At 71.6% G+C, this 56977-nt stretch carries 57 protein-coding genes (1 of these 57 cut by a window edge); 40 read left to right on the plus strand and 17 right to left on the minus strand.

What is annotated here, in order from left to right:
- On the plus strand, positions 1-366 hold a 366-nt coding region (locus AC1DUE_RS11550; protein ID WP_477039567.1), incomplete at its 5' end, for a response regulator transcription factor.
- Between the two features lie 52 nt (positions 367-418).
- Complete coding sequence (locus AC1DUE_RS11555) at positions 419-1138, plus strand: class I SAM-dependent methyltransferase (protein ID WP_477039568.1); 720 nt, start codon at positions 419-421, stop codon at positions 1136-1138.
- A gap of 31 nt (positions 1139-1169) precedes the next feature.
- Here AC1DUE_RS11555 and AC1DUE_RS11560 read toward each other — a convergent pair whose 3' ends face one another.
- From AC1DUE_RS11560 to AC1DUE_RS11570, 3 genes are all read right to left on the minus strand, one after another.
- Positions 1170-1781: an LOG family protein gene (locus tag AC1DUE_RS11560; RefSeq protein WP_477039569.1), complete on the minus strand. Its 612-nt coding sequence runs from the start codon at positions 1779-1781 to the stop codon at positions 1170-1172.
- Between the two features lie 81 nt (positions 1782-1862).
- Positions 1863-2222 carry a DUF952 domain-containing protein gene (locus AC1DUE_RS11565; RefSeq protein ID WP_477039570.1) on the minus strand — a complete coding sequence of 120 codons (360 nt, stop codon included), beginning with the start codon at positions 2220-2222 and terminating at the stop codon, positions 1863-1865.
- Between the two features lie 26 nt (positions 2223-2248).
- On the minus strand, positions 2249-2917 hold the full coding sequence (locus tag AC1DUE_RS11570) for a hemerythrin domain-containing protein (RefSeq protein WP_477039571.1): 669 nt from the start codon (positions 2915-2917) through the stop codon (positions 2249-2251).
- A gap of 239 nt (positions 2918-3156) precedes the next feature.
- Between AC1DUE_RS11570 and AC1DUE_RS11575 the strand changes: the two genes are divergently transcribed.
- On the plus strand, positions 3157-3528 hold the full coding sequence (locus tag AC1DUE_RS11575; RefSeq protein ID WP_477039572.1) for a CGNR zinc finger domain-containing protein: 372 nt from the start codon (positions 3157-3159) through the stop codon (positions 3526-3528).
- 39 nt (positions 3529-3567) lie between these two features.
- Here AC1DUE_RS11575 and AC1DUE_RS11580 read toward each other — a convergent pair whose 3' ends face one another.
- Positions 3568-4062, minus strand: coding sequence for a GNAT family N-acetyltransferase (locus tag AC1DUE_RS11580; RefSeq protein WP_477039573.1), 495 nt, complete (start codon positions 4060-4062; stop codon positions 3568-3570).
- A 62-nt stretch (positions 4063-4124) separates the two neighbouring features.
- Positions 4125-4589 carry a nitroreductase family deazaflavin-dependent oxidoreductase gene (locus tag AC1DUE_RS11585; protein ID WP_477039574.1) on the minus strand — a complete coding sequence of 155 codons (465 nt, stop codon included), beginning with the start codon at positions 4587-4589 and terminating at the stop codon, positions 4125-4127.
- Positions 4590-4988: 399 nt separating this feature from the next.
- Between AC1DUE_RS11585 and AC1DUE_RS11590 the strand changes: the two genes are divergently transcribed.
- The 3 genes from AC1DUE_RS11590 to AC1DUE_RS11600 all read left to right on the plus strand — a co-directional run bounded on the left by AC1DUE_RS11590 (position 4989) and on the right by AC1DUE_RS11600 (position 9765).
- Positions 4989-6857: an ABC transporter family substrate-binding protein gene (locus AC1DUE_RS11590; protein ID WP_477039575.1), complete on the plus strand. Its 1869-nt coding sequence runs from the start codon at positions 4989-4991 to the stop codon at positions 6855-6857.
- A 281-nt stretch (positions 6858-7138) separates the two neighbouring features.
- Entirely contained in the window at positions 7139-8665 is a 1527-nt protein-coding gene (locus AC1DUE_RS11595; protein WP_477039576.1) for an ABC transporter permease, read from the plus strand.
- Entirely contained in the window at positions 8662-9765 is a 1104-nt protein-coding gene (locus AC1DUE_RS11600; protein WP_477039577.1) for an ABC transporter permease, read from the plus strand. Before AC1DUE_RS11595 ends, AC1DUE_RS11600 begins: the two co-directional genes overlap by 4 nt.
- 8 nt (positions 9766-9773) lie before the next feature.
- Here the strand turns inward: AC1DUE_RS11600 and AC1DUE_RS11605 are convergent, their stop codons facing one another.
- Complete coding sequence (locus AC1DUE_RS11605) at positions 9774-10355, minus strand: PH domain-containing protein (protein ID WP_477039578.1); 582 nt, start codon at positions 10353-10355, stop codon at positions 9774-9776.
- A gap of 81 nt (positions 10356-10436) precedes the next feature.
- Here AC1DUE_RS11605 and AC1DUE_RS11610 point away from each other — a divergent pair, with 81 nt between their 5' ends.
- The 9 genes from AC1DUE_RS11610 (at position 10437) to AC1DUE_RS11650 (ending at position 22024) form a co-directional block, all read left to right on the plus strand.
- Positions 10437-12302 carry an ABC transporter ATP-binding protein gene (locus tag AC1DUE_RS11610; protein ID WP_477039579.1) on the plus strand — a complete coding sequence of 622 codons (1866 nt, stop codon included), beginning with the start codon at positions 10437-10439 and terminating at the stop codon, positions 12300-12302.
- Positions 12303-12429: 127 nt separating this feature from the next.
- On the plus strand, positions 12430-14220 hold the full coding sequence (locus AC1DUE_RS11615; protein ID WP_477039580.1) for an ABC transporter substrate-binding protein: 1791 nt from the start codon (positions 12430-12432) through the stop codon (positions 14218-14220).
- A gap of 107 nt (positions 14221-14327) precedes the next feature.
- Positions 14328-16277, plus strand: a complete 1950-nt coding sequence (gene typA / locus AC1DUE_RS11620) for a translational GTPase TypA (RefSeq protein ID WP_477039581.1) — start codon at positions 14328-14330, stop codon at positions 16275-16277.
- Positions 16278-16293: 16 nt separating this feature from the next.
- Positions 16294-17166: a PIG-L family deacetylase gene (locus AC1DUE_RS11625; protein WP_477039582.1), complete on the plus strand. Its 873-nt coding sequence runs from the start codon at positions 16294-16296 to the stop codon at positions 17164-17166.
- Between the two features lie 4 nt (positions 17167-17170).
- The gene (locus AC1DUE_RS11630) at positions 17171-17602 is read left to right on the plus strand and encodes a DUF6113 family protein (RefSeq protein WP_477039583.1); all 432 of its coding nucleotides are present in this window, start codon (positions 17171-17173) and stop codon (positions 17600-17602) included.
- A complete protein-coding gene (locus AC1DUE_RS11635) occupies positions 17599-18099 on the plus strand; it encodes a flavin reductase family protein (protein ID WP_477039584.1) in 501 nt (166 codons plus the stop codon). Before AC1DUE_RS11630 ends, AC1DUE_RS11635 begins: the two co-directional genes overlap by 4 nt.
- A gap of 221 nt (positions 18100-18320) precedes the next feature.
- Entirely contained in the window at positions 18321-21569 is a 3249-nt protein-coding gene (locus tag AC1DUE_RS11640; protein WP_477039585.1) for a VanW family protein, read from the plus strand.
- 59 nt (positions 21570-21628) lie between these two features.
- Positions 21629-21751, plus strand: a complete 123-nt coding sequence (locus AC1DUE_RS11645; protein ID WP_477039586.1) for a hypothetical protein — start codon at positions 21629-21631, stop codon at positions 21749-21751.
- 15 nt (positions 21752-21766) lie between these two features.
- Positions 21767-22024, plus strand: a complete 258-nt coding sequence (locus AC1DUE_RS11650; RefSeq protein WP_477039587.1) for a hypothetical protein — start codon at positions 21767-21769, stop codon at positions 22022-22024.
- On the opposite strand, the gene AC1DUE_RS11655 is transcribed toward AC1DUE_RS11650, so the two are convergent.
- Positions 22021-22263, minus strand: a complete 243-nt coding sequence (locus AC1DUE_RS11655) for a putative acetyltransferase (RefSeq protein ID WP_477039588.1) — start codon at positions 22261-22263, stop codon at positions 22021-22023. The genes AC1DUE_RS11650 and AC1DUE_RS11655 overlap by 4 nt on opposite strands.
- Before the next feature lie 84 nt (positions 22264-22347).
- Between AC1DUE_RS11655 and fdxA the strand changes: the two genes are divergently transcribed.
- The 4 genes from fdxA (at position 22348) to AC1DUE_RS11675 (ending at position 25695) form a co-directional block, all read left to right on the plus strand.
- On the plus strand, positions 22348-22674 hold the full coding sequence (gene fdxA, locus AC1DUE_RS11660; protein ID WP_028050935.1) for a ferredoxin: 327 nt from the start codon (positions 22348-22350) through the stop codon (positions 22672-22674).
- Positions 22675-22681: 7 nt separating this feature from the next.
- Complete coding sequence (dapC, locus tag AC1DUE_RS11665; RefSeq protein ID WP_477039589.1) at positions 22682-23821, plus strand: succinyldiaminopimelate transaminase; 1140 nt, start codon at positions 22682-22684, stop codon at positions 23819-23821.
- Positions 23822-24020: 199 nt separating this feature from the next.
- Positions 24021-25319, plus strand: coding sequence for a citrate synthase (locus tag AC1DUE_RS11670; protein ID WP_477039652.1), 1299 nt, complete (start codon positions 24021-24023; stop codon positions 25317-25319).
- 223 nt (positions 25320-25542) lie between these two features.
- Complete coding sequence (locus AC1DUE_RS11675; RefSeq protein WP_477039590.1) at positions 25543-25695, plus strand: hypothetical protein; 153 nt, start codon at positions 25543-25545, stop codon at positions 25693-25695.
- A 285-nt stretch (positions 25696-25980) separates the two neighbouring features.
- On the opposite strand, the gene AC1DUE_RS11680 is transcribed toward AC1DUE_RS11675, so the two are convergent.
- Positions 25981-26874 (minus strand): hypothetical protein, encoded by an 894-nt coding sequence (locus AC1DUE_RS11680; protein ID WP_477039591.1) that lies wholly within the window; start codon positions 26872-26874, stop codon positions 25981-25983.
- Positions 26871-27827 carry a 2,3,4,5-tetrahydropyridine-2,6-dicarboxylate N-succinyltransferase gene (gene dapD, locus AC1DUE_RS11685; RefSeq protein ID WP_477039592.1) on the minus strand — a complete coding sequence of 319 codons (957 nt, stop codon included), beginning with the start codon at positions 27825-27827 and terminating at the stop codon, positions 26871-26873. Before dapD ends, AC1DUE_RS11680 begins: the two co-directional genes overlap by 4 nt.
- A 41-nt stretch (positions 27828-27868) precedes the next feature.
- Here dapD and dapE point away from each other — a divergent pair, with 41 nt between their 5' ends.
- From dapE to AC1DUE_RS11715, 6 genes are all read left to right on the plus strand, one after another.
- Positions 27869-28969: a succinyl-diaminopimelate desuccinylase gene (gene dapE / locus AC1DUE_RS11690; protein ID WP_477039593.1), complete on the plus strand. Its 1101-nt coding sequence runs from the start codon at positions 27869-27871 to the stop codon at positions 28967-28969.
- Positions 28970-29034: 65 nt separating this feature from the next.
- The gene (locus AC1DUE_RS11695; protein ID WP_477039594.1) at positions 29035-29850 is read left to right on the plus strand and encodes an LOG family protein; all 816 of its coding nucleotides are present in this window, start codon (positions 29035-29037) and stop codon (positions 29848-29850) included.
- Positions 29847-30758 carry a dihydropteroate synthase gene (gene folP, locus AC1DUE_RS11700; protein ID WP_477039595.1) on the plus strand — a complete coding sequence of 304 codons (912 nt, stop codon included), beginning with the start codon at positions 29847-29849 and terminating at the stop codon, positions 30756-30758. The genes AC1DUE_RS11695 and folP overlap by 4 nt, the downstream gene beginning before the upstream one ends.
- Positions 30755-32002: a hypothetical protein gene (locus tag AC1DUE_RS11705; protein WP_477039596.1), complete on the plus strand. Its 1248-nt coding sequence runs from the start codon at positions 30755-30757 to the stop codon at positions 32000-32002. The genes folP and AC1DUE_RS11705 overlap by 4 nt, the downstream gene beginning before the upstream one ends.
- A 189-nt stretch (positions 32003-32191) precedes the next feature.
- Entirely contained in the window at positions 32192-32359 is a 168-nt protein-coding gene (locus tag AC1DUE_RS11710) for a DUF3117 domain-containing protein (RefSeq protein WP_013772033.1), read from the plus strand.
- A 2-nt stretch (positions 32360-32361) separates the two neighbouring features.
- Positions 32362-33957, plus strand: coding sequence for a leucyl aminopeptidase family protein (locus AC1DUE_RS11715; RefSeq protein ID WP_477039597.1), 1596 nt, complete (start codon positions 32362-32364; stop codon positions 33955-33957).
- A gap of 15 nt (positions 33958-33972) precedes the next feature.
- Here the strand turns inward: AC1DUE_RS11715 and AC1DUE_RS11720 are convergent, their stop codons facing one another.
- Both AC1DUE_RS11720 and AC1DUE_RS11725 read right to left on the minus strand, forming a co-directional pair.
- Positions 33973-35601, minus strand: a complete 1629-nt coding sequence (locus AC1DUE_RS11720) for an MFS transporter (RefSeq protein ID WP_477039598.1) — start codon at positions 35599-35601, stop codon at positions 33973-33975.
- On the minus strand, positions 35598-36230 hold the full coding sequence (locus AC1DUE_RS11725) for an O-methyltransferase (protein WP_477039653.1): 633 nt from the start codon (positions 36228-36230) through the stop codon (positions 35598-35600). The genes AC1DUE_RS11720 and AC1DUE_RS11725 overlap by 4 nt, the downstream gene beginning before the upstream one ends.
- A gap of 165 nt (positions 36231-36395) precedes the next feature.
- Here AC1DUE_RS11725 and sigE point away from each other — a divergent pair, with 165 nt between their 5' ends.
- The 7 genes from sigE to AC1DUE_RS11760 are packed head-to-tail and all read left to right on the plus strand — an operon-like array spanning position 36396 to position 42574.
- Positions 36396-37010, plus strand: coding sequence for an RNA polymerase sigma factor SigE (sigE, locus tag AC1DUE_RS11730; protein ID WP_477039599.1), 615 nt, complete (start codon positions 36396-36398; stop codon positions 37008-37010).
- Entirely contained in the window at positions 37007-37972 is a 966-nt protein-coding gene (locus tag AC1DUE_RS11735) for an anti-sigma factor family protein (protein WP_477039600.1), read from the plus strand. Before sigE ends, AC1DUE_RS11735 begins: the two co-directional genes overlap by 4 nt.
- On the plus strand, positions 37969-39486 hold the full coding sequence (locus AC1DUE_RS11740; protein WP_477039601.1) for a S1C family serine protease: 1518 nt from the start codon (positions 37969-37971) through the stop codon (positions 39484-39486). The genes AC1DUE_RS11735 and AC1DUE_RS11740 overlap by 4 nt, the downstream gene beginning before the upstream one ends.
- Positions 39487-39518: 32 nt before the next feature.
- The gene (locus AC1DUE_RS11745; RefSeq protein ID WP_477039602.1) at positions 39519-39923 is read left to right on the plus strand and encodes a twin-arginine translocase TatA/TatE family subunit; all 405 of its coding nucleotides are present in this window, start codon (positions 39519-39521) and stop codon (positions 39921-39923) included.
- A 44-nt stretch (positions 39924-39967) separates the two neighbouring features.
- A complete protein-coding gene (trpS, locus tag AC1DUE_RS11750) occupies positions 39968-41002 on the plus strand; it encodes a tryptophan--tRNA ligase (RefSeq protein WP_477039603.1) in 1035 nt (344 codons plus the stop codon).
- Entirely contained in the window at positions 40999-41571 is a 573-nt protein-coding gene (locus AC1DUE_RS11755; protein ID WP_477039604.1) for a 2'-5' RNA ligase family protein, read from the plus strand. Before trpS ends, AC1DUE_RS11755 begins: the two co-directional genes overlap by 4 nt.
- A 10-nt stretch (positions 41572-41581) precedes the next feature.
- Positions 41582-42574, plus strand: coding sequence for a YihY/virulence factor BrkB family protein (locus tag AC1DUE_RS11760; protein WP_477039605.1), 993 nt, complete (start codon positions 41582-41584; stop codon positions 42572-42574).
- An 11-nt stretch (positions 42575-42585) separates the two neighbouring features.
- Here the strand turns inward: AC1DUE_RS11760 and AC1DUE_RS11765 are convergent, their stop codons facing one another.
- From AC1DUE_RS11765 to sdhC, 6 genes are all read right to left on the minus strand, one after another.
- A complete protein-coding gene (locus AC1DUE_RS11765; protein ID WP_477039606.1) occupies positions 42586-43341 on the minus strand; it encodes a phosphotransferase in 756 nt (251 codons plus the stop codon).
- Positions 43331-43507, minus strand: coding sequence for a hypothetical protein (locus AC1DUE_RS11770; protein ID WP_477039607.1), 177 nt, complete (start codon positions 43505-43507; stop codon positions 43331-43333). Before AC1DUE_RS11770 ends, AC1DUE_RS11765 begins: the two co-directional genes overlap by 11 nt.
- A 174-nt stretch (positions 43508-43681) precedes the next feature.
- Entirely contained in the window at positions 43682-44440 is a 759-nt protein-coding gene (locus AC1DUE_RS11775; protein WP_477039608.1) for a succinate dehydrogenase iron-sulfur subunit, read from the minus strand.
- The gene (gene sdhA / locus AC1DUE_RS11780; RefSeq protein WP_477039609.1) at positions 44440-46290 is read right to left on the minus strand and encodes a succinate dehydrogenase flavoprotein subunit; all 1851 of its coding nucleotides are present in this window, start codon (positions 46288-46290) and stop codon (positions 44440-44442) included. Before sdhA ends, AC1DUE_RS11775 begins: the two co-directional genes overlap by 1 nt.
- Positions 46291-46324: 34 nt before the next feature.
- On the minus strand, positions 46325-46783 hold the full coding sequence (gene sdhD / locus AC1DUE_RS11785) for a succinate dehydrogenase, hydrophobic membrane anchor protein (protein ID WP_477039610.1): 459 nt from the start codon (positions 46781-46783) through the stop codon (positions 46325-46327).
- On the minus strand, positions 46783-47190 hold the full coding sequence (sdhC, locus tag AC1DUE_RS11790; RefSeq protein ID WP_477039611.1) for a succinate dehydrogenase, cytochrome b556 subunit: 408 nt from the start codon (positions 47188-47190) through the stop codon (positions 46783-46785). Before sdhC ends, sdhD begins: the two co-directional genes overlap by 1 nt.
- A 155-nt stretch (positions 47191-47345) precedes the next feature.
- Here sdhC and AC1DUE_RS11795 point away from each other — a divergent pair, with 155 nt between their 5' ends.
- The 8 genes from AC1DUE_RS11795 to AC1DUE_RS11830 form a co-directional block, all read left to right on the plus strand.
- On the plus strand, positions 47346-48455 hold the full coding sequence (locus AC1DUE_RS11795) for a mannose-1-phosphate guanylyltransferase (RefSeq protein WP_477039612.1): 1110 nt from the start codon (positions 47346-47348) through the stop codon (positions 48453-48455).
- Between the two features lie 20 nt (positions 48456-48475).
- Entirely contained in the window at positions 48476-49708 is a 1233-nt protein-coding gene (locus tag AC1DUE_RS11800) for an amidohydrolase (RefSeq protein WP_477039613.1), read from the plus strand.
- Positions 49709-49898: 190 nt separating this feature from the next.
- Positions 49899-51014 carry a BMP family lipoprotein gene (locus AC1DUE_RS11805; protein WP_477039614.1) on the plus strand — a complete coding sequence of 372 codons (1116 nt, stop codon included), beginning with the start codon at positions 49899-49901 and terminating at the stop codon, positions 51012-51014.
- A gap of 115 nt (positions 51015-51129) precedes the next feature.
- Entirely contained in the window at positions 51130-52839 is a 1710-nt protein-coding gene (locus AC1DUE_RS11810) for an ABC transporter ATP-binding protein (protein WP_477039615.1), read from the plus strand.
- Positions 52836-54074, plus strand: coding sequence for an ABC transporter permease (locus AC1DUE_RS11815; RefSeq protein ID WP_477039616.1), 1239 nt, complete (start codon positions 52836-52838; stop codon positions 54072-54074). Before AC1DUE_RS11810 ends, AC1DUE_RS11815 begins: the two co-directional genes overlap by 4 nt.
- Entirely contained in the window at positions 54071-55366 is a 1296-nt protein-coding gene (locus AC1DUE_RS11820; protein ID WP_477039617.1) for an ABC transporter permease, read from the plus strand. Before AC1DUE_RS11815 ends, AC1DUE_RS11820 begins: the two co-directional genes overlap by 4 nt.
- Positions 55367-55371: 5 nt before the next feature.
- Positions 55372-55770 (plus strand): cytidine deaminase, encoded by a 399-nt coding sequence (locus tag AC1DUE_RS11825; RefSeq protein WP_477039618.1) that lies wholly within the window; start codon positions 55372-55374, stop codon positions 55768-55770.
- Positions 55767-56977, plus strand: the 5' portion of a protein-coding gene (locus tag AC1DUE_RS11830) for a thymidine phosphorylase (RefSeq protein ID WP_477039619.1). The gene runs 73 nt beyond the window's last position; 1211 of the gene's 1284 nt are visible here — the first part of the coding sequence; it begins with the start codon at positions 55767-55769; the stop codon falls past the right edge of the window. Before AC1DUE_RS11825 ends, AC1DUE_RS11830 begins: the two co-directional genes overlap by 4 nt.

The following is a 56977-nucleotide window of genomic DNA, read 5'->3' on the forward strand; positions in this document are numbered from 1 at the left end:
GGGTACCTGTCCAAGGCGCTGCCCGCGCGTGAGCTCGTCGCGGCCCTGGAGGCGGTGCACGCCGGTGAGGTGGTGATCAGCGAGGTCCCGGGCCGCGCGCGTCCGGCGAGCGGGCTGGACTGGCCCGGGCGCGGGGAGGGGCTGACCGACCGGGAGGCCGAGATCCTCGCGCTGATCACGCAAGGAAAGAGCAATGCCGACGTCGCCGCGCTCACCTACCTGAGCCCGAACACGGTGAAGTCCTACATCCGCTCCGCCTACGGGAAGATCGGCGTGGAGAGCCGGACGCAGGCGGTGCTGTGGGGCGTCGAGCACGGCTTCCTGCCCGACCACCGCCGCATCGACCACTGGCGCGGCGGGCCCTGAGGTCGAGGAGAATCCGTTCGCCGGGTCGATCCGTGCTGGCTACGTTCGGTCGATGCCCGACCCGATCTTCGACGACCCACGTCTCGCTGCGATCTACGACGACTTCGACGGCGACCGCAGCGACCTCGACGCGTACGTCGCGATCGTCGAGGAGCTCGGCGCGCGCAGCGTTCTCGACCTCGGCTGCGGCACGGGCACGTTCGCGACGATGCTGGCGAGCAGGGGTCTGGACGTCATCGGCGTGGACCCGGCGTCGGCGTCGCTCGACGTCGCACGCGGCAAGAGCGACCGCGTCCGGTGGGTCCACGGCGACGCGCAGACGGTCACTGACCAGGTCGACCTGGTGACCATGACCGCCAACGTCGCGCAGGTGTTCATCACGGACGAGGAGTGGTCGGCGACGCTGGCCGCCATCCGCAGTGTCGCCACGTGGCTCGTCTTCGAGGTGCGGGAGCCGTCGCGGCGGGCGTGGACGGGGTGGACCCGCGAGCAGACGCACGAGACCAAGGACATCGCGGGCGTCGGCGTCGTCGAGACCTGGTGCGACCTCACGGACGTCACCGGCGACCTCGTGAGCTTCCGCTGGACCAACGTCTTCCACGACGACGGGACGACGATCGTCTCGGACTCCACGCTGCGGTTCCGCACACGCGAGCAGGTCGAGGCGTCCTTGCGCGACGCGGGCTTCCACGTCGAGGACGTCCGCGACGCACCCGACCGGCCCGGCAAGGAGCTGGTCTTCGTCGCGCGACAGAGGAGAGCCGCAGCCTGATCGCGCGCCCGACGAGTAGCGCAGCAGCGGTCTAGGCGCGCAGCGGTTCGCTCATCTCCGCACCGGGCGACGCGGCGACCCGCTCGGGCGGGACGTAGTCGCGCAGCCGCTCGAGGGCGTCGTCGATCTCGTCGCTCACGACGAGCATGTCCGTGTATCGCGGGTGCGTGAACCCCCGGTCGCGCATGTTTCCGACGAACGCCAGCAGCGGGTCGAAGTACCCGTCCACGTTGAGGATGCCGGACGGCTTCTCGTGGATGCCCAGCTGCGCCCACGTCCACTGCTCGGTGAGCTCCTCGAGCGTCCCGGGCCCGCCGGGCAGCGCGAGGAACGCGTCCGCGCGGTCGGACATGATCGTCTTGCGCTCGTGCATGCTGTCGACGAGGACAAGCTCGCTGAGGCCGTGGTGCACGGCCTCCCTGGCCTGCAGCGCGCGGGGGATGACCCCGGTGACGTGCGCACCGGCGGCTCTCGCCGCATCGGCTACCGCACCCATGAGCCCGACGTGCCCGCCGCCGTAGACCATGTTCATGCCGTGCCGCGCGATCGCGGCTCCCACGGCGCGGGCCGTCGCGGGGTAGAGCGGGTCCGAGCCGGAGGCCGAGCCGCAGAAGACCGTGAGCGTGAACCGGTCGGGGGCCATGGGGACTCCTGCCAGTCGTGTCGCCGTGGCGACGGGTGCAGGACACTACCGACGGGCTGTTTCGATCGCGTTACTGCGCGCTCAGCGCGCCACGCCCCAGGAGAACGTGCCGTCGGGCCGCATGTGCGCAGGCACCACGTCGACCACCCACGCCGGGTCGATCGGACCGTAGACGTGCGGGTAGAGCTCGCCGTTCCCGCCGTCCTCGTAGCGGACCTCGGTCCCGGCGGCGGTGATCGTGCCGGTCTCCAGGAGCAGGACACAGAGCTCGTCGACGTCGTCGGCGAACACGAACGCGGCGACGCCGGGCAGCTGGGCTCGCGACGAGGCGTGGATGAACCCGACCTCCTCGTAGGTCCGGCCCTTCGTCGACCACCGGTAGCTGCCGGCGGCGACGGCCGCGTCCCAGTCCGACCGGCGGGTGACGTGCAGGATCTCCACCTCTCGGACGCTACCGGGGGTGCTCGTCAGTCGCCGTAGATGCGTGCGCGGTGCGCCGCGAACTGCCGCTTCCCGACGAGCCTCCACGCCAGCCGTGCGGGCGCGGGGAGGTTCGCCCGGAGCCACGCGGGGCGTTCGTCGGCGGGCACGACCTCCAGGATCCAGCCCAGCTGCAGGAGCAGCTTGTCCTTGGGGATCGACGCCATCCCGTGCTCGTGCAGCAGGCTCCACTCGCGCTGCGACATGACGCTCGCCGCGGTCGGCAGGATCTGGGTCTCCTCCTGGCCGAGGTGGGTGAGCAGGGTGGTGCGGATCTCGTCGAGCAGGTCGGCGACGTGGTCGCGCGCGACGGCGTCGGCGGCGATCTCCCACGTCGGCATCAAGACATCGAGCCGTTCGAGCTGGGCGGCGGTCGTCGCGTGCTGGCTGCGCATCAGGCCGACGTGCAGCGCGCAGGCCGGGGCGCGCTCCTCGAGCTTGTCCCAGAGCAGCTGGTCCTCGCCCTCGTGGTGGTTGTGCAGGGCCGCGGCGACCTCGCGGGTGTGCCCGGCGACGGCCCGCATCCGCTCCAGGTCGCCGTCCGGCACGCCGCGGACCAGCCCGGGCACGTCGGTGAACGCCCGGCGGAACAGGGCGTGGATGTGGAGCATGTCGGAGGTGTCGCAGCCGAGCTTCTCGGTGGTGGTGGCAGTCATCGCTCTCTCGTTCGTCGGTCCCATGCGTCACCAGTAAAACAGGTACGCTGGTGATGACTATCGTGGCGACTCGCGCCCGACGTCAAGGGCGCTGCCGACGAGACGAGGGGTGAACCGTTCCTACCGATCCGCTGCTGGCGTGGGTCACGCTCGGCTCCGAGCCGGGTGTCGCACCCGACGGGCTCGAGCGCGTCCGCGCGCTCCTGAACACCGACGACCGGTTCCACGGGGTCGAGCGGTTGGCCGGCGGCCCGGTGCCGCTGCTCGCGCTGCGCGATGCGCTGCGCACCTACCTGACCAGCGGCGACGCGACCAACCTCGCCCCGATCGCGGCCGCGAACCCGCTCGTCGTCGCGTTCGCCGAGGGGGCTTCGAACCTCACCCCGGCCGGTGTCGACCCGACCGTCGCTGCCCTGCTCGCCGACGTCCACCGCGCGCAGGCGTCGGGGGAGTGGGTCCGCCTCAAGGCGTGCGCGAACCCCGACTGCCAGTGGATCTACTACGACAGCTCGCGCAACCGCTCGGGCCGCTGGTGCTCGATGAACGAGTGCGGCGAGGTCATGAAGGCCCGCGCCTACCGCCGCCGCGCGCGCACCGGATCCGCCGGCTGACCCCGGCACGGGCCTCGTCACGGGAGCGCAGCGCGCGGATCAGGTCCTGGTCGGCACCCAGTAGCGGCGCTTGCCGTCCACGACGTCCTCGAGGTGGCCGCCGCAGCGTTCGATGACCGTTGCAGAGGCGCCGTTGTCGTCGTCGCACGTGACCAGTGCCCGGGTCACGCCCAGGGGCGCGAGCACGCCGAGGCCGTGCCGCGGCATCGCGGTCGCGTAGCCGCGCCCACGCGCGGACGGCACCACCGCGTAGCCGATGTGCCCGCCCACGCGCGCCAGGAAGTCGTTGAGCTCGTGCCGCACCGACACCCGCCCGACGACCTCGTCGTCGACGACCGCGACGAGGAACGTGGCGGGGACGCGGCCGTCGGCCAGGTCGATGCCGGCGCGCTCGCGCTCGAGCCTGTCGAGGTAGGCCGGCCAGTCCGTTCCGGGCGACCAGCCGAGCAGGAACTCGAAACCCTCGCCGACCAGCTGCTCGTGCGCACGCACCGCCGACGCCTCGTCGGCACGGGTCAGGCTGCGGACGTCCATCGGGCGAGCCTGCCTGGCCGCCCGCGAGGGTGCGAGCCGAGGGCCGGCGAGAACGGCACGGGTCAGGCCGGTGCGAGGCGGAAGACGCGGAGCTCGCGGTCGACCCGCGAGGCGTAGGTCTCGTACGCGGGCCAGACGGCCAGGAGCGCCGGCAGCAGGCGGGCGCGTTCGTCGTCGGACGTCAGGGACGCCGTGACGGGGGTGGTGAGGCCGGCGATGGTCACGCTCGCCGACGGGTTCGCGAGCAGGTTGCCCGACCAGGCCGGGTGGTGCTCCTGGCCCCAGTTCGACCCGATCAGGACCCAGCCGTCCCCGTCGACGGCGTAGGCGAGCACGGCCTCGCGCGGCTGACCGGACTTGCGGCCGGTCGTCGTGAGGATCAGCTGCGGGATGCTCGGCCGTCCCAGGGTGCTCAGACGGCCGCGCGTCGCCTTCTGCAGGCGGCGATCGAGGCCGGAGGTGGCCTTGCCGGCACGAGCGAACCAACGCGTGCGACCCAGTCGGTGGATCACGGAACTGATGCTCATCGGGCGATTGTCCCTGCTCAGCGGGCTGCGCGTCGCGTCCCGGAGTACGGTGGAAAGCGAAGTCCCGCGACACGGCGACTTCACAGCGGTGCCTACACCGCGATCGCGGTCTATAGCAGATCCGCAACGCAACGTCAGTGATTTAGCTGGGGTGACACCCGTCCGGACGTGCTTCGGACAGGTAACCGTGGTGTTTCCGCGGGGTGACGATCTCACATCGTGGACGTACCGGCCAGTATCAATCGCGTAACGATCATCAGTTCTGCGGCCACCTGTCCGATTTGTCCGTTGGGGCTTGACTAACGTGTCGCCAACCCCCGGCGGGATCTGTGCTCCTGTGCGTCGTGACCATCGACGCCCGCGTGACTAGGCAGACCCACCACCGTTTCAGGAGGAACATTGAAGATCACACGGAAGGCCGCGACCGCTGCGGTCGCCTCGCTGAGCCTTCTCGCGCTTGCTGCGTGCAGCAGCGGTGACAACGGCAGCGACGACAACGGCGACGACGCCGGGATCAACCAGGAGACCGCGGTCAACGTCGCCTGGGAGTCCCCGCTGTTCGAGACGAACACGGACTCGTCGAACGGCAACGCGACCCAGAACGCCGTCATCACCTACCTCACGAACGAGACGTTCAACTTCTACGACCCGGACCTCAAGCTCCAGAAGAACGAGGGCTTCGGCACGTACGAGAAGACGTCGGACGACCCGCTGACGGTCAAGTACACGCTCAGCGACGACGCGACCTGGTCGGACGGCACGCCCGTCACCGCCGCGGACCTCCTGCTCGGTTGGGCCGGCACCTCCGGTGCGCTCAACACGATCGAGGGCACCACGGACGAAGAGGGCAACGACACCACCGACTACACGGCCGGCGTCTACTTCGACGGCGTGACGCCCGGTGCGTCCTTCGTCACCAAGACCCCCGAGATCTCCGACGACAACAAGTCGATCACCTACGTCTACGACAAGCCGTTCGGTGACTGGGAGCTCAACTTCACCGGTCCGACCGTCCCCGCGCACGTGGCAGCGATGCACGCGCTCGCGATCGACGACCCGACCGAGGCCACCGACGCCATGGTCAAGGCGATCCAGGACAAGGACGTCGAGAAGCTCAAGCCTCTCGCCAAGTGGTGGAACAGCGGCACCGAGTTCACCAAGCTCCCGGACGACAAGTCGCTCCTCGTCGCCGACGGCCCGTACGTGATCTCGGAGTTCGTCGAGAACCAGTACCTGACGCTCGAGCGCAACCCGAAGTACAAGGGTGACCACGCGGGTGGCCCCGACACCATCACGGTCCGCTACATCGACGACCCGATGGGCCAGGTCCAGGCGCTGCAGAACGGTGAGGTCGACCTCATCGGCCCGCAGGCGTCCGCCGACGTGCTGACGGCGCTCGAGGCGCTCGACGGCGTCAAGGTCGACAACGCGATCGAGGGCACCTACGAGCACGTCGACCTCGTCTTCGACAACAAGGGTCCGTTCGACCCGGCCACCTACGGTGGCGACGCCTCGAAGGCCCTCGCGGTCCGCCAGGCGTTCCTCACGGCGATCCCGCGTCAGACGATCGTCGACAACCTGATCGTCCCGCTGAACCCCAAGGCCGAGGTCCGCAACTCGTTCATCGACCTGCCCGGTTCGCCGAACTACGCCGACATGGTCGCCAACAACGGGTCGGACGCCTACCCGCTGGACGCGGACGTCGACAAGGCCAAGCAGATCCTGGCCGACGCCGGCATCACCACGCCGATCCCGGTCCGGTTCGCCTTCAACGGTGACAACCCGCGCCGCGTGAACGAGTTCGCTCTCATCAGCGACACCGCCACGGCGGCCGGCTTCACGATGGTCGACGCCTCGGCGCCCGCCACCGAGTGGGGCACCAAGCTGTCCACGCAGCAGGACCAGTACGACGCCTCGCTGTTCGGCTGGCAGTCCGAGTCCACCGCTGTGACGGAGTCGGACGCGAACTACCGCACCGGTGGCATCAACAACTACGGCCACTACAGCAACTCGACGGTCGACGGTCTCTTCGACCAGCTCGCCGTCTCGATCGACCCGAAGGAGCAGGCGCAGCTTCAGCTGGACGTCGAGAAGCAGCTCTGGGCCGACGCGTTCGGGACCACGATCTTCCAGTTCCCCGGCATCCACGCCTGGAACGAGGACAAGCTCTCGGGTCCCGCGCCGATCTCCATCAACCCGACGATCTTCTACGGGTTCTGGGACTGGAAGGCGACGGCCACGTCGCCGACCGACGGGGCCACGAGCTGACCTTCGTCACCGCATGACATGACACACCGCGTGAGGGCGGGGGGACCATCAAGGTCCCGCCGCCCTCACCGTGTGCGTGAAAGAGCCAAGCGCCCGACGCGCGCTACCCGCGTCCTACGGCACTGCAGCCGGGCAACGGTGCCCCTGCACCGGATGCCGTCGGCGCCGCATCACCTGCTCGCCCGCCCCACCAGGACGTTCGAGCGGCCCTCTGCGACCACTGCCGCGTAGACTTTGCCGGCTGGTGCGTAAACGTCCTCAACCGTGAGGTACCACTCTTCATGCTCTCGTTCCTGTGGCGACGTCTCCTGGCCGGACTGGCGACGCTCTTCGTCTCCACGTTCGCCATGTACCTCTTGGTCTACGCGTCGATGGACCCGTTCTACGACCTGCGCCAGTCGAACGCGCCGAACAAGGCCGAGCTGATCTCCGAGCGGATCGATCTCCTCGACCTGAACACCGGCGTCGTCATCCGCTACTTCAAGTGGCTCGGCGACGTGCTGCACGGCGACCTCGGCGTCGCGTGGGTCAGCGGCCAGCCCGTCTCCGAGCTCCTGCAGGGCGCGGTCGCGTCGACCATCCAGCTCGTCACCGCGGCGACGTTCCTGGCGATCATCTTCGGCGTCGCCGTCGGCATCGTCAGCGCGCTGCGGCAGTACAGCTCGTTCGACTACCTCATCATCTTCGTGTCGTTCCTCCTGTACTCGCTGCCCGCGTTCTGGGTCGCGGTGCTGCTCAAGCAGTGGGGCGCCATCGGCTTCAACGACTTCCTCGCGGACCCGGTGGTCTCGTGGGTCGCCATCACCGTGGTCGCCGTGCTCGCGGGACTCCTGTGGAGCCTCGCCGTGGGTGGCGACACGCGCCGCCGGGGCGTCACCTTCGGACTCGGCTTCGCCTCGACGTTCGCGACGTTCGCCTTCCTGCAGATCACGGACTGGTGGACCACGCCGAGCATCAACCCGGTGCTCCTGGCGGTCCTCGGTACCGCGAGCGCCTTCGCCATCACGACCCTGTCCACCGGCCTGAAGAACCGCCGAGCGCTCGCTGCCTCGCTGACCACCGTCGTCATCGGCCTGGTGCTCTACCTGCCGCTGCAGATCTTCTTCCGGTCCGTGCAGGAGTCCTGGCTGATGATGTTCGGCCTGCTGCTCGTCACCATCGCGGTCGGCGTCGGCGTCGGCTACGCGTGGGGCGGCCCCGACCGCGGCGTGTCCGCCCGGACGGCCGCGCTGACGGCAGTGGTCGTCGCGTCGATGCTCTTCGCGAACCAGGTCATGCGCGTCTGGCCGGCGTACTACAACGCACCGGCCATCAGCGGGCGCCCGATCCCGACCATCGGCAACAGCACGCCGAACCTCGGTGGCAACTTCTGGGTGCAGACGCTCGACTCGTTCACCCACCTCCTGCTGCCGACGATCGCGCTCCTGCTCATCGGCTTCGCGGCCTACACCCGCTACTCGCGCTCGAGCATGCTCGAGGTGATGAGCCAGGACTACATCCGCACGGCCCGGTCCAAGGGCATCCCCGAGCGGACGGTGATCATGCGGCACGGGTTCCGCAACTCGCTGATCCCGCTGGCGACCGTCGTCCCGATCGACGTCATCACCCTGCTCGGTGGCGCGATCATCACCGAGAAGGTGTTCGCCCGACCCGGCATGGGCACGCTCTTCCTGGCGTCGCTGCAGCACGCCGAGATCGACCCCGTCATGGCGTACCTGCTGATCGTCGCGGCGCTCGCGATCATCGCGAACATCGTCGCCGACCTCATCTACGCAGGCCTCGACCCCAGGATCCGGGTGAACGCATGAGCACCGTCGAACAGCTTCCTCCGGAGGACTCCGTCGAGAACTCGATCGAGCTGCGCGAGGTCGCGGGCCTCTCGCAGAGCCAGATCGTCCGTCGGCGCTTCCTGCGCCACCGCGGCGCCATGATCGCCGTCGTCGTGCTGGCGTTCGTCGTGCTGCTGGCGTTCACGTCGGTCGGCGTCTTCGGCTGGGACGGCTGGTGGATCTGGCGGCCCAACCTGCCCAACCGCGTGATCATCGACGGTGGTCACCCGACCATCCAGCTGCCGGTCTGGCTCGGCGGCGACGCGGGCATCTGGTTCCACTGGGGCCTGCACCCGTTCGGTCAGGACGAGATCGGCCGCGACGTGTTCGCGCGCGTCATGCAGGGCACGCAGACGTCGCTCGTCATCACGGCCACGGTCGGCTTCGTCGCGACGGTCGTCGGCATCGTCGTCGGGGCGCTCGCAGGCTTCATGCGCGGCCGCACCGACAACCTGCTGATGCGCCTGACGGACCTCGTCATCACGATGCCGGTCATCGTCATCGGCGCGGTGCTCGGCCAGCTCGCCGGCGGCAACAACCCGCTGATCTTCGGCGCGTTCCTCGGGCTCATCACCTGGACGACCCTGGCCCGCCTCGTGCGCGGCGACTTCCTGACCCTGCGGGAGCGGGAGTTCGTCGACGCCGCCCGCGTGGCCGGTGCGAGCAACAGCCGGATCATGTTCAAGCACATGCTGCCGAACGCGATCGGCGTCATCATCGTCAACACGACGCTGCTGATGAGCTCCGCGATCCTCCTCGAGACCGCGCTCTCCTACCTCGGCGTCGGCATCAAGGCGCCGGCGACGTCGCTCGGGCTTCTCATCAGCCAGTACCAGGAGGCGTTCGCGACTCGTCCGTGGCTGTTCTGGTGGCCGGGTCTGTTCATCGTGATCATCGCCCTGACGATCAACTTCATCGGCGACGGTCTGCGCGACGCGTTCGACCCGCGGCAGAAGCGGATCCCGTCCGAGCGCAAGATGGCCCGCGCGCAGTTCGCCGCCGGTCAGTCCCCGACGCAGGGAACGCCTGGCGTGCCGCCGCAGGTGCAGGGCCCGAATGCCGGGATGTCCGGGGGATGACCGCGCGCTCAGAGCAGGGCGAACGACGCGACGGCGAGCACCAGCACGCCGCCGACGAGCGCCCAGTGCCAGCGGCGCTGCGGGACCACACCCGCCGCGACGGCGGCCTCGGCGTCCTTGAGGAAGCCGGCGTCCTTCAGGGCGGCCTGGCGCTCGACGATCGCGTCGGCCACCCGGTCGGCGTTCGCGTTGTGCCGGCCAGGGCCGAGCGGGCCCTCGGTCGGGCGACGGCGGCGCATCCGCTGTGCGGTCCCGCTCGAGCGGGGAGCCGCCCACGCGGTCACGTCGGCGCCGGTGGTGTGCACGACGAGCGAGTACTTCACGGTGACGCCGCGGTATGCGGGCCACGGGATGCGCACGGTCGCCAGCACGTTGCGCACCACGACCTCGCCGTCGGACACCACGACGGCCGGTCGCCAGAAGAGCGCCCAGACCACGAGCACGACGAGCGCCATGAGCGGCACGAGCTGCAGGCTCTCGCTCACTCCGTCGGCGGCCAGCACGCTGACCAGGGCGATCACCGCGGCGAGCGCCGCACCGCCGGTCAGCCAGCGGCCGTACGTCGAACTGAACTCCTGCGTGGCACCCATCCGTCCATGCTCCCAGACCGGCGCTCGACGACGGCGACCCCGTCCATCGCGCACCTCGTCCTCGGCCAGTAAGGAACCAGCGTGGCTCTCGACATCTCCGACGCCGTCCCGGCAGCAGCTCCGACCGGGACGCCCGTGCTCACCGTCCGTGACCTCGGCGTCGACTTCTACGTCGACGGAACGTGGTTCCCGGCCGCGACGGGCGTGAACTACGACGTCTTCCCGGGCGAGGTGCTCGCCATCGTCGGCGAGTCCGGCTCCGGCAAGACGCAGTCCTCGATGTCCCTGCTCGGCCTCCTGCCGCCCAACGGGCGCGCCAAGGGGAGCGCCAAGCTGGGCGACCGCGAGCTGATCGGGATGTCGCCGCAGAAGCTCCGGCACGTCCGCGGACGCGAGATCGCGGTGATCTTCCAGGAGCCGATGACCGCGCTCAACCCGGTCTACACGGTCGGCTTCCAGATCATCGAGACGCTGCGCACGCACTTCGACATCGGCCCCAAGGAGGCCCGGGCGCGCGCGCTCGAGCTGCTCCGCCTGGTCGAGATCCCCGACCCGAACCGGCGCATCGACGCCTACCCCCACCAGCTGTCCGGCGGGCAGCGCCAGCGCGCGATGATCGCCCAGGCGCTCGCGTGCGACCCCAAGCTCCTGATCGCCGACGAGCCGACCACGGCCCTGGACGTCACGGTGCAGGCCGAGATCCTCAAGCTCATGCGCGACCTGCGCACGCGCATCGACTCGGGCATCGTGCTGATCACGCACGACATGGGCGTCGTCGCCGACCTGGCCGACAAGATCATCGTGATGAAGGACGGTCGCGTCGTCGAGGAGGGGACGTCGATCGACATCTTCAACGCGCCGACCCACCCGTACACGATCAAGCTGCTCGACGCCGTGCCGCACCTCGGCCGCAGCGCGGAGGCGCTCGCCGCCGAGACGTCGGACACCACGACGGCCGACCGCATCGAGCCGACTGCTGTGCCGCAGGACGCGCAGGACGTGGTCCTCGAGGCCAAGGACATGGTCATCGAGTACCCGGGCCGTCGTCGCCAGCCCGCCTTCCGGGCGGTCGACGGGGTCAGCCTGACGCTGCACCGCGGCGAGGTGGTCGGCCTCGTCGGCGAGTCGGGCTCCGGCAAGACGACCATCGGACGCGCCGTCGTCGGCCTGCTCCCGGTGACGTCGGGCGAGCTGAAGATCGTCGGCCAGAACATGGTCGGCGCCACCCTGAAGGACCTCAAGCCGCTGCGCAGCAAGGTCGGCATCGTCTTCCAGGACCCGGGCTCCTCGCTCAACCCGCGCCTCCCGATCGGTGAGTCGATCGGCGAGCCGCTGCTGCTGCACCGTGGAATCAAGGGCCCCGAGATGTCGCGTGCGGTCGAGCGCCTGCTCGACCAGGTGCAGCTGCCGCGCGCCATGCGCAACCGGTACCCGCACGAGCTCTCGGGCGGTCAGCGGCAGCGCGTCGGCATCGCCCGGTCGCTGGCGCTCGAGCCGCAGCTCCTGGTGGCCGACGAGCCCACCTCCGCCCTCGACGTCTCCGTGCAGGCCACGGTCCTCGAGCTGTTCCAGGACCTGCAGCGCGAGCACGGCTTCGCGTGCCTGTTCATCAGCCACGACCTGGCCGTCGTCGAGATGCTCTCCGACCGGATCGCCGTCATGCACAACGGCCGGCTGGTGGAGATCGGCGACACCGCCCAGGTGGTCAACCACCCGCAGGACTCGTACACGCAGCGGCTGCTCGCCGCCGTCCCCGTGCCGGACCCGGTGGCCCAGCAGGAGCGTCGCCTCACCCGCGACGCGCTTCTGGACCAGCAGCGCGACGAGCTCGAGCGTGCCGAGATCGAGCGGGCCGACGAGCTGGCGAACGCCTCGGAGAACGCCGAGCTGGACGCGCACGACATCGTCGACCAGGGTCCCGGGCAGACCACGGGGCGCGGCTTCTAGTCGTCGACTCGTCGGGCTTGATCCGAGTTTCCACCGATTCGTACGGCATGGTTGATGTTCGGCGGAAGGTGACCGATACCTCCGTATGGGGCAGCCGGTGCCCGTCCGAGCTCGTGGGAGGCATGCGGTGCGCAGTGGTTCAGGTCTGACGGTCGTCGTGGTCGCCGCCGCTGTGGTGGCGCTCGCCGGCTGCACGGAGCCCGCACCCGCGCCGCAGCGGTCCGGCACGGTCGTCGTCGCCGTCGCGTCCCCGTTCACCTCGTTGAACGGGGGCACCGCGCAGGGTCGGGCGCCCGGCAGCACGCTGGTCCGCGGGCTGGTGCAGTCGGGGTTCGTGAGTCTCGACGAGGACGGCACGGCGGTGCTGGACCCGTCGTTCGGCACGATCGAGAAGGTGTCGGACGCGCCGCTCACGGTGAAGTACACGATCGCCGACGACGCCACGTGGTCCGACGGCGTGCCCGTCACGGCCGACGACCTGGTGCTCGAGTGGGCCGCGCGCAGCGGGCAGCTGGACGACGTGACCCCGGAGCTCGACGACGCCGGTGAGGTCACCAACGACGACGCGCTCGCCGCGGGCGTGGCCTTCGCGGCCGCGTCGCCCGCCCTGATCTACGCGGAGCAGCCCCCGGTGGTCGACGGCGCGACGGTCACGGTCACCTACACGGCGCCCGTCGCCGACTGGCAGGTCGCGCTCGACGTCGGCGTCCCGGCGCACGTCGTCGGCCAGACGGCGCTCGGAGTCGAGGACCCGACGGCCGCCGCGGCAGCGGTGACCGCCGCGATCACGACCGAGGACAAGAAGGCGCTGAGCTCGATCTCGGCCACGTGGCGCACCCAGTTCGACGCCGACGCCCTGGCCCAGCACCCCGACCTCGCCGTGAGTGACGGTCCGTACGTCATCGACCGGATCGTGCCCGGCGAGCGTGTCGAGCTGGTGCGCAACGAGGAGTACACGGGCGACCACGCCGCCGCCTTCGACCGCATCGTCGTGCGCACCGACCTGAATCCGCTCGACGAGGTGAGCGCCCTGTCCGCCGGGTCGATCGATGTCATCGCCCCCGCTGACACGGCGGACGTGCTGGACGCCCTCGGCGACGTGGAGGGTGCGACCGTCCGCACGGGTGGTGACAGCACCCTGCAGCTTCAGCTCCAGGTGGCGGGCGGGGGCGCGTTCGACCCCGCGACCTACGCCGGCGACGCGGCGACCGCAGCCGCCGTCCGCACCGCGTTCCTGCTCACCGTGCCGCGCGACGCGATCGTCGACGACCTGGTGAAGCCCCTGTGGCCCGACGCCGAGGTGTCGACGGCGGTCCTGCCGCAGGTCGGTCCGGACGCCGGGGGAGACGCCGCACCCGACGCCGCCGCCGACGCCGACGCGGCCACGACCGCCCTCGAGGCGGCCAAGGTGACCGAGCCGGTCGTGGTCCGGGTGCTGACCAACACGACGGACCCGCTGCGCACCGCGATGCTGGACAAGATCACCGAGTCCGCCGCCGAGGCGGGCTTCGAGGTCCGGCCCTACACGGCCGTGCAGGCGTGGGCGGCGGACCTGCGGGGCGCACCCGAGGCCTGGGACGTCGCGCTCGTGCCGGTGCCGCAGTCGGACCTGCCCGTCGACGCGCTCGTCACCCGCTGGCAGTCGGCCGGCTACGCCAACCTGACCGGCTGGAAGGACCCGGCGACCGACGCCGCCCTGGCGACCCTGGCGGCGACGCTCGACCCGGCCGCCGTCCCGACGGCGCTCGAGCCCGTCGCGACGAGCCTGGTCACCGGCGGTGCGGTCGTCTCGATCGCGCAGCAGCCGGTCGTCGTCGCCCAGCGCCCGCTGCCCGACGGCACCGAGCTGGCGGACATCGAACCGCTCGCGCTCGGCCGCGCGGACCTGACCTCGTGGTGGGGTTGGGCGCGCAGCTGAGAGTGGGTCTGGTCACCTCTACCCCCGTACACGCGTACGGGCGGGTAGGATTGACCGGCGCAGCCGACGACCCGGCGCGCTCCCCACCTTCTGAGATGAGTTCCCCCATGTCTGAGCCCACGACTGCGCCGACGACATCCGCCGGCACGAGCGTGCGCGCTGACCTGCGCAACGTCGCCATCGTCGCGCACGTCGACCACGGCAAGACCACGCTCGTCGACGCCATGCTCTGGCAGTCCGGCTCGTTCGGTTCCCACGCCCACGTGGACGAGCGCGCGATGGACTCGGGCGACCTGGAGCGCGAGAAGGGCATCACCATCCTCGCCAAGAACACGGCGATCCGGTACACGGGTCCCGCGGCGGCGGAGATCGGCCAGCCCGACGGCATCACCATCAACGTCATCGACACCCCCGGCCACGCCGACTTCGGTGGCGAGGTCGAGCGCGGCCTGTCCATGGTCGACGGCGTCGTTCTGCTCGTCGACGCGTCCGAGGGCCCGCTGCCCCAGACGCGGTTCGTGCTGCGCAAGGCGCTGATCGCCAAGCTGCCCGTGATCCTCGTGGTCAACAAGACCGACCGTCCCGACGCCCGGATCACCGACGTCGTGCACGAGGCGACGGACCTGCTGCTGGGCTTGGCCTCCGACCTGCACGAGGACGTCCCGGACCTGGACCTCGACGCGATCCTCGACGTGCCCGTCGTGTTCGCCGCCGCCAAGGCCGGCCGTGCGTCGATGAACCAGCCCGCCGACGGCGGCCTGCCGGACGCGGAGAACCTCGAGCCGCTCTTCAAGACGATCCTCGAGCGCATCCCGGCGCCCACCTACACCGAGGGCGCGCCGCTGCAGGCGCACGTCACCAACCTCGACGCGTCGCCGTTCCTCGGCCGCCTCGCCCTGCTGCGCGTGTTCAACGGCACGATCCGCAAGGGTCAGACCGTCGCGTGGGCCCGCGCCGACGGCTCGCTGCAGAACGTGAAGATCACCGAGCTGCTGGAGACCAAGGCGCTCGAGCGCGTCAGCACCGACTCGGCCGGCCCCGGCGACATCGTGGCCGTCGCCGGCATCGAGAACATCACCATCGGCGAGACGCTGACGGACCCGGACGACCCGCGCCCGCTGCCCCTGATCACGGTCGACGACCCGGCTATCTCCATGACCATCGGGATCAACACGTCCCCGCTGGCCGGCCGCGGCGGCAAGGGCCACAAGGTCACCGCCCGCCAGGTCAAGGACCGCCTCGACAAGGAGCTCGTCGGCAACGTCTCGCTCCGCGTCGTGCCCACCGAGCGTCCCGACGCCTGGGAGGTCCAGGGCCGTGGTGAGCTCGCGCTGGCCATCCTGGTCGAGCAGATGCGTCGCGAGGGCTTCGAGCTGACCGTCGGCAAGCCGCAGGTCGTGACCAAGAAGGTCGACGGCAAGATCCACGAGCCCGTCGAGCGCATGACCATCGACGTCCCCGAGGAGTACCTGGGCGCCGTGACGCAGCTGCTCGCGCAGCGCAAGGGCCGCATGGAGACCATGTCGAACCACGGCACCGGCTGGGTCCGCATGGAGTTCCTGGTGCCGGCGCGTGGCCTGATCGGCTTCCGCACGCGGTTCCTGACGGACACCCGCGGCACCGGCATCGCGTCCTCCATCGCCGAGGGCTACGAGCCGTGGGCCGGCAACATCGAGACGCGCATCAACGGCTCGCTCGTCGCCGACCGCTCCGGTCCCGTCACGCCGTTCGCCATGATCAACCTGCAGGAGCGTGGCTCGTTCTTCGTCCAGCCGACGCAGGAGGTCTACGAGGGCCAGATCGTCGGTGAGAACTCGCGCAACGAGGACATGGACGTGAACATCACCAAGGAGAAGAAGCTCACGAACATGCGGTCCGCGACGGCCGACAACTTCGAGAACCTCATCCCGCCGCGCAACCTCACGCTCGAGGAGTCGCTCGAGTTCGCCCGCGAGGACGAGTGCGTCGAGGTGACGCCGGAGATCGTGCGCATCCGCAAGGTGGTGCTCGACCAGACCGAGCGCGCGCGCATCACGGCCCGCTCGAAGCGCGCCTGAACGTCTTCCTGAGCTGATGGGCGACGCGCTTGTCGCGGTGCACGCGCACCCCGACGACGAGTCCCTGGCCACCGGCGCGCTCCTGGCCACCTGGGCGCGCGCCGGTCTGCCGACCACGGTCGTCACCTGCACGCGAGGTGAGCGCGGCGAGGTCATCGGTGCCTCGCTCGCGCACCTCGAGGGCGACGGGCCGGCGCTCGCCGCGCACCGGACGGTCGAGCTCGCGGCCGCCCTGGCCGCGCTCGGTGTGCACGACCACGTGTTCCTCGACGGGTCGGCCGACCCTCGGTTCGAGGACTCCGGCATGGCGTGGGTGGGCTCCGGGCGGGCGCGGCTCGCCGACGAGGTCCCGCCCCACGCGTTCGTCCGCGCGGGCGTCGAGGACGCCGCCCGGCGGCTCGCGGGCGTCCTGCGCGAGCGGCGCCCGGCCGTCGTCGTGACGTACGAACCGGGTGGCGGGTACGGGCATCCCGACCACGTCCGCACCTACGAGGTCACCCGCCGGGCCGTCGAGCTCGTCGACCCGGCGCCGGTGCTGCTCGTCGTCGTGCAGCCGGAGAGCGCCCTGCGCGCGGGGTACGCCGCCCTCGCGGGTTCCGACGGTCTGAGCGTCCCGGACGCCGACGGTCCGCTGCCCTCGGTCGCGGTGCCCGACGACGAGGTCGACCTCGAGGTGGACGTGCTGCCGGTGCGCGACGAGGTCCTCGCGGCACTGCGTGCCCACGAGACGCAGGTGCAGGCCGTGGCCTCGGTCGACGACGACCCGGCACTCGTGGGCCGCTACGCCCTCAGCAACCAGGTCCTCGCGCCGCTGCTCCCCGTCGAGACGTACCGGTTCGTCGTCGCGGGCGACGTCGCGTGGCCGGCCGGCGTGCGCCCGATACCCTGACCGCGTGCACCTCTCGCCGGCCGCCCTGGGCAAGACGATCCTGACCGCCTTCGTCGGCATCGTCGTCGGCGTGATCGGCACGATCATGCACCGCAGCGTGCAGCCGTGGGGTCTGGTCCTGTGCCTGTCGCTCGTGCTGGCCGCCGCTGCGACCGCCCGGGCCTTCGGCGGGCTGATCGCCTGGATCGGGTTCGTCGTCGGTCTGGGCGTGACCGTGCTCGCACTGTCGCAGAAGGGTCCGGGTGGAGACGTCCTCGTGCCGTCGGGGCAGAAGCTCGGGATGGTCTGGCTGCTCGGCTCGGTGGCCGTCGCGGTCGTCGCGATGCTGCTGCCGCGTGCGTGGTTCTCCGACACCCCGCGCCCTGCTCGTCCCGCCCCGTCCGGGCCGCCGGTCGTGACGGCCCACGTCGCCGGGGAGCCGGACGCCCCGCAGTGAGCGCCGTCCCGGGGATCTCGTCCGACGACTTCCGGTCGGCCGTCGGCCGGCTGCCCGCCGGTGTCGCGGTGATCACCCTGCGGTGGCGGGACACCGTGCACGCGATGACCGCGAGCGCCGTCGCCTCCGTCTCCCTCGAACCGCCGATGCTCCTGTTCTGCGTGCACGTCGACGCCCGCTTCCGTGACGCGCTCGACGACGTGGACACCTGGGCGGTCAGCATCCTGGCCGACGACCAGGCGCACACCGCCGACTGGCTCGCGTCGCCCGGCCGGCCCGCGTTCGACCAGCTCGCCCGCGTGCCGCACCGCCCCGCGCCGCTCTCCGGTGGTGTCTGGGTGGACGGCGCCGCGGCGTGGTTCGACTGCCGCACGGCGGCGATCCACCGCGCGGGCGACCACGACGTCGTGATCGGCGACGTCCTCTCCGGTGCGCAGGGGGACGCGGGCGCCGGAGGTCTGGTCCACCTACGAGGACGCGTGCGACCGGTGCGCTGAGCGGCAGTCCGGGCCCGTGGCGGTGCGACCGTCCGATGTGTCCGGAGATGTCCGGTGCTGCGGGATCTCGGACAGCGGCGTGTCACCGACGCTGCGCCGTGCCCTGCGACGGCTTGCTGTGAATCGTTGTCCGGCGCGCGGCCGGATCGTCGGGATGGCGCGCACCGCCACGTAGACTCGCCCGGGCGCGTTGTACGCGCGGAGAGCAGCAGGGGAGCGGGATGAGCGACGGCACGGAGCAGGACGAGTCCGGACAGGTCGGTGACGGCGGCGCGACGCCGGGCGCCGGTGCGCCTACGGATACCGTCTGGCCCGTCTGGGGCGGTGCGTCGACGGTTCCCGTCGACGACCAGGAGCCCGAGTCTGAGCCCGCGGAGGCCGCGGCCGTCGTCGAGGATTCCGACGACTCTGGGCCGTCCGTCGACGAGGAGCCCGCCCCCGAGCCGGAGCAGGCACCGGACGGGGCCGACGACGTTGCCGTGGCCACGCCGGACGCGTCCGTGGACGCCACCGAGCCCGAGGACGTCTCCGACGGATCCGACGAGGTGGCTGTCACGCCCGACGAGGTCGACGAGGTCGACGAGGTCGACGAGCCGGAGTCTGAGGCGTCCGCGACGTCGGAGACCGCTGAGTCCGAGGCGTCCGCGACGTCGGAGACCGCTGAGTCGGAGGCGTCCGCGACGTCGGAGACCGCTGAGTCGGAGGCGTCCGCGACGTCGGAGACCGCTGAGTCGGAGGCCGACGCTGTCGTCGAGACCGATGAGGCCGAGGCCGAGTCCGACGAGCCGGAAGCGGAGGCGACCGAGCCCGACACTGCGGAGCCCGCCGCCGAGGCGACCGGGACCGACGAGCCCGAATCCGGCGAGCCCGAAGCCGACGAGCCCCAGACTGCCGAGCTCGAGAGCGACGAGTCCGAGGCCGACGAGCCTGAGGCCGACGAGCCTGAGGCCGACGAGCCTGAGGCCGACGAGATCGTCGAGCCCGAGCCTGACGCGGACGAGCCCGTGGCGGAGCCCGATGCGCCCACTGCGGCGGACGACATCGCCTCCGAGCCGGTCGCCGCGGCCGATGAGACGGCGGAGCCCGTCGAGCCCGAACCCGCGGCCGAGGCCGGGTCTGAGGCCGACGTCGAGGCCGGCTCCGAGTCTGAGGCTGACGTCGAGACGGACGCGGTCGTGGCGGCCGCAGTCGAGTCCCAGGAGACGACCTCCGACGACGCTGCCGCGGAGTCCCCCACGTCCGAGGACGAGGAGCCTGCGCCGGGCACCGAGTCCGACGAGCGGGCGTCCAACGAGCAGGAGTCTGACGAGCAGGAGTCCGACGGGGTGTCGGCCGCGGCGGAGGTCGCCGAGCCGATCGACGAGCCCGAGCAGGCGCCCGTCGTTGTTCCTGAGGACGAGACACCCGTCGTCCAGACGAACCCCTTCGCCGCCCTGGCGAGCGCCGCGCTCGCGTCGGCCATCAGGCCGACCCCGCCGACCGCCGCGAACCCGGAGCAGGCCGCAGAGCCCACGCCTCCTGCAGCCCCGCAGCCGGAACCCCCGACCGAGGTCATTCCGCCGGTGGCGGACCCGACGCCGGATCCCACCGAGGTCCTGCCGCCGGTCGCCGCCGAGACACCCGTCGCCGCGGCCGCGCCGGCTGCCACGGAGCCCGCACCGGCTGCCGCAACCAGCAGGTTCGCGCCCGTGACTGCCGCTGCTGCCGCGTCCTCGAGCACGGTCTCCGCGGGACCGGTCCCGTCGAGCGAGCGCGCACCGTCACCGTTCGACGTCTTCGAGCCCGAGAACCGCCGACGTCGGTGGCCCCGCCGCGTGCTGATCACCGTCGGCATCGTGCTGGTCCTGTGTGCGGCCTACGTCGGGGCGTCGTTCGCCGTGGCGGACACCGTGCCGCGCGGCGCGAGCGTCGCGGGCGTGGACATCGGCGGCCTCAAGTCGGCGGAGGCGGTGGCACGGCTGGACACGGAGCTCGCTGACGAGACGACGCAGCCGATCCCGGTGATCGCGCAGGACGTGCAGGCCACCATCGATCCGACGACGTCGGGTCTGACGTTCGACGCGCAGGCCACGGTCGACGAGCTGACGGGCGTGGACCTGGCCGACCCGAAGCAGCTCTGGGACCACATCGTCGGCATCGGCGAGCAGGACGCGGTGACTGCGGTGGACGCCTCGAAGCTGGCCGCGTCGATCGACGGGCTGGGCACCGCCCTCCAGCTGCTGCCCGTCGACGGGACGGTCCTGTACGTCGACGCCACGGCGCAGTCCACGGACGCCGTCGACGGCTGGGACCTGGACCCGGTCGAGTCGGCGAAGGTGATCACGAGCGACTGGCTCGTCGCGCCCCGGCCGTTGAAGCTCCCCACCACGACCGTCCCGCCGGCGATCACGCAGGAGAAGACGGACGCGGCGCTGGTCGAGGCGGCCAAGGTGACCTCGGCGCCGGTCTCGGTGATGGTCTCCGGGCAGGTCGCGCTGCTCGACGCGGCGACGCTGGCCGCCAACTCGGCCTACGTCCCGACAAACGGCGAGCTGGTCCTGCAGATGAACGGCGACGGTCTGACGGCCGCGGTGCTCCAGCAGCTGCCCGACCTTCTGACGGCGTCGGCGGACGCGCACTTCGAGTTCGTCGACAACGCCCCCGTCATCGTGCCGGGCACCCCGGGCACCACGCTGGACCCCGCGACGATGGCGACCGCGGTAGCCGGTGCGGCGGTCTCGGACAACCGCTCGGCGACCGTCGAGCTGGTGCAGTCGGACCCGTCGGAGTCGACCGCCGCGCTCGAGCAGCTGGGCGTCAAGGAGATCGTCTCGGAGTTCTCCACCCCGCTGACCAGCGAGCCGCGCCGCACGATCAACATCACGAACGGCGCGAGCAAGATCAACGGCACCCTGGTCAAGCCGGGCGAGACGTTCAGCCTCACCGAGGCGCTCGGTCCGATCGACGCGGCGCACGGCTTCGTCGAGGCCGGCGCGATCGTCAGCGGCGAGCACACCGACGCCTGGGGCGGCGGCCTGAGCCAGGTCTCCACCACCAGCTACAACGTCGGGTTCCTGGCGGGCTACGAGGACATCGAGCACAAGCCGCACAGCGAGTGGTTCGCCCGCTACCCCGAGGGCCGCGAGTCGACGATCTTCACGGGCACGCTGGACATGCGCTGGAAGAACAACACCCCGTACGGCGCGCTCATCCAGTCGTGGGTGGCCGACAACCGCCTGTACGTGCGGGCGTGGAGCACCAAGTACTGGTCCGTCGAGTCGATCACGAGCCCGCGCTCGGGCGTCGTCCAGCCCACGACCGTCTACTCGCAGTCGCCCACGTGCGAGGCGTCCGCCGCGGGCAACCCCGGCTTCACCGTGACCGTGACGCGCAAGACGTCGCTGAACGGCGAGCTGGTCAAGACCGAGTCGAACACCTGGCGCTACAAGCCGCAGAACAAGATCATCTGCGGGCCGGCGCCCGCGGGATAGGCGACGGGCACGGCGCAAAGTCCTGGCGCCGCTCGCACGGCCGCCACTACCGTCGCGCCGTGATCGACACGCTCCCCGACCGTCTCCTCGGGCTCGCCGCCGCGCCCAGCGGCGGTACGAGCCTCGAGGCGCTGCCGAACACCTCGTTCCTGGTCCGTGACTTCCTGAACCACGCGGGGTAAAACACGACGGCGCACGTGTTCGCGGAGGTCAAGGTCCTGACCCACGAGCCCGGCACCGGCCGCCACCGCGAGGACGGCGAGCCGTGGAGCGCGGTCGAGGGCACGTTCACCATCGCCGACTGCAACCGGTCGGTCACGCTCGACTTCGACTGCCACGACGCGGAGGACGTCGGCAACGCGCTGCACAAGGCGCGCCTGCTGCGCCAGGTCGTGGGCGACTTCACTGCCGCGCTCGAGGCGGCGATCGCCCGGTCGGGTCTGCTCGACGACTAGGAGCGCGCCGGTCGACGAGCTGGCGCAGGGGGCACCGTCTTGGCGAGCACGATGTCGGCCTCCGGGATCCTGATGTCGCCGCGCCGGCTCCGGACGAGAACCCCGGCGTCGTCGACGGCCAGCACCTCTCCGATGACGTCGGTGTAGGGCGGCTCGCCGGCCGCCGGCAGGTCGTCGCGACGACGTCGGACGACGACGCGGACGCCCGGCGACCAGCTCCGCCACGTCGCGTCCGTCACAGCGCTCTCCGTGGACAGGGCGTCGCGGTCCGGGGCATGTGAGCGATACTAGGAGCGACCCCCGGCCACTGTGGAGGACCGACCGTGACGTATGTGATCGCCGAACCTTGCGTTGATGTCAAGGACAAGGCGTGCATCGAGGAATGTCCCGTGGACTGCATCTACGAGGGCAAGCGGTCGCTGTACATCCACCCCGACGAGTGCGTCGACTGCGGTGCGTGCGAGCCGGTCTGCCCCGTCGAGGCCATCTACTACGAGGACGACGTCCCGGAGCAGTGGACCGAGTACTACAAGGCGAACGTCGAGTTCTTCGACGACCTCGGGTCGCCCGGCGGCGCCGCGAAGATGGGTGAGATCGACAAGGACCACCCGATCATCGCCACCCTGCCGCTGCGCGTGCACGGCGACTGACCGCTCGATGGGCCTGCTGACCGGCGCCCTGCCCGACTTCCCCTGGGACACGCTCACGCCGTTCAAGGAGCGCGCCCGCGCGTACCCCGGCGGCATCGTCGACCTCTCGGTGGGCACCCCCGTGGACCCGACGCCGGAGCTCGTGCGGGAGGCGCTGGCGGCCGCGGCCGACTCTCCCGGCTATCCGACGACGCACGGCACGCCGGAGCTGCGGCAGGCCGTCGTCGACTGGTTCGCCCGTCGGCGCGGTGTGCGCGGGCTCGACCCGGCAGGCGTGCTGCCGACCGTCGGCTCCAAGGAGCTCGTCGCGTTCCTGCCCTCGCTGCTGGGCCTGGGCGCCGGCGACGTCGTCCTGCACCCTGGCGCCGCGTACCCCACGTACGACGTCGGGGCGCGGCTGGCCGGTGCGACCCCGGAGCCGACCGACGACCCGGCGGCACGCCTCGCCGACGGCGGCGTCCGGCTGGTGTGGGTGAACTCGCCCGGCAACCCGACCGGCCAGGTCCTGGGTGTCGACGAGCTCGCGCGGGTCGTCGACGCCGCGCGGGCGGCCGCCGCGCGGGACGGGCGCCCGGTCGTCGTCGCGTCCGACGAGTGCTACGCCGAGCTGGCCTGGGACGAGCCCTGGGTCTCGCTGGGGGTCCCGAGCCTGCTCGACCCTCGCGTCACCGGCGGCGACCTGACCGGGCTGCTCGCCGTCTACTCGCTGTCCAAGCAGTCGAACCTCGCCGGGTACCGCGCCGCGTTCGTCGCGGGGGACCCGGTGCTCGTCGCCGAGCTGCTCGAGGTGCGCAAGCACGCGGGCATGATCGTGCCAGGACCGGTCCAGGCCGCGACGGCCGCGGCGCTGGCCGACGACGCGCACGTGGCCGAGCAGCGGTCGCGCTACCTGCGCCGCAGGAACCTGCTGCGCGGGGCGCTCGAGCAGGCCGGGTATGCCGTCGACGGCTCGCAGGCGGGGCTGTACCTCTGGGTGCGTCCGGAGGCCGGTGACCAGGACAGCTGGGCCACTGTCGGCGACCTCGCGTCCCTCGGCATCCTCGTCGCGCCGGGTGCGTTCTACGGCGCTCCCCGTCACGTCCGTGTGGCACTGACCGCGACCGACGAGCGCGTCGCCGAGGCCGCCGCACGCCTTGCCGGCGCCTGACGAAGAGCCATCAGATGGTCCTGTGATCGTCGTCACAGGCCCAACGCCACGTCGAAGATTGGTCACGGAACGGCTTGCGCAGGTACCGTCGATCACGGCCAACGTGGGCCGCCAGAGGCAGGCCGAACCGGCTGCACAGCACGACGGTCCGGACGCGCGGGACATCCTCGCCGCCGAGCCGTCGCAGGAGAGGAACACCATGTCGGACGTCGCCACTGCTCCGGTACAGCTGATCGTCGAGGGCAAGTCCAAGGACCTGCCCATCGTGACCGCGACCGAGGGCAACGACGGGATCGTCGTGTCCTCGCTCCTGCGGGACACCGGTCTGGTGACGGTCGACCCGGGGTTCATGAACACCGCCTCCTGCGAGTCGAAGGTCACCTACATCGACGGCGACGAGGGGATCCTGCGCTACCGCGGGTACCCCATCGAGCAGCTCGCCGAGAAGTCGACGTTCCTCGAGGTGGCCTACCTGCTGATCCACGGCGAGCTGCCGACGCCGGCCGAGCTGGACGCGTTCACGGAGCGCGTGAACCGGCACACCCTGGTGCACGAGGACTTCCGCACCTTCATGGGGACGTTCCCGCGCAAGGCGCACCCCATGGCCGTCATGTCGTCGGCGATCAACGCGCTGGCCACGTTCTACCCGGAGTCCCTCGACCCGTTCGACCCCGAGACGGTCGAGCTGGCGACGGTGCTCATCCTGGCCAAGACGCGCACCATCACGTCGTACGTGCACCGCGCCAGCAAGGGCGAGCCGCTGCTCTACCCGGACTACTCGCGCGGCTACGTCGAGGACTTCCTGCGCATGACGTTCGCGGTCCCGTACCAGCAGTACGAGGCCGACCCGACGATCGTCGCCGCGATGGACCAGCTCCTCATCCTGCACGCCGACCACGAGCAGAACTGCTCGACGTCGACCGTCCGCATCGTCGGTTCCAGCCACGCCAACCTCTACGCGTCCGTCGCGGCCGGCATCAACGCGCTGTCCGGCCCGCTGCACGGTGGCGCCAACGAGGCCGTCCTCAAGATGCTCACCGAGATCCAGGCCAACGGCGGCGACGCGTCCGAGTTCATGAAGCGCGTGAAGAACAAGGAGCCCGGGACCCGCCTCATGGGCTTCGGGCACCGCGTGTACAAGAACTACGACCCGCGCGCGGCGATCGTGAAGAAGAGCGCCGACTCCGTCCTGTCGGCCCTCGGCCACAACGACGAGCTGCTCGACCTGGCCATGGGCCTCGAGGAGATCGCTCTCTCCGACGAGTACTTCATCAGCCGCAAGCTCTACCCGAACGTCGACTTCTACACGGGCCTCATCTACAAGGCCATGGGCTTCTCCGAGGAGATGTTCACGCCTCTGTTCGCGCTGGGCCGGATGCCCGGCTGGATCGCCCAGTGGCGCGAGATGATGACCGACCCGCAGACGAAGATCGGCCGCCCGCGGCAGATCTACACGGGCGCCGTCGAGCGCGACTACCAGGGCCTCGACGCCCGCTGACCCACCCGCAACGTCCGCACTCGTGGGGCCTATAGCCCCAAGTAGTGCGGACGTTGTGCGTTGTCGGGGCGGCTCGGAGGCGTTCACGACGACGATGGTCACCACCGACGACGAGGCACCACGCTGCGCGACGTGCCTGGCTCGACGACGACCGTCGACCGACGACCGACGACCGACGACCGACGACCGACGACCGACGACCGACGACCGATGACGACGACCGATGACGACGACCGATGACGACCACGGACGACGACGACCGATGACGACCATCGACGACGACCACCGACGACGACCACCGACGACGACCACCGACGATGACGACCATCGACGACGACGACGACCGGCGACGACGACCGGCGACGACGACCGATGACGACCACCGACGACGACACCCGACCATCGACGACGCTCGCGGCCAGCCGGCCAGCCGGCCAGCCGTGTGGATCTAGCCCCACTTGTGACTGGTGGGACGCATGAGGTGCCTCATCCGTCACTCCAGTCCCACGTGTCCCAAGAGGGGCTAGGTCCGCACCGGGTCGGGCGTGGGCCCGCAGCCGACCTACGGCCGACGACGCGGTCCCACCGTCGACCCCGCACCGGGGTCGGGCGCGGGCGCGCAGCCGACCTACGGCCGGCGGGGCGCCGTCCCACCGGCGACCTACGGCTGGGTCGTGATCGTCAGGCTGACCGTGCCGGCGGGGACCGGGGTCGTCGACGGGGTCCAGGCGCCGGTGGTGCGGTCCCAGGTCTGGTCGGCGACGCTCACCGACGTGAGCTGCAGCGGGTCGGCGACGGCGGCGGCCCACTGCGCGAGCGCCCAGTCGCGCTGGCCCGCCTCGTCGATCGAGGTCACCGCCGAGGTCGGGAACGTGAGGGTCGCGCCGCCGTCAGTGGGGGTGACCTGCACGGGGACGTCACCGAGGTCGCGCTGGATGCGCGCGACGACGGCGTCAGGGGTGGTCGGCTCCGCGTCGCGCAGGGTGCAGGCGACGGCGGCGGGGGAGTAGCCGGTGAGGGCGGAGGCCCAGGCGCGGGAGGAGCCCTCGTGCTGGGCGTAGGCCTCGGGGAACGCCGACCGCTGGACGGCCTGGGCGGCTTCGGTGATCGGCAGGTCGCGATAGCCGGGGACCTGGACCAGGCGGTCGTAGAAGATCCCGGTCGAGTAGACGGGGTCCTGGATCTGCTCGGGCGTGCCCCAGCCCTGCGAGGGTCGCTGCTGGAACAGGCCGAGCGAGTCGCGGTCGCCGTAGTCGAGGTTGACCAGCTTGGACTCCTGCATCGCGGTGGCCAGGGCGATGGTCACCGCCCGGGCGGGGAGCTCGCGGCGCAGACCGGTGGCGGCGATCAGGGCGGCGTTGTCGGCCTGGGTGGTCGAGAGCGCCCAGCCCGTGCCGTCGACGGTCGCGACGCACCGTTCGGCGACGGGCGCCGGCGGGTGCGTGCGCGAGAGGAACCACACGACGCCCGCGACGCCGAGCGCCAGGACGGCGAGCGCGACGAGGACCGCGCAGCCCCCTCGGCGGGCGGCCCGCCGTCGCCGTCGGGCGCTCACTCGTTGGCGTGCAGGGACGCGTTCAGCTCGACACCCGAACCCGCACGCGCGACCGCCTCGACCCCGCCGGTCAGCGAGTTCCGGCGGAACAGGATGTTGTCGCGACCTGCGAGCTCGCGAGCCTTGACCACGGTCGGCTCCCCGGCGCCCAGGACGGTGACCTTGGTGCCGGCCGTGACGTAGAGGCCGGCTTCGACCACGCAGTCGTCGCCGAGCGGGATGCCGACACCCGCGTTCGCGCCGAGCAGGGTGCGGCTGCCGATCGAGACGACCTCGCGGCCGCCGCCCGACAGGGTGCCCATGATCGAGGCGCCGCCGCCGATGTCGGAGCCGTCGCCGACCACGACGCCGGCGGAGATGCGGCCCTCGACCATCGACGTGCCGAGCGTGCCGGCGTTGAAGTTCACGAACCCTTCGTGCATGACCGTGGTGCCGGCCGCCAGGTGGGCTCCCAGGCGCACCCGGTCGGCGTCGGCGACGCGCACCCCGGCCGGGACGACGTAGTCGACCATCCGCGGGAACTTGTCGACGCTCAGCACGGTGACGGGCACGCCGCTCGTGGCCCGCAGGCGCGCGCGCGTCGCCTCGAATCCCTCGACCGCACAGGGGCCGCGGTCGGTCCACACGACGTTCGGCAGCACCCCGAACAGGCCGTCGAGGCTCTGCCCGTGCGGGGGGACGAGCCGGTGCGAGAGCAGGTGCAGGCGCAGGTAGGCGTCGGCGGTGTCGGCGGGCGGCGTGTCCAGGTCGATGACCGTGCGGACCACCTGGATGCGGACCCCGCGGGCGTCGTCCTTACCCTCGGCGGCGGTCAGGTCGGCGGGCGGCTCGGAGTCCGAGGAGGGTGAACCGAGGGCCGGGGAGGGGTACCAGACGTCCAGGGTGGTGCCGTCGTCGGTCAACGTGGCCAGGCCGTATCCCCATGCCATACGTCCGGTCGTCCGAGCAGTCATGGCGACAACCCTAGGTCAACGGCGAGGACTAGGGTCGCGTCGTGGCATCCGAGACCTCCGTCATCCTCGACCTTTCGGCCGACCCGGTCGCGCTCACCCGGGCGCTGTGCGACATCCCGTCGGTGAGCGGCGACGAGCGCTCGATCGCGGACGCGGTGGAGACGGCGCTTCGTGCCTACGCACACCTCGAGGTCCTCCGGGACGGCGACGCCGTCGTGGGGCGCACGAGCCTGGGCCGCCCGACGCGGGCGGTGATCGCCGGCCACCTGGACACCGTCCCGATCGCGGACAACCTGCCGACGAGGCTCGTCGGCGAGGGTGCGCTGGCGGAGCTGTGGGGGCGCGGGACCGTGGACATGAAGGGCGGGGTCGGCGTGCAGCTCGCGCTGGCGGCGTCGCTCGCGCAGCCGTCGCACGACGTGACGTGGGTGTTCTACGACCATGAGGAGGTCGCGTCCGACCTCAACGGCCTCGGGCGGCTGGTCCGCAACCACCCGGACTGGGTGCAGGGCGACTTCGCGGTGCTGTGCGAGCCGACGAACGGCGGGCTCGAAGGCGGCTGCAACGGCACCCTGCGAGTCGACGTGCGCCTGGAGGGCGTCGCGGCCCACTCGGCCCGGGCCTGGATGGGCCGCAACGCCATCCACGGCGCCGGCGAGGTGCTGCGTCGGCTCGAGGCGTACGAGCCCGCCTCCGTCGAGGTCGACGGGCTGGTCTACCGAGAGAGCCTCAACGCCGTCCTCGTCGACGGCGGGACGGCCGCGAACATGATCCCCGACTCCTGCGTCGTGACGGTGAACTATCGGTTCGCCCCGTCGGCGTCGGTCGCGCAGGCCGAGGCACACGTCCGCGAGCTGTTCGACGGCTACGACGTGGTGCTCACGGATGCCGCCGCCGGAGCGCGCCCGGGCCTGGACGCCCCGGCCGTCCAGCAGTTCGCGGCGGCGGTCCTGTCGGTGACCGGCGGCCAGGCCGGCCCGAAGTACGGGTGGACGGACGTCGCACGGTTCGCCGAGCTCGGCGTGCCGGCCGTGAACTTCGGCCCGGGTGACCCGCTCCTGGCGCACAAGCGCGACGAGCACGTCGTCGTCGGCCAGATCACCTTGGTCCACGACGCGCTGCGGCACTGGCTGACCTCCTGACGACGGGCAGGTGACGTCTGGATGACCTCGTCACCGGTCGCCGCGGTCGCACCTAGAGTCGGGGCATGAGCGACGACGGTCAGCCCGCACCCGGACTCGGCTACCGCAGAGGCCCGGTCCTCCTTCGCGGCCAGCAGATCCCCAAGACCACCTCCGACCAGCGGCTGCTCAGCGGCGGCGACGGCGCGGACTGGCTGCACGGCGACCCGTGGCGCGTCATGCGCATCCAGAGCGAGTTCGTCGAGGGGTTCGGGGCGCTGGCGGAGGTCGGCCCCGCGGTCAGCGTGTTCGGCTCGGCGCGGGTGCCCGCGGACCACCCGGACTACGCGATCGGCGTCGAGGTCGGCCGCCGCCTGGTCGAGGCGGGGTACGCGGTCATCACCGGCGGCGGCCCGGGCATCATGGAGGCCGCCAACCGCGGCGCCAAGGGGGCCGGCGGCCTGTCGGTCGGGCTCGGCATCGAGCTGCCGTTCGAGCAGGGCATGAACCCGTTCGTGGACCTCGGCGTGAACTTCCGGTACTTCTTCGCCCGCAAGACGATGTTCATGAAGTACTCCGAGGGCTTCGTCGTGCTGCCCGGGGGTTTCGGGACGTTCGACGAGCTCTTCGAGGCCTTGACGCTGGTCCAGACCCACAAGGTGATCAGCTTCCCGATCGTCCTGGTCGGCAGCGCGTACTGGCAGGGCCTCCTGGACTGGGTGGCCAGCTCGGTGCAGGAGCGCGGCATGGTCGGCTCGGCGGACGTCGAGCTCATCAAGCTCGTCGACACCGCAGAGGAGGCCGTCGACGCCGTGCTGGCGCGGGGCGCCGAGCTGCGCGCGGAGGAGGAGCGGGCGGCCGCCGAGACGGCGCTCGCGCAGCACTCGCCGGAGAGCCCGTGAGCGGGGTCCCCCCGGCGGGTGCCCCGCTGCGTCTGCGCGGCCGCGAGATCGGACCGGACCGGCCGGTCGTGATGGCGGTGGTGAACCGCACGCCCGACTCGTTCTACGCCCCGGCCCGGTACGACGACGCCTCCGCGGACGCGGCCGTCGCGCGGGCGGCCGACGAGGGCGCGGACATCGTCGACCTCGGCGGGGTCCGTGCCGGGCGAGGCCCCAGGGTCGAGGCCGACGAGGAGATCGCCCGTGTGATCCCGCTGGTCGAGCGGGTCCGCCGACGCCATCCGGACCTGCTGGTCAGCGTCGACACGTGGCGGGCCGAGGTCGCCCGGGCCGCGGCCGATGCGGGCGCCGACCTGATCAACGACACCTGGGCGGGTCACGACCCGTCGCTCGTCGAGGTCGCCGCCGAGCGAGGGCTCGGCATCGTCTGCTCGCACACCGGCGGCGCGCGGCCGCGGACCGACCCGTTCCGCGTCGAGTACCCGGCCACCCCGGGCGGCGACCCGCTGGACGGCGTGCTCGACGATGTCGTGCGCACGGTGTCGGCGGCCGCCCGACGAGCGGTGGACCTGGGCATCGACCCAGCCAGCATCCTCGTGGACCCGACGCACGACTTCGGCAAGAACACCTGGCACAGCCTCCATCTGGTCCGGCGTACCGAGGCGCTCGTCGCGCTCGGCCACCCGGTGCTGATGGCCCTGTCCCGCAAGGACTTCGTCGGCGAGAGCCTGGACCTGCCCGCCGAGGACCGGCTCGAGGGCACGCTCGCCGCGACCGCGGTCGCCGCGTGGCTCGGGGCCCGGGTGTTCCGGGCGCACGACGTGCGCGCCACGCGCCGCACACTCGATATGGTCGCCACCATCCGCGGGGACCGAGCCCCGGCCAGGACGGTGAGAGGACTGGTGTGAGCGACGTCGCCGTGGTCGAGCCGACGGAGCCGTCAGCCGCAGCGCGTCTGTGGGCGTGGTCCCGGACGCGGCCGTGGTGGCTCCAGGTCCTCGCCGTCTACGCCGCGGCGCGGCTGGCTACGACCGTCGTCTTCCTGTGGGTCGCCTCCGGGCAGGGCGAGAACGCGTGGACCGGCCCTCATCCCGGCTACTTCCCGTACGTGGGGTTCCTGTTCGACGGCAGCTGGTACCGGCAGATCGCCGAGCAGGGCTACCCGAGCACGTTGCCGGTGGACGCCTCCGGCAACGTGCAGCAGAACGCGTGGGCGTTCTTCCCGCTCTTCCCGCTGATGGCCCGCGGGTTCATGGAGATCACGCGGCTGCCGTGGGAGGTGGTCGCACCCACGCTGGCGCTGACGCTCGGCGCCGTGGCGATGCTGCTGATCCACCGCGCGATCGCCGAGGGCGCCCCCCGGGCGGTCGAGGCTCGCCCCGGGCTCCCGCTGGCGACCGTCGCGCTGGTGAGCGCCTTCCCGACGGCCGCCGTGCTGCAGACCGCCTACACCGAGGCGCTCGCGCTGACCCTCGTCGCGGCCGCGCTGCTCCTGCTGATCCGCCGGCAGTACGCCTGGATGGCCGTCGCGGTGCTCGCCCTGGGCTTCACGCGAGCCGTGGCGCTGCCCATGGCGGCGGTCGTCGTCGTGCACGGACTCGTGCGCTGGCGGAGGTCCCGCGAGACGTTCACGTGGCGCACGGGGGCCGGGCTCACGGCGCTCGCGGCGTGGTGCTTCGCCTCGGGACTGATCTGGCCGGCCGTCTGCGGCTGGGTCACCGGGGTGTCGGACGGGTACCTGCAGACGCAGGAGGCGTGGCGAGGGGCGGCCAGCGTGACCCCGTTCTACGGCTGGACCTACGTGCCGACCTTCTGGTTCGACCGCTGGGCGATCCCCGTGATGGGCGCGGGCTTCTCGCTCGTCGTCGCGACCCTGGTGGTCCCGGCGGCGTGGCGGCTGGGGAACGAGCTGCACGCCTGGTCGGCGACGTACGTCGTCTACATCGCCGCGGTGGTGGAGCCCGGCAGCAGCCTCGCCCGGTTCCTGCTCCTGGCGTTCCCGCTCGGCGCGGTGACCGCGGGGGTCGTCACGCGGCCGACGGCGGCCCGGCGCTGGTGGTTCGGGGGCGTCGTGCTGCTCATGTTCGCGCTGCAGGTGCTGTGGGTCCGGCAGATGTGGCATGCCAACGCGGGTCCCGACTGGCCGCCGTGATCGTCGTCGAAAGCTGGACATGCGTCCGATCGGGGACCCCTGGAAGCATCGGTCAAGGTGAGGGCCGTCCTGTGAACTAGGATGGATCCCGGACAACCGGCAGCTGAGGCCAGACGTGAGGTGCGCGCGAGCGCGCCCGCAGCCTGGCCTCGCAGCAGCCCGGACGCACGAGCGAAGGAGACGCCCCGCATGGCCGCGATGAAGCCGAGGACCGGTGACGGCCCGCTCGAGGTCACGAAGGAAGGCCGCGGCATCGTCATGCGCGTGCCGCTCGAGGGCGGGGGACGGCTCGTGGTCGAGCTCAACGCGACCGAGGCCGCGGAGCTGGGTGAGGCCCTGACGTCCGTCGTCAGCTGACGATGGCACGGGCAGGCGCCTCGGCGGCGCGGATCGGCCGGACACCTCCGGCGGTCACGCTGGCCGGGGGGACGGTCGGCACGTCGACGCTGCTCACCGACGGGTCGACCGATGCGGTCGCGATCCCCGTCTCTCCCGCACGCGCCGGCGACGACGCGCTGGTTCCGGGTGAGGGGACCGCAGCCGCGGCCGCCCGCTACGGGATCGACCTCGCCGAGATCGGCGAGCGCGCCCGTCTCGCGGGCAACCCCGGGGACGTCTACGTCCTGCAGCTGCCGCGCCCGGTCGGCTCGTCCGTCGTGCTGCCGTGGGCGGATCTGCCGCCCAGGCTTGTGCTCGTCGGCGTGGGGGCAGGTCGTCCCGACGACCTGCGCCGCGCCGGTGCCGCGCTCGCCCGCGCCACCCGCGGGCTGGGCCGAGTGGTGACCACGGTCGGCGCCGAGGCGCAGCAGACCGCGTCGCAGGCGGCCTCCGCCGCGCGCGCGGTCGCGGAGGGCTACCTGCTCGCCGCGTACGCGCCGCTGCGGTTCACCGCCCAGGACGAGTCGAAGGAGCCCGGCGAGCTCGTGCTCCTGGGACGCGACGGCACCCGTGCGGCTGCCGCCGTCGGCGCCGCGCGGACGGCCGCGACGGCCACCTGGCTCGCGCGGGACCTGGCGACGACCCCGTCCAACATGAAGAACCCCGAGTGGATGGCCGAGCAGGCCCGCCGGCTCGGCACCGCGGCCGGGCTGGACGTGGTGATCCGCGGTCCGCGCGAGCTCGGGGAGTTCGGCGGCATCATGGCGGTCGGTTCCGGCTCCGCGTCACCGCCGCGGCTGGTCACCGTCGGCTACACGCCCGCGACGTTCACGCCGGGGTCCGGCAAGCACGTGGTGGTCGTCGGCAAGGGCATCACGTACGACACCGGCGGCCTGTCCATCAAGCCGAGCGACGCCATGGTGCCGATGAAGACGGACATGACGGGTGCCGCGGTCGCGCTGGCCACCGTGCTCGGTGCCGCCGCGGACGGGGTCGCGCACCGCGTCACGGCGGTCCTGCCGCTGGCCGAGAACCATGTGGGGGCGTCCTCGTACCGCCCCGGCGACGTGCTGACGATGTTCGGCGGCACCACGGTCGAGATCGCGAACACCGACGCCGAGGGACGACTCGTCCTCGCGGACGCCCTGGCGTGGGCGGACGCGACGCTCGACCCCGACGTGCTCATCGACGTCGCCACCCTCACGGGCGCCGCGACGATCGGCCTGGGCAAGCAGCACGCCGCCCTGTACTCGTCGGCCCCGGACCTCGTCGAGGAGCTCGTCGCGGCGGGCGAGGCGTCCGGGGAGCGGGCGTGGCACATGCCGCTCGTCGACGAGTACGAGGAGGCCGTCCGCTCGGACGTCGCCGACCTGCGCCACGTGCCGCTGGACAAGAAGATCGGCGGCGGGTCCATCACGGCCGCGCTCTTCCTGCGGCACTTCGTCGGGACGCGCACGTGGGCCCACCTCGACATCGCCGGACCGGCCCGCTCGACCTCGGACAAGCACGAGGTCAGCGACGGGGCGACGGGCTTCGGTGCGCGGCTGCTGCTGCGCTACCTCGACAACCTGCGCTGACCGGCTGATCAGGCATCAGGCGGCCGCGACGACCGCCTTCTTCTCCGTACCCGGCTGCTCAGCCGGGATCCGTCCGGTGAAGAACAGGCCGACGAGGGCGATCAGGGCAAGCACGGCGAGCGCGCTGCGCAGGCCGTCGAGCCGCGCCTGAGCGTTCTCCTCGACCGCCGCGGCGGCGGCCTGGTCGCTCACGCCCGCGTCCTCGAGCGCCTGCTCCAGGGCGACGTCGGACAGGAACGGGATGCCCGCCGCGAGCTCGACGCTCGCCGTGCTGGACACCTCCGCCGGGACGTCGTCGTTGCTGGCGATCCCCGTCAGGAACGACGAGGTGAGCATCGCGATGAGGATCGACCCCGCCAGGGCGGTCCCGAGGGAGGCACCCAGGTTGGTCGCGGTGTTCTGCAGGCCGCCCACCTCGTCGCTCTCGTCGGCCGGCACGGCCGAGACCGTGACGCTGCCGAGCTGGGACGCGAGGGCCCCGATGCCGAGGCCCGCGAGCAGCAGCGGCACCGTGACGATCTCCGGTCCCGCCGACGACTCCATCGCGGTGAACAGCGAGACGATGCCCAGGCACATCGACAGCAGGCCCAGCCGGACCACGCGGCGGGGCGAGGCGTTCGGGAAGAACCGCGGGATGCCGGCCGCCGCGAGCAGCAGGGTGATCGACAACGGCATGATCCGCAGGCCGGTGTCGATCGCCGACAGGCCGAGAGCCACCGACAGGTACAGCGGGATGGTGAAGAACAGCCCGGCCTGGACCAGGAACTGGAAGAAGAACATGAGCAGGCCGCCGGTGAACTGCCGGTTGCCGAACATCTCGAGGCGGACCAGGGGTTCGCGGCCGCGGCTCACCATGCGCCTCTCCCACGAGGCGAACAGCCAGATCACGAAGATCCCGGCCATCACCAGCACGATCGTGGGCGACAGCCCGAGGATGTCCGGTCCGCCCGGCTTCGGCATGACCCAGCCCCAGGAGCTCGAGCGGAGCACACCGAACACGGCCAGCCCGAGCCCGGTGGCCGACAGGATCGCGCCGATGATGTCGAGCCGCGGTCCGCGCTCCGTCTCCGGGTCAGAGATCTTGCGCGTCCGCAGCAGGATCGCGAGCACCACGACGACCTCGCCGGCGAACACCCAGCGCCAGGAGAAGTACGTCGTCGCGAAGCCGCCGATCAGCGGGCCGAGCGCGACGGCGACGGCACCGGCGGCCATGACCAGCCCGTAGGCCCGCGGGCGGCCGGCGACGGGCACGTTGCTGGCGACCAGGGCGACGATCGCGGGCAGGATCAGCGCCGCGCCGATGCCCTCGAGCAGCGACCAGCCGAGCAGCAGGACCGGCAGGTTGGGCGCCAGCGCCGTGGTCAGCGATCCCGCGCCGTAGATCAGGCAGCCGATCGCGAACGCGCGCTTGCGGCCGATCAGCGTGCCGACCTTGCCGCCGGGGATCATGAGCATCGCCATGACCAGCGTGTAGAGCGTGATCGCGGTCTGGATGCCCTCGATCGTCGTCCCGACGTCCTCGGCCACGGTCGCGATCGCGACGTTCATGACCGAGCTGTCCAGGGTCATGAGGAACTGACCGGCGCCGAGCGTGAGGATCACCGCTCCGGCGGTGGACGCCTTCGCGGTGGTCGTGGCGCTCATCGCTTGACCGCGACCAGCAGCCCGTCGCCCGACGGCAGGAGCGCGCTGACGAGCCGGTCGTCGGAGCGCACGACCCGGCCGACCTCGCGGATGACCGTCGTCGTCTCGTCGCGCCGCGCGGGGTCGGCCACCCGGTCGTGCCAGAGCGCGTTGTCGACGGCCAGCACGCCGCCTGGCCGCAGCATCCGGACGGCCTGCTCGACGTACTGCGGGTAGGACTCCTTGTCGGCGTCCACGAAGACGAGGTCGTAGGCGCCGTCGGTCAGGCGCGGGAGCACGTCGATCGCGCGACCGGGGATCGTGCGCGTCCGGGTGGGCTTGACGCCCTCCTCCGCGAACGCCTCCTTGGCGGCACGCTGGTGCTCGAGCTCGAGGTCGATGGTGGTGAGCACACCGTCCGCGGGCATGCCGCGCAGCAGGTACAGGGAGCCGACGCCGGCGCCCGTGCCGATCTCGACGACGGCGCGGGCGGAGACCGCAGCGGCCAGGACGGTCAGCGCGGCACCGGAGCCCGGCAGCACGGGCGTGCAGCCCAGCTGGCCGGCACGCTCACGGGCACGCAGCAGGACGTCGTCCTCCGGCACGAACTCCTCGCAGTAGACCCAGCTCTGGGCCTTGTCGGTGGAGATGGCTGCCTCCTCGTCGAGCTGTACAACGGTCCTGGCCAGCGTAGTGGCGCGACCGGAGCGGCTGTGGGAGGCATAGCGATCCGCTACCGGCGGAAACCTTTCGCCCCTCCGGAGCGTTCCCTCAGTTCGAGCTCCACAGGTTTGCCTGGGAGACTTGCCCCTGACATGACTGACCGCGAGGAGACTGAGCACCTGATGAGCACCGAGCCCGCCACCTGGCAGGCACCGTCGTGGGAGGACATCGTCCGCGACCACTCGGCGCGGGTCTACCGGCTCGCGTACCGGCTCACGGGCAACAAGTTCGACGCCGAGGACCTCACGCAGGAGACGTTCGTCCGCGTGTTCCGCTCGCTGCACTCCTACCAGCCCGGCACGTTCGAGGGCTGGCTGCACCGCATCACCACCAACCTCTTCCTCGACCAGGCCCGCCGCAAGCAGCGCATCCGCATGGACGCGATGGGCGAGGACTCCGAGCGGTACGCGTCCGGCGACCAGCTGGGCGCCCCTGAGCGCGCGTTCGAGCACGGCAACCTCGACCTCGACGTGCAGCGTGCCCTCGACGAGCTGGCGCCGGAGTACCGCGCCGCCGTCGTCCTGTGCGACATCGAGGGCCTGTCCTACGAGGAGATCGCGGTCACGCTCGGCATCAAGCTCGGCACGGTGCGGTCGCGGATCCACCGCGCGCGTGCCCGCCTGCGCGTCTCCCTGGAGCACCGCGCGCCCGAGGCCCTGAGCGTGTTCTCCGACGACGACACGGCGGCGGAGGCGGTCCGCGGATGACGGCGCACCTCGGCTCGCGCATCAGCGCCCTCGTCGACGGCCAGCTCAGCGTGGCCGCCACCGAGCGCGCGCTGGCGCACGTCGCGGTGTGCTCGCAGTGCGCTGCCGAGCTGGGCGCGGCCAGGTCCGCGCGCCGGGCCCTGACCTCCGTCGACGAACCGTGCCCGGCCCCCGACCTCACCGCACGGCTCCTGTCGCTCGCGGGCAGCGTCCCCACCGAGCAGCCCTCCAACGACCCGTTCGCGCCGCCCACGCCGGGCTCGCGCTCGGAGCTCGCGTCCTACGGCGTCACGTCGCCGGGCGGCTGGCTGGGACGCTCGAGCGTCCGCGGGGACCTGCGTCAGAAGCGGTCGAGCGTGCGGATCGCGGCCGGGTCGATGGCCGGCCTCGGCGCGGTCGCGGCCATGCTCTTCGTGCTCGGTGAGCAGCCGGCCGTCGTGCCGAGCAACCATCCGGGCGCCGACCTCGGTCTCCTCGGCGGCGCGGTCACCGAGCGCGCGCCCGCGGCGTTCGACACCGGGTCGGAGGTCGCGGCCACCGGCAGCGACTCCGTGGCCTGGCTGCAGGCGCACCAGTGGTCGTTCCCCGCGCAGCTGCCCGACGGCTGGGCCGTCAGCGCCGTGCGCTGGTCCGGCGACGACTCGACCGTCCTCGAGGTCGACGTGGTCGGTCCCGAGGGCTCTCTCGTGGTGACCGAGCAGCAGGGGCGCCTCGACACGGACGCCCTCGCCGGTGCGCCCACGAGCCGGGTCGGCGGCCGCGAGGTCTACGTGCTCTCGTACGAGCCCTGGCACGTCGTGTGGCAGGCCGACTCGACGGTGGTCCAGGTGGTCGCCTCGGAGTCGAACGGCTCGGCGGAGGAGCTTGTGGGAGCCTTTCCCGGCGGCGCCTACGACGACGGCGTGCCCGCGCAGATCACGCGCGGCTGGGACACCGTGACAGGAGCCCTCGAACGACCATGAGCACCCCCGACGACCCGTCGGTCCCGGGTTCCTCGCCCGAGGTCCCCGCGCGCACGGCCGCCCCGGACAGCAACCCGTTCGCGTCCCCGTCCGGCCAGCGCCCCCTGCCGACCACGCCGCAGCAGCCCGCCCCCGTCGCGAGCCCGTACCCGCCGCCGCCCGCACAGAGCCCGTACGCGCCCCCGGCCGCCCAGACCGGGACGCGCTACCCGACGCCTACCCAGTCCCCGTGGGGACCGGCACCGGCCGCGGACCCGTGGCGCACGGCGCCCGCAGCGCCATCCGCCGACCCGTGGGCCGGTCACCGCCCGCCCGCGCCGGACTCGGCCCCATGGGACGCGCAGACCTACCCCAACCCGGCGCCGACCCCCGGCGAGCCCCCGCACCCGGCCGTCCGGACGGTCACCAAGAAGCGCCGCACGCTGTCCGTCGCGTGGGTCGTCCCGATCGCCGTGCTGGCGCTGGTCGCCGGGCTCGCCGGCGGGGTGATCGGCGGCCGGATCTCCGCCACCGACCACCTCGAGGACGCGGGCCTGCCTCCGGTGGGGACCGGCACCGCCACGATCGAGCGGGCACCGGACTCGGTCGCGGGCATCGCCAGCGGCGTCCTGCCGAGCGTCGTGTCCATCCAGGTCGACGGCGCCCAGGGCAGTGCCACCGGCTCGGGCTTCGTGCTCCGCCAGGACGGCTACCTGGTGACCAACCACCACGTCATCGCGCAGGCCGACGACGCCGCCTCGACGACCATCACCGTGACCTTCGTCGACGGCAGCGAGAAGCCCGCGACGATCGTCGGCAGCACCTCGGACTACGACCTCGCGGTCCTCAAGGTCGACGTCGACGGCCTGACCCCGCTGCTGCTCGGCGACTCGGGAGAGGTCGTCGTGGGCGACCCCGTGGTCGCCATCGGTGCGCCGCTCGGCCTGGCCGGCACCGTCACCACCGGGATCGTCAGCGCGCTCAACCGCCCGGTCACCGCCGGTGACGAGAGCAGCACGGCGTTCATCAACGCGATCCAGACCGACGCCGCGATCAACCCCGGCAACTCGGGCGGTCCGCTGGTCAACGCGGCGGGCGAGGTCATCGGCATCAACTCGGCGATCGCGCAGCCGCCGGGCTCCACCGCGACCGTGGGCGGCAGCATCGGCCTCGGCTTCGCGATCCCGTCCAACCAGGTGCGTCGCACGGCCGACCAGCTCATCGAGACCGGCCACGCGACGTTCCCGATCATCGGCGTGCTCCTCGACCAGGGCTACGCCGGCGAGGGCGTGCAGGTCTCGGGTCAGGACCAGAACGGGCAGCCGCCCGTCAGCGCCGACGGCCCGGCCGACCGCGCGGGCATCCACCCGGGCGACATCATCCTGGCGATCGACGGCCGTCCGGTCACGCAGCCCGACGAGCTGATCGTCGCCATCCGCGCGCTGACGCCGGGGGACACCGTCCTGCTGCGCGTCCGCACCGGGTCCGCCGAGCGGGACGTCCGCGTCAAGCTCGACGAGTCCGAAGCGCCCTGAGTCCCCGGGGACCGGAAAGGTAGTCTGGCGTTGTGTTCGGGATCAACGGCGGTGAGCTCCTCATCCTCTTCGTCGTGGCCGCGCTCGTCATCGGGCCGGAGCGTCTGCCCGGGTACGCCGAGCAGCTGGGCCAGTGGGTCCGCCGTGGCCGGATCTTCCTGCGCGACGCCAAGCTCCGCGTCGACGAGGAGCTCGGCGAGGAGGGCAAGGACGTCGACTGGGCCGCGCTCGACCCTCGTCGGTACGACCCGCGCCGGATCGTGCGGGAGGCGCTCCTCGACGACCCCGCGCCGCCACCGGTGCGCTCGGTGACCCGGCCCGGTGCCGTCCCCGCCAGCAGCCCCGCCTCGAACGCCGTGCGCGGCGGTGCGGCCACTGCCGCGGCCGTCCCGGTCGTCGCCAACCAGGTCGCGCCGTTCGACGACGAGGCCACCTGAGCGACCCGCTCACCCCACCCCCGTCGACCTGTCAGAATGGGCGGATGCACTTGGCGCCGCAGTCGTCGCGCATCTTCTCGGGGATGCAGCCCACGTCCGACTCCCTCCAGCTGGGGAACTACCTCGGGGCACTGACCCAGTGGGTGGCGCTGCAGGAGGAGCACGACGCGCTCTACTGCGTGGTGGACCTGCACGCGCTCACGGTCAGTCCTGACCCCGCGGTCCTGCGCGACCGCACCCGTCGCACCGCCGCGCAGTACCTCGCGGCCGGCGTCGACCCCGCGCGCTCGATCCTGTTCGTCCAGTCGCACGTGCCCGAGCACGCCGAGCTGGCCTGGTTGCTGTCGTGCCACACGGCGTTCGGCGAGGCCAACCGGATGACGCAGTTCAAGGACAAGTCCGGCAAGCACGGGACCGAGGGCACGACGGTCGGCCTGTTCACCTACCCGGTGCTCATGGCCGCGGACATCCTGCTCTACGACACGACGCTCGTGCCCGTGGGCGAGGACCAGCGCCAGCACCTCGAGCTCACGCGTGACCTGGCCAACCGCCTCAACAGCAGGTTCGGCCCGGACACCGTCGTCGTGCCCGAGCCGCACATCGTGAAGGCCACCGCCAAGATCTACGACCTGCAGGACCCGACGGCGAAGATGAGCAAGTCCGCCGAGAGCCCGAACGGCCTGATCGAACTCCTCGACGACCCCAAGGTCGTGACCAAGCGCATCAAGGGGGCGGTGACGGACGCCGGCAACGAGATCCGCTTCGACCCGGAGAACAAGCCCGGCATCTCCAACCTGCTGACGATCTTCTCGGCCCTCACCGACCGGTCGATCCCGTCGCTCGAGGCGGACTACGCGGGCAAGGGCTACGGGCACCTGAAGGTGGACCTGGCCGAGGTGGTCGTCGACTTCCTGGGTCCGTTCCAGGCGCGCGTGAACGGGTACCTGTCGGACCCCTCGTCGCTGGACGACGTGCTGGCCGACGGCGCCGACCGCGCCAGCGACCTGGCCTCCGTGACGCTCGAGCGGCTCTACGAGCGCAGCGGGCTCCTGCGGCGGCGCTCGCGGGTCCGCGCGTGAAGCTGCCGGAGCGATCCGGCGACCAGCTCCGGATCGGTGTGGCCATCACGGTGCCCGAGCCCTACGGCACCGTGCTGCAGTCGGCGCGCGCGCGGTTCGGCGACCCGTGGGCGGAGTTCATCCCGCCGCACATCACGCTGCTGGGCCCGACCGTCGTGGAGCACGACGAGATCGAGGCGGTCGACGAGCACCTGGCCCGGGTCGCCGCGTCGCAGGTGCCGTTCGTCGTGCACCTGCGCGGCACCGCGACCTTCCGTCCGGTCTCCCCGGTCGTGTTCGTCCAGCTGGCCGAGGGTGCGCCGGGGTGCGCCGCACTCGAGCGCAGCGTGCGCTCGCACGTGCTCGACCAGGAGGTGCGGTTCGACTACCACCCGCACGTCACCGTCGCGCACGAGGTCGCGGACGAGCAGCTCGACGCCGCGTCCGCCGACCTGGCGGGGTTCGACGCCACGTTCGTCGTCGACAGCTTCCACAGCTACGCGCACGGCGACGACGGCGTCTGGCGACCGGTCCGCGACTTCTCGCTGACGGGAGCCGCCGCAGATGCCGGGGTCGGCTGCCCGACCTAGGGTGCAGGGCATGACCACCGACGACGCGCGCCCGCCCGCGGGGGCAGGGACCGCGCAGGCGCACGCGCTGGCGGTCGAGAGCCCGCCGGAGCAGCCGGGGTTGGCGGCACGCGGCAAGGCGTTCTGGGACTGGGTCAAGCACACGCGTCCGATGCGGGCCAACGCCCGGTTCGGCGCGCGCAGCGGCGGCGTCCTGACGGGCGGGATCGCCTACGCGACCCTGTTCTCCGTCTTCGCCGCGCTGACCATCGGCTACACGATCTTCATGGCCGTCCTGGGCGACAACGAGAAGCTGCGTGCGCAGATGCTCGACGCCATCGACTCGGCTCTGCCCGGCCTGATCGACACGGGCGACGGCGGGCTGGTCAAGCCCGAGGACCTCGTGCTGAACACACAGCTGACGCTCGCCAGCGTGATCGCGGTCGTCGTCCTTCTGCTCAGCGCGATGGCGGCCGTCTCCGCGCTGCGGCGGGCCGTGCGCGCGATGTTCGCGGACGACGACCTGCTCGGCAACGGGATGCTCGGCAAGGCGCGTGAGCTCGGCGGGTTCGCCGGGATGGCGATCGCGTTCCTGCTCTCCGCGATCCTCACCATCGCCGTCACCAGCGCGACGCAGTGGCTGCTCGCGGCGCTCGGCTGGAGCGGCTACACGACGACGGTGCTCACCGTGCTCGGGATCCTGGTCGCATTCGTCGTCGACGCCTCGGTGTTCGTCCTGATCGTCACCGTGCTGGCCGCCCAGCACCCGCCGCGCCGGGACCTGCTGTGGGGGGCGGCGTTCGCCGGCATCGGGCTCGGGGTCGTCCGGCAGCTGGGCACGGCGGTCGTCGGGGGCAGCGTGAACAAGAACCCGCTGTTCGCCTCGGTGATCGTGCTGGTCACGCTGCTCGTCTGGATCAACCTCCTCGCGCGGATCATCCTGCTGGTCGCCGCGTGGACAGCGGACCCGCCGTACGTGGACAAGAAGAAGCTGGCGGCGGAGGCAGCCGCCGCGCGCCTGTAGCCACCCCTGCCTCAGCCGAGGGCGGCGTGCAGCTCGGGCAGCCGAGCCGTCAGGGTCGCGAGCCGGGCCAGGGTCGCGGCGGGCTCGCCGATCGACCCGAGCCGCAGCATCCCCGGGTCGCCCGCACGCTGGCCTGCGGCGATGCGGTCGGTCGCGGAGGTGATCCGCACGGGCACGTGGTCCAGCAGGGTGTGCGGGTCGAGGTCGCCGTACCCGTCCGCGATCGTCGCCAGCCCGTCGACCATCTCCACCGCGTCCGCTGCCGGGTGCAGCAGTGCCGAGTTCCACGCGTACATCGCGACGTCGTCCAGCGGGACGCCCGGGCCGGCCACGTCCCAGTCGAAGACGCCGGCCAGCTCGTCACCGTCGAACGCCAGGTTGTAGATCGCCGTGTCGTGGTGGCAGACGATCTCGCCGGGCTCGAGGGCTCGCTCGACGAAGCGCCACCGGCGGCTCTCGCGCGGGAAGCCCGCCACGGCGGCGTGGAACGTCCGCAGCCAGCGCATCGCCGACCGGGTCTGGGCCGCCGACGCCGGCTCGGTGTGGATGTCGAGCACGTGCCCGGGCAGGAACGTGAGGATCTCCCGGCCGCGCTCGTCGGTGCCCAGGACGCGGGGGATCTTCTCGACGCCCGCCGCAGCCAGGAAGTCGAGCAGCTCGTGCACCGCGGGCGTCCAGGGTCCGGTCGGCCGCCGCACGGTGTCGCCGACGCGGACGGCGCCACCGACGTTCCCGCCGGGCAGCTCGACCTCGTCGTCAGGCGTCACGACGGCGTTCCGGGACCGGCTCTCCGCGACGCTCGAGCTCGGCGACGACCGAGGCGGGGATCGCGCGACATCCGCACGCCGTCGCGTGCTCGACGTGCCAGGCGACGCGCGCGTCCAGCGGAGCCCCCCGCCCGAGCACGTGCTCGTCGTGCCAGTCCGTGTTCACGACGACAGTCGAGCACGGACTCGATCGATCGTCGATCCCGATGCGCTCAGAAGGCGCGCGTGATCATCGCGCGCTTCGCTGTGCCGCTCGCGGCCACGGCGGTGGTCGGCTCAGAAGGCGCGCGTGATCATCGCGCGCTTCACTGTGCCGCTCGCGGCCACCGCGGTGGTCGGCTCAGAAGGCGCGCGTGATCATCGCGCGCTTCACTTCTTGGATCGCCTTGGTGACCTCGATGCCTCGCGGGCACGCCTCGGTGCAGTTGAAGGTCGTGCGGCACCGCCACACGCCCTCCTTGTCGTTGAGGATCTCGAGGCGCTGGGTGCCACCCTCGTCGCGGCTGTCGAAGATGAACCGGTGCGCGTTGACGATCGCGGCGGGGCCGAAGTACTGCCCGTCGGTCCAGAACACCGGGCACGACGAGGTGCAGGCGGCGCACAGGATGCACTTGGTGGTGTCGTCGAAGCGCGCGCGCTGCTCGGCGGACTGGAGTCGCTCCTTGGTCGGCTCGTTCCCCGTGGTGATCAGGAACGGCATGATCTCGCGGTAGGACGCGAAGAACGGCTCCATGTCGACGACGAGGTCCTTGATCACCGGCAGGCCCTTGATGGGCTCGATGGTGATCGGCTTCTTGATGTCGAGGTCCTTGAGCAGCGTCTTGCAGGCCAGGCGGTTGCGGCCGTTGATGCGCATGGCGTCGGAGCCGCACACGCCGTGGGCGCAGGAGCGACGGAACGTCAGCGAGCCGTCCTCCTCCCACTTCACCTTGTGCAGGGCGTCCAGGACGCGGTCGGTGCCGTGCGCGCGCACGGTGAACTCGTCCCAGTACGGCTCGCCCGTGCCGTCGTCGCCGGGCAGGTAGCGCCGGACCTTGAGGGTCACGTCGAACGACGGGATCACCGGTGCCGCGGAGGGGGCGTCGAGGGTTGCGGTCATCAGTACTTGCGCTCCATCGGCTGGTAGCGGGTCACCGTGACGGGCTTGGAGCCCAGCACGAGCTGGTAGTCCTCGAACACGGTGGTGTGGTGGAAGGCGCCCTTGTGGTCGCCGTCGCCGTCCGTGCCCCACAGGCGGTGGCCCTTGACCGGCAGCGGGCGCCGGTACGCCATCGTGTGCTTCATATAGTTCTTGTCGTCGCGGTCCGGGAAGTCCTCGCGGAAGTGCCCGCCGCGCGACTCGTCGCGGTTCAGGGCGCCGACGACGACCGTCTCGGCGATGTCCAGCAGGAACCCGAGCTCGACGGCCTCGAGCAGGTCGGTGTTGAACATCTTGGACTTGTCCTGGACGCTCACGTGCCGGAACCGCTTCTGCAGGCTCTTCACGTCCTCGAGCGCCTGCTCCAGCGACTCCTTGGTCCGGAACACCTGGGCGTTGAGGTCCATCGACTCCTGCAGCGCCTTGCGCAGGTCCGCGACGCGCTCGCCGTCGGCCCGCGTCCGGATCTCCTCCAGGCCGGCGACCACGGAGTCCGCGGCCCCCTCGGGCAGCTCGACCCAGGACGCCTGGACCGCGTAGGCCGCCGCCGAGATCCCGGCGCGCTTGCCGAACACGTTGATGTCCAGCAGCGAGTTGGTGCCCAGCCGGTTGGAGCCGTGCACGCTGACGCACGCGACCTCGCCCGCGGCGTAGAGCCCACGGATGACGTCGGTCTGGTTGCGCAGCACCTCGGCCTCGATGTTGGTGGGGATGCCACCCATGGCGTAGTGCGCGGTCGGGTACACGGGCACGGGCTCGGTGTAGGGCTCGATGCCGAGGTAGGTGCGCGCGAACTCGGTGATGTCCGGGAGCTTGGCGTCGATGTGCGCGGGCTCGAGGTGCGTCAGGTCGAGCAGCACATAGTCCTTGTTGGGGCCGGCGCCGCGGCCCTCGCGCACCTCGTTGGCCATGGACCGGGCGACGATGTCGCGCGGGGCCAGGTCCTTGATGGTGGGGGCGTAGCGCTCCATGAAGCGCTCGCCCTCGGAGTTGCGCAGGATGCCGCCCTCGCCGCGGGCCGCCTCGGAGAGCAGGATGCCCAGGCCCGCCAGGCCGGTCGGGTGGAACTGGAAGAACTCCATGTCCTCCAGCGGGATGCCGCGGCGGTACGCCAGCGCCATGCCGTCACCGGTCAGGGTGTGGGCGTTCGACGTCGTCTTGTAGATCTTGCCGGCGCCACCCGTGGCCAGGACCACGGACTTGGCCTGGAAGACGTGGATCTCACCGGTCGCCAGCTCGTAGGCCACGACGCCCGAGACGTTGACCTCGTCGCCGTCCGGCACGTGACCGGCCGCGAGGTCGCGGTCCACCAGCAGGTCCAGCACGTAGAACTCGTTGAAGAACTCGACCTCGTTCTTCACGCACTGCTGGTAGAGCGTCTGCAGGATCATGTGACCCGTGCGGTCCGCGGCGTAGCAGGACCGGCGCACGGCCGCCTCGCCGTGGTTGCGCGTGTGCCCGCCGAAGCGCCGCTGGTCGATCTTGCCCTCGGGCGTGCGGTTGAACGGCAGGCCCATCTTCTCCAGGTCGAGCACCGCGTCGATGGCCTCCTTGGCCATGACCTCGGCGGCGTCCTGGTCGACCAGGTAGTCACCGCCCTTGACGGTGTCGAACGTGTGCCACTCCCAGTTGTCCTCCTCGACGTTGGCCAGGGCGGCGCACATGCCCCCCTGCGCCGCACCCGTGTGGGAGCGCGTCGGGTAGAGCTTGGAGATGACGGCCGTGCGTACGCGCGTCGAGGACTCGAGCGCGGCACGCATCCCTGCGCCGCCCGCGCCGACGATCACGACGTCGTACTGGTGGGTCTGCATCGGGGTCGATGCCTTCCTTGTCTCTGTGGTCTCGTCAGGCGGTGCAGAACGAGGGGAGCAGGTCCGCCGGCGAGCCCGTCGGGCACGGGTCGAACGTGAAGATCACGAGCGTGCCCAGCACGACGACGATCATGAAGGCGAGGTAGAGCAGGACCTTGAGCGTCAGGCGCAGGCCGTCGCGCTCCGCGTAGTCGTTGACGATCGTCCGCACGCCGTTGGTGCCGTGGATCATCGCGAGCCAGAGCATGAGCAGGTCCCAGACCTGCCAGAACGGCGATGCCCACTTGCCGGCGACGAAGCCGAAGTCGATCGCCTTGACGCCCTCGCCCGCGACGAGGTTGACGAACAGGTGCCCGAAGATCAGGACCAGCAGGATCACGCCGGACGCGCGCATGAAGACCCAGCCGTACAGCTCGGTGTTGCCGCGGGTGGTCAGGCGGGCCGGACGGGCCCTGGGGGCGCGGGGCGCCTTCGGGTCGGCGATGGTGCTCATCACTCGCCCCCGAACACGTGCATCAGGTGGCGGGGCAGGAAGCCGGCCATGGTGACGACGAACAGCCCGATCACGATCCAGAGCATCAGGCGCTGGTACTTCGGGCCCTTGGCCCAGAAGTCCACCAGGATGATGCGGATGCCGTTGAACGCGTGGAACACGATCGCCGCGACGAGGCCGGCCTCACCGAGGCCCATGATCGGGTTCTTGTACGTGCCGATCACGTCGTTGTAGGCCTCGGGGGAGACGCGGACGAGAGCCGTGTCGAGGACGTGCACGAGGAGGAAGAAGAAGATCGCGACGCCGGTGACGCGGTGCGCGACCCACGACCACATGCCTTCTCGCCCTCGGTAGAGCGTCCCGGCGGGCGCTTTGCGCTTCACCGGCGCATCGGGCGCTGCGGACACTGGGGGATCCTCCTGGCGAGTCAGAGGTGCGGACGACGGCGTCCCTAGACGACCTCACTGTAGTGAACGACTTCCACCCCGACCTCACAGGGAGGGCCCCCTGTGAGGTACTCCACATGCTGGACACCAGGGAGCTCATGGCTACCCTGACCCCCATGTCTTCCAGCGGATCGACCATCTCGGGCTTCCACGCCGTCATCCCCGCCGGCGGCGCGGGCACCCGGCTCTGGCCGCTCTCGCGCGCGGGTCACCCCAAGTTCCTGCTCGACCTCACGGGAACCGGGCGCACGCTGCTGCAGGGCACGGTCGACCGGCTACGACCGCTCGCGGGCGACGCGGGGATCCTCGTGGTCACCGGGGCGCGGCACGCGCAGGCCGTCGCCGGGCAGCTGCCGGAGCTCGGCCAGGGCCAGGTGCTCGCCGAGCCGTCGCCTCGGGACTCGATGGCCGCGATCGGTCTCGCCGCCGCGGTGCTGCTGGAGCGCCACGGCGAGGACGTCGTGCTCGGGTCCTTCGCGGCCGACCACGTGATCTCCGGGACCGACCTGTTCGAAGAGACGGTCCGCGAGGGCGTCGTCGCCGCGCAGGCAGGGTACGTCGTCACGATCGGCATCCGCGCCACGGAGCCGTCCACCGCGTTCGGGTACGTCCGCTCCGGGCAGAGCCTGGGTCTCGACGAGGCCCCGCGCGCCCAGCACGTCGCCGGGTTTGCCGAGAAGCCCGACGCCGAGACCGCGACCGCGTACCTGGCCACCGGCGAGTACCGCTGGAACGCGGGCATGTTCATCGTCAGGGCGCGCGTGCTGCTCGACCACCTCGCCGCCCAGCTGCCCGCGCTCGCCGCGGGTCTGGTCGAGATCGCCGCCGCGTGGGACGGCCCGGACAGGGCCGCCGTGCTGGACCGCGTCTGGCCCGGCCTCACCAAGATCGCCATCGACCACGCGATCGCCGAGCCCGTCGCCGCGGCCGGAGGCGTCGCCGTGGTGCCCGGCGACTTCGGCTGGGACGACGTGGGCGACTTCGCCTCGCTCGCGGTGCTGCTCGAGGGTGGGACCCTCGGCGACCCGTCGGCCGTGCAGCGCATCGACGCCGAGGGCTCCCTGGTCGTCGCGGGCGACGGCCGGACCGTCACGGTCATCGGGCTGCCCGACGCCGTCGTCGTCGACACCCCCGGCGCGGTGCTCGTCACCACCCGGGCCAACGCGCAGGCCGTCAAGCAGGGCGTGGACGGCTGGCGCGCGCTGGGGCGCGACGACCTGCTCTGATCCGCGGATAGGGTCGAACCGTGCCCGACCTCACCCCTGTCGCCCCGCTGAGCTCGCTGCGTCCCGCTCCCACGGAGCCCGTCGCGGCGCAGCTCGCCGCCCTGTACGACGGCCTGCGCGACGAGCTCGTCGCGATCCGCCGGGACATCCACGCCCACCCGGAGCTCGGCCGCACCGAGGTGCGCACCACGGCGTTGCTGGCGGACCGGCTGCGGGCGGCGGGCCTGCACCCGCACCTCCTGCCCGGCACCGGCCTCCTGTGCGACATCGGCCCGGGGCCGGCGGTGACGGGACGGCAGCGGATCGCGCTGCGCGCGGACCTCGACGCGCTGCCCGTAATCGACACCACGGGTCTGCCGTGGGCGTCGACCACCCGCGGGATCGCGCACGCCTGCGGGCACGACGTGCACACGACTGCGGTCCTCGGCGCGGGACTGCTCCTGGCCCAGGTCGCCGACCAGCTGACCACCGGCGTCCGGCTCGTGTTCCAGCCGGCCGAGGAGGTCCAGCCCGGTGGCGCGCTCGACGTGCTCGCGGCGGGCGGCCTGGACGGCGTCGGGCAGATCTTCGCGTTCCACTGCGACCCCAAGGTCGACGTCGGGCACGTCGGCACGCGCATCGGGCCGATCACGTCGGCCAGCGACGAGGTCACGGTGACCATCTCCGGCCCCGGCGGCCACACGTCGCGACCGCACCTGACGGGCGACGTGGTGTTCGCGCTCGGCCAGGTGATCACGCAGGTCCCCGCGATCCTCGGCCGCCGGCTCGACCCACGCTCCGGCGTCAACCTCACGTGGGGCGCGGTCCAGGCCGGCTCGGCACACAACGCGATCCCGCCGATCGGCACCCTCAACGGCACCCTGCGCTGCCTGGATGTCCGGGCGTGGGAGAAGGCCTCCGAGGTGTTCCACGCGGCCGTCGAGAACGTCGTGGCGTCGCTCGAGGTGGACGTCGAGGTGCGCCACCACCGCGGCGTGCCTCCCGTGGAGAACGCCGAGCAGTCCACCGGCGTGCTCGAGGAGGCCGCACGCAGCGTGCTCGGAGCGGGGTCCGTGCTGCTGACCGAGCAGTCGCTCGGCGGCGAGGACTTCGCCTGGTACCTGACGCGGGTGCCGGGTGCGATGGCCCGGCTGGGCACCCGCACGCCGGGCGGTCACACGTACGACATCCACCAGGGCGACCTGCGGGTCGACGAGCGCGCGGTCGAGGTCGGCGCCCTCTTCCTCGCCCGGGCCGCGCTTCTCGCGGGCTGAGACAGGACGTCCGCCACCTGGGCGGATATACCAAGTCGGTAACGTTACCTGCGGGGATACCCATCGGTAACATGCGCGTCACGCGCGGCTGGCTAGTGTCCGAACCATCAATGCCGGTCAGGCACACGGTCGTGCCACAGGGCGCACGGAGCCTGCCCGGCGAGAAGCTGACGAGATTCAGGAGACGCGCGTGAACAAGATCATTCGAGTGGCTGCGCTCGGCGGGGCGCTCGCGCTCGCGCTTGCGGCGTGTGGCAGTGCACCGGAGGACGAGAGCAACCCCACCGACGGTGGCTCCAGCGCCGCCGCCACGGTCGACTACACCGCGTGCATGGTGTCGGACGAGGGTGGCTTCGACGACGCCTCGTTCAACGAGTCGGGCTTCAAGGGCATGCAGCAGGCCGAGAGCGAGCTGGGCGTGACGATCAAGTCCGCCGAGTCGACCGACCCGGGCCAGTACACGACCAACGTTGACTCGATGGTCCAGCAGGGTTGCAACCTCATCATCGGCGTCGGCTTCGCGCTCGAGGACGCCGTCCAGGCGGCCGCCACGGCCAACCCGGACATCGACTTCGCGCTCGTCGACTCCGCGTTCTCCGACGAGAACTTCGCGCCCGTCACGATCGACAACGCCAAGCCGCTCCTGTTCAACACGCAGGAGTCGTCGTACCTCGCGGGCTACCTCGCCGCGGGCATGTCGAAGACCGGCACGGTCGCCACGTTCGGCGGTCAGCCGTTCCCGTCCGTCACCATCTTCATGGACGGGTTCTCCGACGGGATCGACGCCTACAACACCGACAACGGCACGTCCGTGAAGCTCCTCGGCTGGGACAAGGCCGCGCAGAACGGCTCGATGATCGGGAACTTCTCCGACACCGAGGCCGGCCGCACCACGACCGAGCAGTTCATCGCCGCGGGCGCGGACATCATCCTGCCCGTCGCCGGCCCGGTCGGCGCCGGTTCGCTGAACGCCGCGAGCCAGCACCCCGGCACGTCGGTCATCTGGGTCGACTCGGACGGCTACCTGCAGCCCGCCAACGACCAGTACAAGAGCCTGCTGCTCACCTCGGTGATGAAGCAGATCCAGGCCGCCGTCTTCGACACGATCAAGTCCTCGTCGTCGGGCGACTTCAGCAACACGCCGTACGTCGGCACGCTCGAGAACGGTGGCGTGGCGCTCGCGCCCTTCCACGACTTCGAGTCGCAGGTGCCGGCCGAGCTCTCCGCCAAGATCGACGAGCTCAAGGCTGCGATCATCGACGGCTCGCTGGTCGTCGACTCGCCGTCGGCCAACAAGGTCAGCTGACCTTGTAGCGCCAGGCGTCGACGGGGGGCCCGGGACGGACACGTTCCGGGCCCCCCGTGCGTCAGCGCCCAGCAGGGCTAATGTCGCTCACAGGATCGGGTGGAAGGCGGCGAGCGTGCAGCTCGAACTGCGAGGCATCACCAAGCGTTTCGGCTCGTTGGTTGCCAACGACGGCATCGACCTGACGTTCGCACCAGGCGAGATCCATGCACTCCTCGGCGAGAACGGCGCCGGGAAGTCGACCATGATGAACGTCCTGTACGGGCTCTACCAGCCCGACGCGGGGCAGATCCTGGTCGACGGGCAGCCGCGGACGTTCGCCGGTCCCGGCGACGCGATGGCGGCCGGCATCGGCATGGTGCACCAGCACTTCATGCTCATCCCGGTGTTCACCGTCGCGGAGAACGTGGTGCTCGGTCACGAGCCGACGGCCGCCGGCGGGCTCATCGACCTCAAGGAGGCGCGTCGCCGCGTCCGGGAGATCTCCGACCAGTTCGGGTTCGCCGTCGACCCCGACGCGCTCGTCGAGAACCTCCCCGTCGGCGTGCAGCAGCGCGTCGAGATCATCAAGGCGCTCTCGCGCAACGCCGAGGTCCTGATCCTCGACGAGCCGACCGCCGTGCTCACGCCCCAGGAGACCGACGAGCTGATCGCGATCATGCGCCAGCTCAAGGCCGCCGGGACGTCCATCGTCTTCATCACGCACAAGCTGCGCGAGGTCCGCGCCGTCGCGGACACCATCAGCGTCATCCGCCGCGGTCGCGTGGTCGGGACGGCCACCCCCGCGAGCACCGAGGTCGAGCTCGCCTCCCTCATGGTCGGACGCTCCGTGAGCCTGGCCGTCGACAAGGCCGACGCGACGCCCGGTGAGGCGTCGTTCGCCGTGAAGGCGCTCACCGTGTTCGACGCCAACGGCGTCGCGGTGGTCGACGACGTCTCGTTCGAGGTCCGCCGCGGCGAGATCCTGGCGATCGCCGGGGTCCAGGGCAACGGCCAGACCGAGCTGACCGAGACCATCCTCGGGCTCCAGAAGCCGGCCAGCGGCTCCCTGCTGCTCGACGGCACGGAGCTGGGCGGACGGTCGGTCGCCGGGGTGATCGAGGCCGGCGTCGGCTTCGTCCCCGAGGACCGCAGCACCGACGGCCTGATCTCCTCGTTCTCCATCGCCGAGAACCTCATCCTCGACATGCACCGCAGCAAGCCCTACGCCCGCGCCGGCTCCCTGAGCCCCGCGCGCGTGGCGGAGAACGCCGCGCACCGCGTCGAGGAGTTCGACATCCGGGTCCGGTCGGTGCAGGACCCCGTCAGCACCCTGTCCGGCGGCAACCAGCAGAAGGTCGTGCTGGCCCGCGAGATGTCCCGGCCGCTGCGGCTGCTCGTCGCGTCGCAGCCGACCCGTGGGCTCGACGTGGGATCCATCGAGTTCGTGCACAAGCGGATCGTCTCCGAGCGCGACAAGGGCACTCCGGTCATCATCGTGTCGACGGAGCTCGACGAGGTGCTCGCGCTGGCCGACCGGATCGCCGTCATGTACCGCGGCAAGATCATCGGCGTGATCGACGGCGGGCACACCTCCGACCGCGACGTGCTCGGCCTGATGATGGCGGGCGTCCCGCTCGACCAGGCGCGTGAGCAGGCGGCGGGGCACCACACGGCGCTCGCGGAGGTGGACGCGGTGGTCGAGGACCTCGACCTCGACGGCCCGGCCCCTGCAGCCGCTCCCGCCGCCGCCGCTCCGGCCCCACCAGTCGCCCCGACCCCGCCGGCGCCGCCCGTGCCGGAGGCCGTCGCCGCCCCGACGAACGATGAGGAGGAGCAGGCGTGACCGCCACCGTCCAGGACGCACCCGCGCCCGCGCCGGCATCCGAGGAGCCCTCGGGCCCCAAGCGGCCGTACCTGCAGGCCGTGATGGACTCGACGACGACCACCGTCATCGTCGCCATCTTCATCGCCCTGTGCCTCGCCGCGATCCTCGTCGTGGCCGCCGACCCGGCGTCCCAGAAGGCGTTCGGCTACGTCACCGCCCGGCCGCAGGACTTCTTCAGCGCCGCGTGGGACGCCATCTACTCGACGTACTCGGCCCTCTTCCGCGGCGCGATCTACGACTACCAGGCCACGGGCGCCCGCCGGATCCGACCGATCACCGAGACGATGGTGTCGTCGGTGCCGCTGATCCTCGCCGGCCTCGGTCTGGGCATCGGCTTCCGGTCCGGGCTGTTCAACATCGGCGCCCAGGGCCAGGTCCTGGTCGGTGCGGCCGCCGGTGCGTACGTCGGCTTCAAGGCCGAGCTCCCGGTCGGCCTGCACGTCATCGCGGCCTGCGCGGCGGCGATGATCGTCGGTGGCCTCTGGGCCGGCATCGCCGGGTTCCTCAAGGCGCGCACGGGGGCCAGCGAGGTGATCGTCACGATCATGCTCAACTCGATCGCGTTCTACCTCGTCTCCTACCTGCTCACCACGTCGGTGCTGCGCCAACCCGGCGGTCAGCGTCCCGTGACGCCGCCGGTGCGCGACACCGCCGTGATGCCGCTGCTGCTGGGACCGCAGTTCCGCCTGCACCTCGGCTTCATCATCGCGATCCTCGCCGCGGTCGTCGTGTGGTGGGTGATGGAGCGGTCGACGCTCGGGTTCAAGTTCCGGGCCATCGGCGCCAACCAGGACGCCGCCCGCACCGCCGGCATCCGCGTGCCGCTCATGTTCGTGCTGGTCATGCTCATCGCCGGTGGCCTGGCCGGGCTCGGCGGTGCCATGCAGATCCTGGGCACCGACAAGACGTTCCAGGCCGGCAGCGCCGGGTCCATCGGCTTCGACGCCATCACCGTCGCGCTGCTCGGGAGATCGAGACCCCTCGGCACCGTGCTCGCGGCGCTGCTCTTCGGGGCGCTGCGGGCAGGGTCGCCGCTGATGCAGACCTCCGCCGGCACCCCGATCGACCTGGTGCTCGTCATCCAGGCCGTGATCGTCCTGCTGATCGCCGCACCGCCCCTGGTCCGTGAGCTGTCGATCTTCCACTGGACCGCGACGTTGTTCGGCTACGACCGGAAGAGGGCAGCCGCGTGAGCACGCTCGCCGCACCAGAAGCGCCCAGCGCGCACGAGTCTCTCGTCACCCCCGTCCAGGTCGGCATCCGCTACCGCGGGCCGATCACCTACCTCGTCGTCGGGGTCCTGTCGCTCGTCTTCTTCGGGCTGCTGACGCCGGCGTCGGACGTCACGACGTTCCAGGTGGCCACGCCGAACGACTTCTTCAAGATCGACCAGTTCGCGGTCCCGTCGCGGCTGACCGCGTCGATCCTGTCGCTGATCGCCATCGGCCTGGGCGTCTACGCGCTCGTGCTCGCCCGGGCCCGCCGCAAGGCGCCGGTGTGGCTCGCGCCCGTGTACGGCGTGCTGGTCCTGTTCGCGCTGCTGGTGTGGGTCATGGCCGGCAACGCCAACGCGCTGCCGTTCACGCTGCTGCTCACCACGGCGCTGGTCGCGTCGGTCCCGCTGGTGTTCGGTGCCATGGCCGGCCTGCTGTGCGAGCGCTCGGGCATCATCAACATCGCCATCGAGGGGCAGATGCTCGCCGGTGCGTTCCTGGCGGTCGTCGTCTCGTCGACCACCCAGAACGCGTACACCGGCCTGATCGCCGCCCTGGTGGCCGGTGCGCTCGTCGGGTGCGGGCTGGTGCTCTTCGCCATCCGGTACCGGGTCGACCAGATCATCGTCGGCGTCGTGCTCAACGTGCTCGTCATCGGCCTGACCAACTACCTGTTCTCGACGCTGCTCACCGACGACCCGCAGAAGCTGAACTCGCCTCCTCGGCTGCCCACGCTGCCGATCCCGGGCCTATCGCAGATCCCGGTCATCGGCCCGGTGCTGTTCGACCACTCGATGATCGTCTACCTCATGTACATCGCCGTGGCGGTGCTGCAGATCCTGGTCTTCCGGAGCCGCTGGGGCCTGCGCATGCGGGCGGTCGGCGAGCACCCCAAGGCCGCCGACACCGTGGGCATCAAGGTCAACGCCACGCGCGTGCGGTCCACGATCCTCGGCTCGGCTCTGGCCGGCCTCGGCGGCGCGGCTCTGGTGTCGGCGGGCCTCGCGTTCACCAAGGAGCTGACGTCGGGCAAGGGCTACATCGCCCTCGCGGCCATGATCCTGGGCCGGTGGAGCCCCAAGGGCGCCCTGGCGGCGTCGCTGTTCTTCGGCCTGGCCGACGCCCTGCGGCGCGTGCTGAACAACCTCGGCTCGCCCATCCCGAGCGACGTGCTCGCGATGCTCCCGTACCTCGCGACGATCTTCGCCGTGGCCGGTCTGGTCGGCCGCGTGCGCCCGCCGGCCGCCGAGGGAATCCCGTACACGAAGTGAGCCCTGTGGACACCATCGACTGGGACGCCCTGCGGGCCGCCGCCACCGACGTCATGCACCGCGCGTACGCGCCCTACTCGCAGTTCCCGGTGGGCGCCGCCGCGCTCGTCGACGACGGCCGGGTGGTCGTCGGCTGCAACGTGGAGAACGCCTCGTACGGGGTCACGCTCTGCGCCGAGTGCGCCCTCGTCTCCGGCCTGCACGTGTCCGGGGGCGGGCGGCTCGTGGCGTTCACGTGCGTCGACAAGCACGGCAACGTCCTGATGCCCTGCGGCCGCTGCCGGCAGCTGCTCTGGGAGCACGGGGGAGCGCGTCTGCTCGTCGAGACGACGCACGGCGTGAAGCCGATGACCGAGGTGCTCCCCGACGCCTTCGGGCCGGCCGACCTCGAGGAGCGGGCATGAGCTTCGACGCCGTCGACGTCATCGTCGCCAAGCGGGACGGCCACCGGCTGACGGACGCGCAGATCGACTGGGTGGTCGACGCCTACACGCGCGGCGCGGTCGCCGAGGAGCAGATGTCGGCCCTCACGATGGCGATCCTGCTCAACGGGATGGACCGCGCCGAGATCGCCCGCTGGACCGCCGCGATGATCGCGTCGGGCGAGCGGATGGACTTCTCGGGGCTGTCCCGGCCGACCGCCGACAAGCACTCCACGGGCGGCGTCGGCGACAAGATCACGCTGCCGCTCGCCCCCCTGGTCGCCGTGTTCGGGGTGGCCGTGCCGCAGCTGTCCGGCCGCGGCCTCGGGCACACCGGCGGCACGCTGGACAAGCTGGAGTCGATCCCGGGCTGGCGCGCAGCGCTGAGCAACGAGGAGATGATGGCGCAGCTGGAGGACGTCGGCGCGGTCATCTGCCAGGCCGGCTCCGGGCTCGCCCCCGCCGACCGCAAGCTCTACTCGCTGCGCGACGTCACGGGCACCGTCGAGTCGATCCCCATGATCGCCGCGTCGATCATGAGCAAGAAGATCGCCGAGGGCACGGGCGCGCTGGTGCTCGACGTGAAGGTCGGGTCCGGCGCGTTCATGAAGGACATCGACCGCGCACGCGAGCTGGCCCGCACGATGGTCGACCTCGGCACCGACGCCGGGGTGAAGACCGTCGCGCTGCTCACCGACATGTCCACACCGCTGGGCATGACCGCGGGCAACGCGCTCGAGGTGCGGGAGTCCGTCGAGGTGCTGGCGGGCGGCGGTCCGGCCGACGTCGTCGAGCTGACCGTGGCGCTCGCGCGCGAGATGCTCGAGGCCGCCGGCGTGCCCGGCGACCCCGCCGACGCCCTCGCGGACGGCCGGGCGATGGACGCCTGGAAGCGGATGATCGCGGCGCAGGGCGGGGACGCCGACGCGACCCTGCCCGTGGCGCGCGAGACCGAGCAGGTGCTGGCCGAGGCCGACGGGACCGTGACGGTCCTGGACGCCTACGCCGTCGGCATCGCGGCCTGGCGGCTGGGGGCCGGGCGCGCGCGCAAGGAGGACCCCGTGCAGGCGGGCGCGGGCGTCGAGCTGCACGCGCGGCCCGGCGACATCGTCCGCGCCGGGCAGCCGCTGCTGACCCTGCACACCGACACCCCGGAACGGTTCGAGCGGGCCCGCGAGGCGCTCGCCGG

The sequence above is a fragment of the Cellulomonas sp. P4_A2 genome, from assembly GCF_056402515.1.

Bases quoted from the DNA above. Each gene is read 5' to 3' on its own strand.
- AC1DUE_RS11555 (WP_477039568.1), top strand. From the start codon at position 419: ATGCCCGACCCGATCTTCGACGACCCACGTCTCGCTGCGATCTACGAC.
- AC1DUE_RS11560 (WP_477039569.1), bottom strand. From the start codon at position 1,781: ATGGCCCCCGACCGGTTCACGCTCACGGTCTTCTGCGGCTCGGCCTCC.
- AC1DUE_RS11570 (WP_477039571.1), bottom strand. From the start codon at position 2,917: ATGACTGCCACCACCACCGAGAAGCTCGGCTGCGACACCTCCGACATG.
- AC1DUE_RS11580 (WP_477039573.1), bottom strand. From the start codon at position 4,062: ATGGACGTCCGCAGCCTGACCCGTGCCGACGAGGCGTCGGCGGTGCGT.
- AC1DUE_RS11585 (WP_477039574.1), bottom strand. From the start codon at position 4,589: ATGAGCATCAGTTCCGTGATCCACCGACTGGGTCGCACGCGTTGGTTC.
- AC1DUE_RS11595 (WP_477039576.1), top strand. From the start codon at position 7,139: ATGCTCTCGTTCCTGTGGCGACGTCTCCTGGCCGGACTGGCGACGCTC.
- AC1DUE_RS11600 (WP_477039577.1), top strand. From the start codon at position 8,662: ATGAGCACCGTCGAACAGCTTCCTCCGGAGGACTCCGTCGAGAACTCG.
- AC1DUE_RS11605 (WP_477039578.1), bottom strand. From the start codon at position 10,355: ATGGGTGCCACGCAGGAGTTCAGTTCGACGTACGGCCGCTGGCTGACC.
- typA (WP_477039581.1), top strand. From the start codon at position 14,328: ATGTCTGAGCCCACGACTGCGCCGACGACATCCGCCGGCACGAGCGTG.
- AC1DUE_RS11625 (WP_477039582.1), top strand. From the start codon at position 16,294: ATGGGCGACGCGCTTGTCGCGGTGCACGCGCACCCCGACGACGAGTCC.
- AC1DUE_RS11640 (WP_477039585.1), top strand. From the start codon at position 18,321: ATGAGCGACGGCACGGAGCAGGACGAGTCCGGACAGGTCGGTGACGGC.
- dapC (WP_477039589.1), top strand. From the start codon at position 22,682: ATGGGCCTGCTGACCGGCGCCCTGCCCGACTTCCCCTGGGACACGCTC.
- AC1DUE_RS11670 (WP_477039652.1), top strand. From the start codon at position 24,021: ATGTCGGACGTCGCCACTGCTCCGGTACAGCTGATCGTCGAGGGCAAG.
- AC1DUE_RS11675 (WP_477039590.1), top strand. From the start codon at position 25,543: ATGACGACGACCGATGACGACCACGGACGACGACGACCGATGACGACC.
- dapD (WP_477039592.1), bottom strand. From the start codon at position 27,827: ATGACTGCTCGGACGACCGGACGTATGGCATGGGGATACGGCCTGGCC.
- AC1DUE_RS11695 (WP_477039594.1), top strand. From the start codon at position 29,035: ATGAGCGACGACGGTCAGCCCGCACCCGGACTCGGCTACCGCAGAGGC.
- AC1DUE_RS11710 (WP_013772033.1), top strand. From the start codon at position 32,192: ATGGCCGCGATGAAGCCGAGGACCGGTGACGGCCCGCTCGAGGTCACG.
- AC1DUE_RS11715 (WP_477039597.1), top strand. From the start codon at position 32,362: ATGGCACGGGCAGGCGCCTCGGCGGCGCGGATCGGCCGGACACCTCCG.
- AC1DUE_RS11720 (WP_477039598.1), bottom strand. From the start codon at position 35,601: ATGAGCGCCACGACCACCGCGAAGGCGTCCACCGCCGGAGCGGTGATC.
- sigE (WP_477039599.1), top strand. From the start codon at position 36,396: ATGACTGACCGCGAGGAGACTGAGCACCTGATGAGCACCGAGCCCGCC.
- AC1DUE_RS11735 (WP_477039600.1), top strand. From the start codon at position 37,007: ATGACGGCGCACCTCGGCTCGCGCATCAGCGCCCTCGTCGACGGCCAG.
- AC1DUE_RS11740 (WP_477039601.1), top strand. From the start codon at position 37,969: ATGAGCACCCCCGACGACCCGTCGGTCCCGGGTTCCTCGCCCGAGGTC.
- trpS (WP_477039603.1), top strand. From the start codon at position 39,968: ATGCACTTGGCGCCGCAGTCGTCGCGCATCTTCTCGGGGATGCAGCCC.
- AC1DUE_RS11760 (WP_477039605.1), top strand. From the start codon at position 41,582: ATGACCACCGACGACGCGCGCCCGCCCGCGGGGGCAGGGACCGCGCAG.
- AC1DUE_RS11775 (WP_477039608.1), bottom strand. From the start codon at position 44,440: ATGACCGCAACCCTCGACGCCCCCTCCGCGGCACCGGTGATCCCGTCG.
- sdhA (WP_477039609.1), bottom strand. From the start codon at position 46,290: ATGCAGACCCACCAGTACGACGTCGTGATCGTCGGCGCGGGCGGCGCA.
- sdhD (WP_477039610.1), bottom strand. From the start codon at position 46,783: ATGAGCACCATCGCCGACCCGAAGGCGCCCCGCGCCCCCAGGGCCCGT.
- AC1DUE_RS11795 (WP_477039612.1), top strand. From the start codon at position 47,346: ATGTCTTCCAGCGGATCGACCATCTCGGGCTTCCACGCCGTCATCCCC.